The following is a 57671-nucleotide window of genomic DNA, read 5'->3' on the forward strand; positions in this document are numbered from 1 at the left end:
AATGAAAAATAATTTTGTTATTGCAACCCATAATACTTTTAAGGCGGATGAAATCCAAAATATTTTGCGGTTTTACCACCAGTGGGGCGAGATATATACGGACAAACTACCGCGTCAACATTTTCCCTCAGAATCAACGACGAGCTACCAAGCAAATGCGACTAAAAAAGCAATCTTTATCAGCCAGCAATTACCAGGAGCTAATGTTATTGCTGACGATTCTGGATTAGAACTAGCCGCGTTTCCCGCAAAGTATGGCGTTCAAACAGCACGTGAATTAGCAGTTGAAGTTCCCGACGGTCAGCTTAATCGGTATTTGATCCAATTAGTTAATGGAAAATCACGTAAATTTACGATGAAGACGACAATTGCTTTAGCAGTTAATGGCCACATCAGTAATATTGCTCGCGGTGAATTAACTGGAGTAATTGCACCTGAAGAACGCGGAACTAATTCAACTGGGTTTGACCGAATCTTAATACCAGATGGCGAAGATCAGACTCTTGCCGAAATGAGTCGTCCTAAACGTATTTCATACCTTCATCGAGCACGTGCTGTGAAAAATTTATTAGATCAGTTGGGAGAAGTAAAATGAAAATTACTGAAAAAACAATTACCAACAATACTTCTAAGTTAGAAACTGCTATTTTGGCTGATCAAATCAATCGGCATCAACAGTTATTATTAACTTGGGAATGTGAGAAAGTTGAAACTGCGGCGATGGTTGAACAGTTCGTTTGTCATTTTGACGTGCCAGTAGTCTGTATTGGTAGCCGTGTTGAATTTTTATTTCCATTGCAATCACTTAAAGCGTTGATGATTCATGTTCAAGAACGTTGGAATAATGACCGGGAGTTGCTTGCTTCTCTTGAACAAATTCAGGAACACCATCAAATCTTGTGGCGGGCTGGACGCTTTACATTTAAGCTTAACGAGCAGCCGATTATTTATGGAATCCTTAATGTGACGCCGGACTCATTTTATGATGGTGGAAAATATCAATCGATTGCTGAAATTACTCGCCAAATTGATAAAATGGTCAAGGCAGGAGCAAATGTAATCGAAGTAGGCGGACAAACTACTAAACCAGGTGGCTTTACTGAAGTTGACCCACAAGAAGAAATTCATCGGATTATGCCCGCTATTAATATCCTTAAACATGATTATCAGCAAATAGCAATCGCTGTTGATACATATAAATTGCCGGTTATGGAAGCGGCAATAAAAGCAGGCGTTGATATTATTAATGATGTTCAAGCATTTGATACAAATCAAAAACTAGCTTTAATGGCTAAAAGTGAAGTGGGGATGGTTACGATGCATAGCAGCCGGACCCACGATTACGATAATTTAACAGTCGCAATTCAAAAGTTCTTTGAACATAATTTAGGAACAATCGCTGCTGCGGGTATTAATCTTGAACGAGTGGTTCTTGATCAGGGCATCGGTTATGCCAAAATTGCGGATGGATACCAGGATTATGCGATGATGCGTAATATTGACCAGCTTAATTACCTGCATCGGCCAATTATGGTTGCAATTTCACGAAAGGGCTTTGGGCAAAAATTATTTAATTTAGCCAAAGAAGACCGCCTAGACGTAACATTAATTGCAGAAACGGCAATGTATTTACGCGGCGGTCGTGTCTTACGTGTTCATGATGTCGAAGAAACTAGTCAGCTAGTAAAAATGATTGATACAATTAATAATAGTTATTGGTTCAGATCCACCAACAACTAATTCCTAACGCTAAAACTAAGAAAATAAAGAGCAGGATTGTTAAATGCGGATTGCCAAATGTCTCACGTTTTAGGCGAAAAGCAGTTTCCATTAGCATATAGATAATAATCAAAAAAATAATCCATAATATATCGCTAAAGAATTGTGTTTTGAAATGCAAAAAGGCATGGACAATCGAAGCGGTTAATAAAAGAAAATAAAATAGGCGACTTAATTCAAGCCAATTAGTTACTTTTCGCTCAATTTTAGCGTGTAACCCGATGGTAGTGGTGATTAGTAATATCACGATCAGGATCGCCACTATTATTTTTAACATATGGGTAGGCTCCTTTCGGCTTTGATTTTAGCATTCTTGAAAGCAACTGACCACATACTTTTGGCTTGAAAATGTATAAAAAAAAGTGTAAGGTACGTATATTACTTCCATATATAATAAATAATATTTGAGGTGAAATTAAGTGGCAGATTTTGAAATTGGCGATATTGTAAAAGGTAAAAAGTTTGGTCCCCTAGAACATGATTTTTCTGGGGTTGTTGAAAAGGTTTATACCAATTCGATTATGGTATCAATCCAAGATTTTGATCCGTCTGACAAGAGCGGGGTTAATGAATTAAATAGCCGTGCTGTCATTCGCCAAAAAGATGCTAAGATGATTAAGGCAGTTCCTCGTGAAGAAAAAGCTGATGATGAAGAGGAAGCCGATGACTCTAAGGCATCTAAGAAAGCAAAAAAATCTTCAAAAAAAGATGACAAATAATTAGAAGAGGTATATACTAACTAAGTGTTGAGCTTAGTTAGCAAATGCGGGTATAGTTTAGTGGTAAAACTCAACCTTCCCAAGGTTGCGTCGCGAGTTCGATTCTCGTTACCCGCTTAGTTAAAAATAAAGGCTGAGAAAATTTTATGTTTTTCTCAGCCTTTATTTTTCTATTACCAAAATCGCGGTATTCCTAGCAACTTCTGCCTTCATTAATTGATTGTAATAATGAAAATGATGATTCAATCGCCTTATCATTGATTAGTCAAGGACCAAAAATTCTTAATTTAACTCTTTTTGTGCATCCCAGTGATTGATTGGGCCAAATTTATGACCAACTGTTAATGGATTTGCAATGGCAGCGTAGACGGCATCTTTAGCCTTTGTTACTGCTGCGCTAACATTATTTCCCTTAGCAAGTTCAGCAGCAATGATTGCCGAAAAACTATCTCCGGTTCCATTCAAACGGTCTGTCTTAACAAAGGGCTTTTTAAGCCAGAAGCTATCACCGTTTTCAAGAAGGATAAAGTCATCGACCGTTGTTTGTGTATCATCGTTATGGGCACCCTTGATTACAACATTTTTGGCCCCTAAATCTTGAAGGTAGCGGGCAGCTTTGACCCGTTCTTCATTTGTTGTCATTTCAATTCCGGTTAGTTTTTGCGCTTCATAGAAATTAGGGGTAATGACGGTTGCGAGAGGAATGATTCGTTCGCGGAATAATTCATAGGCTGATTGTTCGAGTAACATTGCCCCGTGCTTAGTAATAATTACCGGGTCAACAACTAATGGGCCAAAATGTTTGGAAGAATAATTATCGGCAACAACATTGATGACATCATCATTAGCAAGCATTCCCGTTTTAGCTGCTCTTATATCGAAGTCTTCGCTTAATACCTTAAATTGTTCGGCAATGAACTCTTTGGGCATTACTTGGGAAGCAGTAATACCATAAGAATTTCCAGAAACAGCTGCAGTTAAGATACCGTGACCATATACGCCATCCGCAAAAAAAGCATGGAGATCGGCGGGCATTCCAGCACTTCCATCTGAATCATGTCCAGCAATCGTTACGGCTTGGATAGTAGGATTTGTCATAAATAACTCATCAACCTTTCATTATTATTTAATGATTATCATTGTAACATATAATAAGTAAGAGAGAAGGGGAAACTCATATCTACAGATTGGTCCTTGTTTTTAAAGCTATATTTGTTATAATGATTGAGTATGAAAATAGGATTTGAGGAGTAGTAGCATTTTGAAATCTACAGCGACCCTTTGTTGATGAGAGTTAGGGGCTTTTTGATTTGTGAAAGCGTGCCTCAGATATTTTAATTAAATCAATAAATGAGTGGAATTCTAATTCAATTAGAGTGGTACCGCGGGTAAATCTCGTCTCTAGTAAGTTTAATACTTATTAGAGGCGTTTTTTATTAATTAAGGAGGAATATATATGAGTGATAAGAAACAAGTTGCGGCTGCATTGGCACAAGCATTACCTGAGATGGATGTTAAAGAAATTGAAGCTAAGATTGAACGTCCAAAAGATTCTAGTAATGGGGACTATGCCTTCCCAACATTCTTTTTAGCTAAGACCTTACACAAGGCTCCGCAAATGATTGCAAGTGAATTAGTTGAAAAAGTTAACCAAGATGGTTTTGAAAAGGTTGTTGTTGCTGGACCATATATCAACTTCTTCCTTGATAAGGCCCAAGTTGGTGCTAAGATTTTGCAAACAATCTTGACTGACCCTGAACATTACGGTGAACTAGACCTTGGTCACCAAGCTAATGTTACAATCGATTATTCATCTCCTAACATTGCTAAGCCAATGGGGATGGGACACCTTCGTTCAACGATGATTGGTGAGGCTGTTGCCCGGATTCTTGAAAAGGTTAACTATAACCTAATTCGGATTGACTACCTTGGTGATTGGGGTACCCAGTTTGGTAAACTGATGGCGGCTTACGAGATGTGGGGTGACGAAGCTGAAGTTAAGAAGGATCCGATTAATACACTGCTTAAATACTATGTGCGGATTAATAATGAAGCTGATGAACATCCAGAATATACAGAGGCTGGTCGTAATTGGTTTGCTAAACTTGAACATGGTGATGAAGAAGCATGGCGGTTATGGCACTGGTTCCGTGAAGTTTCCCTTGAACGGTTCCAACGTGTCTACAAGATGTTAGACGTTAATTTCGATTCATTTAATGGTGAAGCCTTCTCTGCACAAAAGATGGAAGAACCGATCCAATTGTTGCGTGATAAGAACCTCTTAAAGTCTAGCCGGGGTGCAGAAATTGTTGACCTAGACGAATACAACTTACCACCATTGTTAATTATCAAGAGTAACGGAACCACTACTTACATTACCCGTGATTTGGCAACTGCCCTTTTCCGGAAGCGGATGTATGGTCATGCTAAGTCCCTTTACGTTGTCGGTGCTGAACAAGAAACTTACTTCAAACAATTGCGGGCAGCATTAAAAGAAATGGGCTTCAACTGGTGGAACCAAATTGAACACATCTCCTTTGGCCTCATGAACTTAAACGGTAAGAAGATGTCAACACGGAAGGGAAATGTTGTTTCTCTTGAAGACGTATTGAATGATTCAATTGATTTAGCACGGAAGCAAATTGAGGAAAAGAACCCTGACCTTAAGAATGCCGATGAAGTTGCTAAAGAAGTTGGTGTTGGTGCCGTTATCTTCCATGACTTAAAGAACTACCGGCGGAATGCAGTTAACTTCAAACTTGAAGATGTCGTTAAGTTTGAAGGTGAAACTGGTCCTTACGTTCAATATGCCCGTGCTCGTGCTGAGAGTATCTTACGGAAAGGCGGTATTCGGGACTTTAGCAATGTTGATTTGACTATGGCTGGTGCTGAAGCTTGGGAATTGATTAGTTTCCTTGGTCAATACAGCGAAGCAATTAAGCGGGCTGCGGTAAATTATGACCCATCAGTAATTGCTAAATATGCTCTTGAAGTAGCTAAGAAGTTCAACCAATACTATGCTCACACGCGGATTCTTGAGGATAACGAAGCTCAACCAGCACGGTTAGCTCTTACTCAAGCAGTTAGTGATGTGCTTAAGTCTGCTCTTGATTTACTTGATATCAAGGCTCCTGATGAAATGTAGAATAGCTAAATATGTTACCAAAGAGACTTGGGAAAATTTCTTAAGCCTCTTTTTTTAACTTATGGTAAAGGTAACTGTGAAACTATCTTCTCGTTTATCAAAATGTGATAAAATAATTGTCAGCTTTTTGAAATGAAAATGGAGATTTGTTAATGAATCGTGAACCACAATCTAATCCAGATTTGAAAGAGCGAATCTTGCAGTGGTTAAAAAAGGCTTGGTCATCATTCCGAGTTTGGTTTAAACACTATTGGCAGCTCTTTATTGCGATGCTGAAAAAGTTTTGGCACCGTTATCAATTAACGCGATGGATTATTGTTATTTTCCTGGGAATCTTCTTGATTGCCAGTATCCATCTGACATTTGTTGCTAAAACAGCAGATGTTAAAAACCTTAAGAACCGGTTGCAACGGCCAACAATGATTTATGACCGTAGTAATCAATCAGCCGGGAGCCTGTATGCCCAAAAAGGAACTTACGTAGAATTAAAAAATATTTCGACAAATGTTCCTGCAGCGGTTCTTTCAACCGAAGACCGTAACTTTTATCACGAACATGGCTTTTCTGTCAAAGGCTTGGGGCGGGCTGGTTTCTTATTAGTGAAAAATAAGCTCTTACATCGTGATTATATTTCTGGTGGGGGTAGTACTTTGACCCAGCAGTTAGTTAAGAATGCCTTCCTAACCCAGCAGCAGACTTTTTCGCGAAAAGCACGGGAAATCTTTATTGCTGTTGAGGTTGAAAACCAATATAGCAAGAATGAGATCTTAACGATGTACCTCAATAATGCCTACTTCGGACACGGGGTATGGGGGGTTCAAGACGCGGCTAAACGCTACTTTAATGAAAATGCTAGTCAGTTGACAGTCCCACAAGCAGCAACGTTAGCGGGGATGCTGACCTCGCCAGGAATATATGATCCAATTGAACACCCTAGCGCAACAAAACAGCGTCGAAATATGGTTCTTCAGCTGATGGTTGAAAATCATAAAATAAGCCAAAGTGCGGCGGACCAGTATAAGCAAACACCGTTGAATGTTACTAACGGTTACGTACCAAATGATAGTTATAAATACCCGTACTTCTTTGATGCGGTAATTGCGGAAGCAGAGAGTCGGTACCATATTTCTGAAAAAGATATTATGAATAATGGTTATCGGATTTATACGACTCTTGACCAGAACCAGCAACGGTCAATGCAGCAGACTTATGATGATGATGATAACTTCCCTCAGAACTCAGCCGATGGGACAATGGTTCAATCAGCCTCAATCGCTATGAATCCGAAGAATGGCGGTGTTACCGCAGTTGTTGGTGGCCGGGGGAAACATGTTTTCTGTGGCTTTAACCGTTCTACGCAGATGAGGCGTCAACCAGGCTCAACGATAAAGCCAATCGTAGTTTACACGCCAGCCCTTGAGCATGGATATTTCTACGACTCAACCCTTCAAGATAAGAAGCAGTCTTATGGTACCAATAATTACACGCCAAAGAACTATGACGATACTTATAGCGGGACAGTGCCAATGTATAAAGCTCTTTATGAGAGTCTTAATGCTCCGGCAGTTTGGCTGTTAAATAAGATTGGTGTTAATCGGGGATACGATATGGCTGAAAAATTTGGCCTGCCCGTTGAGAAGGGTGATAAGAACTTAGCACTTGCCCTTGGTGGAATGACTAAGGGGGTATCACCGCAGCAAATGGCCCGCGCGTATGCCGTTTTTGCTAATGATGGGCTAATGCCGTCACCGCACTACATTACAAAGATTGAAGATGCATCTGGAAAAGTAATTGCTAAAAATGATGGTACAAAGAATAAGCGGATCATTTCTGGTAAAACCGCTAAAGAAATGACTAGTATGTTAATTGGCGTATTTGACCACGGAACTGGTGAGACCGCTAAGCCGAGTGGTTATACGCTGGCTGGTAAAACGGGAACAACTAATTCTGGGGTCAAGGGAGACGATTCTAATGATCGCGATAAATGGATCGTCGGTTACACACCGGATGTGGTCGTTGCCACATGGGAAGGTTACGATGATACGAACCAAAGCCACACCTTAAATGATATTTCGGAGCGGAGTATTAATTATCTCTATAAGAACGAAATGAGCGCAATTTTACCAAATACTGCCGGAACTAAATTTACCGTTGAAGACGCCCAAACACGGGCAAACGATCAGACAAAAGGTTCATCAAAGGGTTGGGGATCCTTCCTCAAAGATGGTGATAATTTTGTAAATAACTTCAACCAGTCGATTAATAACTTTGGTAATAAGGCTAGTCAGTGGTGGAGTAATGTTCGATCGCTTTTCTAGGATAATATGATACAATTAGATTTAAGAATGATATAAAGGAGACTTTCATATGGTTGTAAACATTTACGATACTGCAAACGAACTTAGTCGCCAATTGCGCGAAACCCAAGAATATCAAGGCTTAAAAACGGCTTTTGAAGCATTAAAGGCTGACAGTGAAACTTTTGATACTTTTAAGAAGTTCCAACAAGCGCAAGCGGATGCTCAACATAAGCAAATGACTGGTCAACAACCAACTGATGATGAAATTAAAAATATTCAAAACCTTGCCAAGGAAGTAAGCGGTAAAAAGGTTGTTCAAGATTTGATGAATCAAGAACGACAAGTTGACAGTATGCTTCAACAATTGAACAAGACAATCACAAGTCCAATTCAAGACCTTTATAGCGAAGTAATGCCAAAGATGCCGGGACAAGAATAATTAATCTCATTTAATGAGTAAGGGGCTGGGAGAAAACTTTCGTTTTTTCTCAGCCCCTTCAGTGTTTAAGCTATTATATCAATAACGGAGAAATAATTATGAGATTTATTCATACAGCAGATTTACACCTAGATAGTCCCTTCTTAGGGCTGACGGCGATGCCAACGTCATTGTGGGAACGGGTGCATTCATCTACTTTTATGGCTTTTCAAAAGATTGTTGACGATGCGATTAACTTGCAAGTCGACTTTGTTTTAATTAGTGGTGATATTTACGACCGTGATCAGCAGAGCGTTGCGGCTATTGATTTTTTCACCCAACAATGTGAACGGCTTAATAAGGCGCAGATTCCTGTCTATTTACTTTATGGTAATCATGATTATCATGTTGTTCACGGAACAGATAGTCTGCCAGCTAATGTCTACGTTTTTGGCAATCAGGTAACAACAACTGTCCTTACGTTAGCAAACCACGAGACTGTTGCAATATCTGGCTTTAGTTATGATCAACGCTGGATTGAAGAAGACCAGGTAAACGGCTATCCCCAAAAGGAAAACACAGTCTGGCATATTGGAATGTTACACGGGGCGGTTCAGCAAAGCACAGCTAACCACTATGCTCCGTTCACTATTTCCGAATTAGTAAGTAAAAATTATGATTATTGGGCACTGGGACACATCCATAAGCACCAGTTGCTTGCCACAAATCCGCCAATTGTGTATAGCGGTAATCCGCAGGGACGGCATAAAAATGAGCCTGGGCAGCACGGCTACTATCTTGTTGAGAGTCATGGTAAAAGACTTGTCCCGCACTTTAATGCGGTTGCCGGAATTGAATGGTCAACGGTAAATGTTACTGCAATTCCAGCGGCTAACCTTACAGAATTTGAGCGATCCTTATCTCAACAGATTGCTGCAAAAGCTAAAAAGACACCATTTCAACTTATTGCACTTACGATTGAGGGGAGTGACCACCTTCCATCAGCGGTTCGGCACTTGCTTGCTAATGGGGATATGCTTGAACACCTTCAAACTCAAAATAAGGCTAATAATAACTGGTGGATTTATGATTTACTAATTCATCAGCAGAGCTCATTGCCTTCAATGACTGATTTAGATGAGGACTACTGGCAGGAAGCTGCTAAACAAGTATTTACCCCTGTGCGGATTGCCGAACTGACAAAAAGTTTAGCGCGGGAAGCGGATTTAGCAGATAAACTAGCGGCCCTCGACCTTGAGCAGTTGAAGCAAGCAACAACCCAATTGTTACGGCGGGAGGATTAGTAAATGAAAATAAAAAAAGCTCATATTGATGGCTTTGGTAAATGGCATGATCAGGATTTCGATTTTACAGCAAACCCGCAAATAATTTATGGCCCCAATGAAGCAGGTAAAACAACTTTAATGGCTTTTTTAGTTAGTATCCTGTTTGGCTTCGCAGATGGTCGAGGCAAGAACCGTTTTGCCCAATATATTCCTAAAGATACTTCTAGCTATGGCGGTAGTCTATTAGTTGAAGTTAATGATCAGGATTATTTAATCAAACGTCAACGCGGCCGTAATGGGGGTAAAGTTACTATAACGGATTCCCAGGGTCATCAAGGTGGTGAGCAAGAATTAGAAAAATTGATTGGCACGATGAATCGGTCACTCTATCAAGCCCTGTTTAGTTTTGGTCAGCGCGATTTAGCGGCGATTGATGAAATTAATCGCGAGGACTGGCAGCAATATTTGCAACAATTGGGAGCTGTGGGAAGTGCACAATGGGACCAGTTGATTGATCAGTACCAAAAAGATGCAGACCGCCTTTATAAGCCACGTGGGCGGAAATGGCCATTAAATCAAGACCTTCACCACTATGCGGACTTAACAGATAAGATTAATCACGCCCGTGGTAAATTTCAGCGTTATCAGGATTTGCAAGCGGACTTAAAGAGCAATCAAAAAATATTGCAACAAGCCCGAACAGAATTGAAACATCAAAAACCGGTCTTACAGCAACTTGAACATTTACGTCAGCTATGGTCGGTTTACCATAAATGGCGAAATAATCAGCAAACCAGTACAACCGGCGACTATCTAACTGATCAACAAGTCATAACCGTACAAGAGTTGCAGGCTAAGGAGAAAGAAATTCAGCGTCAACAGGAAAACTACCAACAACGGCTAACCGTAATCGATGATTCTCATGCCCAACCGCCTCACCAAACCGTGCAGAGTATTCAAGCCCTGCAACGGCTCAAAGAACGAGCGGTTGAATTGCAGGCTGAACAAGCCTTGCAGCAGCGTCAGCAGACCCGTATCAATAATTGGCAGCATGAGTTAACCACGATTAAAGATCGGTACCATCATCCATTGCCAGCACCATTAGATTCACGAGCAAAGTCAGAACTTACCCAATTACTTAATACTAATTCGGTTTCACGGACTAATGATAACCAATTATCAGGTGACCTTTCACGCGCGTCTATGTTTGGTATAGTGGGGGGCTTTGTTCTCTTTATTATCGGTTTGCTGGTTAATGTCCCTTTTATTACGGCACTTGGAGCAATTATGGCCTTTGCGACAGTCATGTACCTGTATTATCAGCGACAAGGATCACATAAAAATTCAACTACGATAAAAGATAATTTACCGGCAATAAACGCATTTGGGCAAAAATATGGCTTACAGGATTTTCCTCCTACTCAGTGGTTAATGATGCAGGGTGATTTACAGCGAGCGGTTGAGTTAGTTTCCCAAATAAAGACGGCTATGCAGGACCAGCAAAGGTATAATCATCAATTAGCGGCCTTTTTCCAGCAATTGCCGTCTGCCTTGCAAAAGCTTCCCCTCAGTTCCGTTAAAGCTAAACTTGATGATTTGCTTGAACAGCGTCAGCAGGCACGACAAAATATCCAAGCGAATACGCGGGAAAAAGCAACGATTGCTAGTAATTTAGCTCGCCTCAATCAAGCATATGATAAGGTTTATCGCCAAAAGATGATTCTTTATCAGCAAGCTGGTGTTCATGATGACCAGCAGTTTACCCGATACTTAGCCCAACGAGCGGCTGCCCAATCACAGGCGCTGGCGTCTGATGCTTATGGACAACAGCTAACCGCCGCGGATCGCCAAGCATTATCGAGGTATGCGAATAAAGATGAATTGATGTCTTCCTTTGCAGATATACAAAAACAGATTGATCAGTTAAGCTTAACGATTACTAAGGCGCAAGAAAAAGTTCAGCAGGATAAGGTGGAAATTACAAGCCTGGTTGAAGATGGGACTTTAAGCAATCTTGAGCAGGAACGGGCCAACCTAGCATCAAAGATTTGGCATGAAGTTCAGGAATGGTTACACTATCAATTAGCGGTTGAGTGGATCAATAAGGCTCTTGCTGGTGCTTCAGCCGATCGGTACCCAGCAATTATCCGCCAAGCTGAGAAGTATTTTGCCCTCTTAACTAACCACCGTTACACTAAGATTAATTTAACGGTGGATGGAATCAAGGTTATCCGTGCCGACCACGAAGCATTTTTGGTTGAAGAATTATCCCAGGGCACAGCAGAGCAGCTATATATTTCATTACGTCTCGGCTTTGTAACGGTAATGAGTGATCAAGCAAACTTCCCGATAATTATCGATGACGGCTTTGTTAATTTCGATAATGTTCGTCGGCAACGGATGCTGGCCTTATTAGAAAAAATCGCTGTAAAAAATCAGGTTATATATTTTACTGCTAATGAGCGGATTAAAGAACTAGGGATAAAGATTATCGACCTCCAAGCATTAAATCATGAATAAATTATGAAGATGATCTAAACATTTTTTTACTAGACTGGCACGAAAAAATAAGTGTGGTATATTGGATGAGTGAAGTTATCGAAAAAATATTTTGTTTAAGGATGTGTTTCTTATATGAAATCCAAAAAGTTAATTGCAATTATCGCCGGGGCAGCTTTGATGATGCCCCTAGCTGCTTGTGGAAATAAGGCAGTTGCTACAACTAGCGGCGGTAAGATCACGGAAAGCGAATACTATAGCAGCATGAAACAGACTAGTGCTGGTAAGCAGGTTCTCCAACAAATGATTTTGGATAAGGTCTTAGAAAAACAATATGGCAAGGAAGTTAGCGATAAGCAGGTTAATGCCCAGTGCAATACTTACAAGAGCGAATATGGGGCTGACTTTAATTCATACTTACAAAGTCAAAACTTAACTGAAAAGTCTTTGAAACAGCAAATTCGGTCAAACTTGCTATTAACTGCTGCTGCCCGTCATTACTCGCACATTACTAATAAGCAGATTGATAAGCAATGGACTAAGTATCAACCGAAAGTTCAGACAGCAACGATCCTTGTTGGTAGTAAGAGTGATGCAGAAGACATCATTAACCAGTTAAATGACTCCAGCAACAAGTACAAGACTTTTAAGAAACTTGCTAAGTCTAAATCAACTGATAGTCAAACAAAGAATAATGGCGGTAAGATTCCTGCCTTTGATAATACTGATAACCAATTAGACTCTGCTTACAAGAAGGCAGCCTTTAAGTTGAAGACCGGTGAATACACTACCACCCCTGTTAAGACTGATGATGGTTACCAAGTTATCTACATGATTGAGCATCCGGCTAAAGGTAAGAAGAGCCAACACATTAATGATTTGAAGAACCAGATCGTTCAAGAAAATATGAATAACCAAAACTTTATGCGGAAGGTTGTTTCAAATGTCTTGAAGAAGGGAAATGTATCAATCAAGGAAAATGATGTTAAGAATATTCTTGATGATTATCTTAACTCTAATGCTACTACCAGCAGCTCCAATAACAGCAGTAGCGCTAGTTCAAATAAATAAGTACCGCAAAAAAATAAGGCTAGGGAAAATTTTTCCCGTAGCCTTATTTTTTTTGTTCATCTGAATCAATCTTTAACACATCAAGAATAATCTGGATACGATTTAGCCGTGGCTGGGTCTTAAACTGCCACTTCTTTACATCACGCTTAACTTCACTAACAAAACTGGCTACAGCGGGGAGAGCAGCTTGTAGATCGCTGATGTTTTCCTGTAGCTGCGTCACATCGTTGCTAAGCTTTCGTAAGCTAGTTTGGATTTCTTTTAGTTGTTGCATAAACTAGTCTTCTTTCATTTGATCAATGATTGCTTTTTGAATTTCCTTGTACTTTTCATCGTTATAATTACCGGAATTATCCTTAAAAATCATCTTAAAATCGTCAGCGCTAGTGTAGCGCGGAACCAAGTGGAAGTGAGAGTGGAAAACTGACTGGTAAGCAACTTCTCCGTTGTTATTAACTACATTCATTCCCTTAATAGCAGGGTTAGAAGCTTTAACAGCTCGAGCAATCTTTGGAATGCGGGCAAATACTTGTGCTGCTAAATCAGCATCGTAGGCGAACAAGTCAGGAACGTGCTTTTTTGGAATAACAAGGGTGTGACCGGGTGTTCCTTGAGAAATATCAAGGAAAGCTTTGACAACATCATCTTCATAGACAGTGTAGCTAGGAATCTCACCTTTAATGATTTTACAGAAAATACAATTATTATCCATTTTTTTCACTCCTTTTGAGGTTTAGACTTACCCTAAGTATACCGAAAAAATTGACACTATGCATGATTTAGCGGAAGAAATAACCTATGATATAATTAAAAGATATGACTAAGCAATAATAAGAAGGGATGAATAATGGCTTTAGAGATAAATAAACTTGTCGGTGGGTATTCACAGATCCCCGTCCTTAAAGATGTCAGTTTTGATGTTCAACCGGGAGAGCTTGTTGGTTTGATTGGGCTAAACGGTGCGGGAAAATCAACGACCCTTAATCATGTTATCGGTTTATTACGGCCGTTTTCTGGCTCAATAAAAATTAATGGACTCACTATCCAAGCCAATCCAGAAGAGTATAAAAAGCAGATTGCCTATGTTCCGGAAACGCCAATTCTTTATGATGAATTGACCCTTCGTGAACATATTGACCTGACCATTATGGCTTACCAGCTTGACCATGATGCAGCTTGGCAGCGGGCAACAAAGCTCCTTAAACTTTTTCGGCTTGATAATAAGTTAGACTGGTTTCCTGCTAACTTTTCTAAAGGAATGAAACAAAAGGTGATGATCTGCTGTGCCTTTATGACGAAGGCTAAGCTCCTGATCGTTGATGAACCGTTTTATGGGTTGGATCCATTGGCTGTTCATGACCTGCTTGAGCTAATTGAGCAAAAGAAAGAAGAAGGGGTAGCGGTTTTAATGTCAACCCACGTTCTTGACACGGCGCAACGGTATTGTGACCGGTTTGTCCTATTAGCTGACGGCAAGGTTCGTGCTCACGGAACGCTTGAAGAACTACGGGCAGCCGGTAATCATGCTGGTGAGTCCCTTGATGAGATCTACCTGCATCTTGCAAAGGGTGATCGTGATGAATAAGCTATTTAGTAAACGCCGTAGTCAACACTTCATGCTCTTACTACGTTACTGGCGGTTAGTGTTCAATGACCACTTTGTAATTGCACTGTTTTTCCTTTTTGGTGCCCTCGCATATGGATATTCGCAATGGCTGCCAACGCTCGGCCCTCATGAATGGTGGACGCGGTTAATCTTGATTGGTTGGTTTACAGTCATTGCCCAGATCGGTCGGTTGGCAACATTAATAAAAAAGCCTGATCCTGTTTTCCTATTGCCGCAGGTTGAAGGAATCCATCGGTACCTTAATCAGGCAACTTGGTATAGCTTGATTTTAGCTGAGATAATGACGGTGGTTGGGACCTTTATTGCCTTGCCATTTGCCTTAACGACTGAGAGGTTAACTGGTCCTGAGATTGTGGCAATCTTTTTAGTGGCGATTATTAACAAGGCGGATTGGATGCATATTGCCCGTAAGTCGCTTAGCTTACGATGGGGTAGCCAACAGTGGCGGACCCGGTTAGAATACTGGGTAAATCCCCTATTAGCTTCAACTGTGATGTGGCTGGTTAACCCTTATGTTGGTCTTGTTGTTGCCCTAATTTTGTACTTAGCAGTAATTGGCTACTATCGTGATTTAGCAGTTAATTGGCGAATCGCGGTTAAGGCGGAACAAGATCGGATGTATAGCGTCTACCGTTTCTTTAACCTCTTTACCGATGTGCCAAGTGTTCAGGGGAATACGAAGCGTCGCAAGTGGGCGGATGGTCTCGTCCAGTGGTTAAGCAAGAATGGCCAGCCATGGTCATATCTATATGCTCGTGCTTTTGTTCGTAGTACCGAGGTTAGTGGGATCGTAAGCCGCCTGACTCTGTTGGGGATGATAATTGTCTTTTTATTGCCAGCAGGATGGCTTAGTACGGTGGTTGTTGTTTTATTTATCTACCTGATTGCGACCCAGCTAATGCCCCTTTATGACCAATATGAGGCAAACGTCTTTACCCATATCTACCCAATTCCCGCTAATCAACAACAGGCCGATTTTAAGCAATTATTAGCGAAAGTGACGTCACTGGAGGCTTTACTAATTGCTCTTGCTAGTGTTGGCTGGCAGCTTAATGTCGGTCAGATGGCAGTTAACTTAATTATTGCAGCAGTTGAAGTGTTCTTATTAATTCGCTTCTACTTTAATGTCAGAGTAAAAAAATTAATGAAATGAGGATTTTAAGTTATGCGTGTTAAACATAAAAAGTGGGCTGATCCATTAATTGCTGCCCACCCGGAAATGATGGTCGACAATGCCCCTGAGTTAAAGGGTAAGTGGCAGTCACGGTTTGCCAAGAAGCAGCCCCTCCATCTTGAAGTTGGGATGGGAAAGGGTCAATTTATCATTGGCATGGCAAAAGCTCATCCAGAGATTAATTTTATCGGTTTGGAGATTCAACGGACAGTTGCGGCAATCGCCCTAAAAAAGGCGCTGGAAGAAGAACTTCCTAACTTGCAACTGATCTGCGGTGATGGTGAAGACCTGCGAGAATACTTTGAAGATGGCGAAGTTACAAAGATGTATCTAAACTTTTCTGATCCATGGCCAAAGAAACGTCATGCAAAACGACGGTTGACTTATAAGACATTCTTAGCAACTTATGAGAAGATTTTACAGGATCAGGGAGTTATTGAGTTAAAGACTGATAATATGGGATTGTTTGAATTCTCTTTGGAAAGTATGAACAATTATGGAATGATCTTTGACGGCGTATGGCTTGACCTTCATCATAGCGAAGAGAATGAGCATAATGTTGAAACGGAATATGAACAAAAATTTGCTGCCAAAGGTCAACCAATCTATAAGTTAATCGCTAATTTTAAGTAAAAGAAGGCCTCTAGAGTTCGGATTACCGAGCTTCAGAGGCTATTTGTATACCTTTTTATATCAATAAATGCGGATATTTACGATTCCTGGCGGTTAGTAATGAAGTAGCCATGGTAAAAGTCTTTTACTAGTATTTAAAAATACTGAGCTTTAATTCTTTACTGATTAATTCAAGGAGGGCTAATCCAGCAACGCTATTTCCTGCGTGATCTAAGGCCGGGCTAAAGATACCGATTCCGTAATGATTTGGTGCAGCTGCTACTAAGCCGCCGCCAACGCCGCTTTTTGTTGGCACGCCAATTTTAACTGAATATGTTCCCGATTCATTATAAAGACCAGTTGTCATCATCACTGATTTTGTGTATGTTGCGGCTGCACTAGAGATGATTCGTTCTCCATTCCACGGCGCGATTCCATCATTAGCGAGAACGGCCCCGAGGTTAGCTAAGCTCTCGCAGGTAACCATCATCGAACACTGTTTGAAGTAAGTATCGAGGCTGGTCGTAACGTCATTGTTTAAAGCCCCTTTTGCCTTGAGATAATAGGCTAAAGACCGGTTCATGTCGCCAGTGCGTAATTCTGATTGGTAGATTCCGTTCTCAAGGGTAATTTCGGGATCATTGCAAATTTCGCGGGTAAAATTAAGAATTTGTTCAAAAGGTGACTGACCGTCTTCTTCTTCAATTAAAGAGGAGATCAGAATGGCCCCGCTATTAATAAAAGCATTGAGCGGGTGGGTTTCCTTGGTGATTTCCATATTAAGGATTGTATCGAAGGGGAAGCCGGTTTGCCGTGTGCCGACTTGTGCTTCCACTGCGGTAAGTCCTAATCGTTCAATTGCGTAGAGTAAGGTAATGACCTTTGAAACACTTTCTATCGCAAAACGAACTCGTGATGCGCCAGCCTGACACCGCTTGTCATTAGCAACGTCAAATAAATAGACGCCAAGTTGGTAAGGGTCAACTTTTGCTAAGCCCGGAATATAGGTTGCAACTTGTCCTTCGTCGATTTTGTCCCAGCATTCTTGAATTGCATCATTAAGGTTCATCATAATCGTCCTCCGTCTTATAATTATTATTCCTATTATAGCCGACCTTTGTAGAAACGATTACTGATTAGGCAGGATAAATTTTAGTATTTGTCGGGTATCAGTTTAAAAAATAAGGAAGCTGAGTTAATTCCCAGCTTCCTAAAAAAATAATGCTTAATCATTTTCAATTCGTTTTAATTCTAACAAACTTCCGGTATATGCATCAGCGATAAACTCGTAGTTGACTTTCTCGCCATCTTCTAATCTGGAAATGCCCCCTTCATAGGCCTTGCTTTTAACGGCAAACCGTTGAAACGGAACTGCAGTATCGTTAATCCAACTATCGGTTACAGCGCCTTCATCGGCAAAATCGTTTTTAACGAGTTTTAAAATTCGGTCAGCGGATATCTGCCGACTACCGAAAAGTTTGCCAGCGATAAAACCAGCAATGCCTGAAGCACCGAGCGTTACGGGAATTACCCATGGATTGAGGGAGTTATTACTTGCATTCATATGATTGCTTCCTTCACTATTTAAATTTAATTCGTTCCTAACTTTCTAGCCTATTTTATCATTTTTGATTCTTAAAAGCCAAATATCTAATCTTGATAAGCAAATCACTTACAATAGATAAGTAATGTGGTATAATATTGCTAAAATGATATAGGGATGAGGATTATGGAAAGATTACCACAATTAAAAGAAGATCAATTAATTGAGACCATCGGCAATGGCAGGGTTGTCCTGTTTTTTACAGCTGGCTGGTGCCCTGATTGCCGCTTTATCAAGCCTGCAATGCCTGAGATTGAACAAGACTTCGCTGATTATACTTTCTATGAAGTTGATCGCGATGAAAATATCGATCTTGCCGCTGAATTGAATGTATTTGGCATTCCAAGTTTCATTGTATATGATAATGGTAAAGAAATTGGCCGTTTTGTCAATAAAGATCGGAAAACTAAGCAACAAGTTGAAGATTTTTTAAGAAGTTTGTAAAATAATAGGGCTGTGAAAATTTTTGATAAAGGGACTGATTTACTCAGCCTCCTTTATTAGCTTTAAATTAGATTTTCATAGCCTTCTTTTTGTGTAATAATATAAAATGGTAGATTATATTAGAGAGAGGAATATTTGATGTTAATTTCAAGTTACAATCCTAATGAATTAGGTGACATTTTAGTCGTTATCACCGCTCCTGATGCGGATAACCAAATTACTAAGATTGCTGATGATGTAGCTCAGATCACTGCTGAAAAAGATGGTGAATTACTAGGCTATAACTTTATGAACGCTAGCAAGATCTTACCAGAATTAACAAGCGAAAACGGACAGGTATTTTTAAATGCTGCCCAAGTTGAAAAATTAAACGCAAAACTTAAGGAAGCGGGGTTTGATAAGCTTTTAGCTGCCGATGAAGATCCTAAGTTTGTAGTTGGTTATGTAGAAAAGATTACTGACCATCCTAAGTCTGACCACTTAAAGGTGACCCAGACACGGATCGCTGATGATAAAACTGTTCAGATCGTGTGCGGTTCTCCTAATGTTGCGGAAGGAATTAAGGTCGTTGTTGCACGTCCAGGGGCAATGATGCCAGACGGAAAGATCATTTGGCCAGGACAATTAATGGGTGTTGATAGTGACGGAATGCTTTGTGGTTTCCGTGAACTGCGGATTAAGAATGCCCCAGATGAAAAGGGCTTGTTTATTATTCCAGATGACTGGCAAGCAGTTGGCGAACCGGTTGATTTTGCTAAGGCAGATACTTTCTTTCCAGAAAACTAATAAAAACACCTGATTACTATTGCCAAAATTTTATAATGCTTTATTATTTAGTGAGGGATGGGTCACATGATACTTAATAGTACTGACCGACCCCTCGCATTTATTTTAAATTGAATTGTTGAAAGGAATTGGATTGATGGAACAAAAGACATATTACTTTGTTGGTATTAAAGGGACCGGAATGGCCTCTTTAGCACGTATCCTTCATGATAAAGGACACCAAGTACTAGGTTCAGATATTGAAAAAGAAACATTTACACAAGCGCCATTATTAGCGGCGGGAATTAAGATTTTGCCATTTGATCCAGCCAATTTAAAACCAGGGATGATTGTGATTCAGGGGAATGCCTTTGATGATGATCACCCGGAGATTAAACGTGCACATGAATTAGGCCTTGAGATTTTAAGCTATCCTGAGGCCGTTGAAAATGAGGTAAAAAACCATACCAGTATCGGGATTGCCGGGGCTCATGGCAAAACCAGCACGACTGCATTATTGTCACATGTTTTAGCTGCGGTTGAACCAACAAGCTACTTGATCGGTGATGGTGTTGGTAAGGGAAATGCTGACGCTCGCTTCTTTGTTTTTGAAGCCGATGAATATCGCGACCACTTCCTTGCTTACCACCCAGATTATGCAATTATGACCAATGTGGACTTTGATCATCCAGATTACTTTAACGATTTGGCAGATGTCCGTGATTCATTTGAAACTTATGGTAAACAAGTTCAGCGGGCAATATTTGCTTGGGGAGACGACCCTAGTCTGCGGAACTTGAACGTTGATGTTCCAGTTTACTATTATGGAACTAATCCTGATGATGACTTCCGTGCAGAAAATATTCAGCGGACACCAGAAGGATCGACTTATGATGCTTATTTCCGCGATCAGAAACTTGGAACTTTTACCATTCATTTATACGGTGAGCATAGTGTATTAAATAGTTTGGCTGTCCTTGCTGTTGCGTACATGGAACACATGGATATGGATAAGATCCGCCAAGAATTAGGAAACTTTAGCGGGGTAAAGCGGCGTTTCAGTGAAACTGATATTGCCGATACAACAATCATTGATGATTATGCTCACCACCCAAGTGAGATTAAGGCAACGATTGATGCTGCTCGTCAAAAGTACCCTGACCGTCAAGTTATCGCTGTTTTTCAACCACATACATATTCACGGCTTGCTGCTTATATTGATGGCTTTGCTGAATCGCTTAGCAGAGCCGATAAGACGTTTGTTACCCCAATCTTTGGCTCAATTCGAGAAAATGCAGGTAACATTTCTAGTGCCGACTTAGAAAAACGGATTGATGGCAGTGAAGGTATTGATATGGATACAGTAGACAAGCTTTTGCAATACCATAACGCTGTGGTTGTCTTTATGGGTGCCGGCGACGTTGAAAAGTACGAAGAAAAGTACAAAGAATTGTTAAAATAGTAAAAGATTTGCTTGAATGAAATGGTGGCATTTGCTACCATTTTTATAATAGTCAAATAAAGTCAAATTAGACAGAAAGAGGGAGTATTGATGAACAACTTTTCTCAAGAGCCAGGACGGCGAGTTGTTACCGATTCGGCTGGCTTAAACAGCTTTTTGACCCGAATGTATGGGAACATGACTTTAGCTGTTCTTGTTTCAGCATTTAGTGCATACTTGACCATGGGAGTTTTCCGTAGTGCCGTTTTTGGCTTCTTCGGTGCTCATCCCGGAATGGTTTGGGTAATCCTATTATTACCAATTGTCCTATCGATGGGGGTAAGCTTTAGTGCAACGCGGAACCCGGTTGGTGCTTTTATCATGCTGATGCTGACAGCAGTAATCTACGGTGTTGAATTTGCGATTATTGCTGGTGTTTATTCAGGAGCAAGCATTGCATCAGCCTTTGTATCCTCCGCAGCCGTATTTGTTACGATGGCACTGTACGGTACTATTACCAAGCGTGACTTAAGTAAATTTGGTGCTCATGCAATGGCAGCATTAGTTGCTTTGATGATTGCTTACCTTATTAATATGTTCTTACAAAGTCCGGCCATTGCTTACATCTTCTCCTTCATTGCCGTTATTATCTTTACGGTTTTGACTGCATGGGATGCACAAAAGATGAAGCAGATTTACGTCAATTATGGCGGCGAGGTATCAACTACTGGTCTAGCAGTTCTTGGTGCGCTTCAATTGTACTTAGACTTTGTAAACCTCTTTATTTCACTTCTTCAAATTTTTGGAATGAGTGATCGAAATTAATAAAAAGGAAAGTTGACGATTCAGCTTTCCTTTTTTTGACGGTTATTTTTATTAGCTTTTTTCTTCTTGGTTAAATAATAAGAACTATCAGTTACGAGAATTAAGAAAGTGGCGATCCAGATGGTTTTCATCCGGAAAAAAGGAAGTAATTGTGCTGAGATAATTGCGCCAAGAGTAAAACAAATGACGATTGTTAGATAACTAAGTGCAGCCTTACGTTGGGAATAATCGTGATGAAAATAATATTCACTCCACGCCACGGCCGCCTTTTTGACACTGCCACTAGTAAAGACACTGTTGTAACCAAGCCCCTCAATTTTACTGAAAGCGGCACTTTGCATTGCTAACCCGAATGAAACAGCAGGCACCATTAGGTAATCTGGAAAAGTATCGGGAAGAAAGCCGATGACTGTACCGACTAATAGGATTGGCAATAGGCAAACTACTCGCCAATAATCGGTTCTTAAGCGGGCATGAAGAATGCTGACCATTGCTAATCCGATAATAAAGGCAATTAGTGAGCCGAGCCGGTCGACAACCCCCAGGAAGTTATGATTAGCTAGTGCAGCGCTGAGGAAAATAATGTTCCCAGTTTGTGCTGCGGCCATTGTTCGTCCGCACTTAATATATGTAAAAGCATCGATAAAACCGCCGCTGAAGGTAAGGAGGAGGGCAAAAAGGCGTGCTTCTGCCGGTTTATGATAATTTATAAGTTTATCCATGAAGTTCATCTCACATGTAATGGTTTTCAGCATAATTATAGCTTAAATCTTTAGTCAAGAAACTAAACCATTGCTATATTCTTTGGTACAATTATTACTAGCGATAGAAGGGCGGGAATTAAATGACAAAACAGTTATTGTTAATTGACGGAAATAGCATTGTTTTCCGGGCATTTTTTGCCATGCATAATCAAATGGATAAGTTCACCAATAAGGATGGATTACATACAGCGGCTATCTATGGTTTTAAGCTAATGCTTGACCATGTATTGCAAAATTTCAAGCCGGATGCTGCCTTAGTAGCCTTTGATGCTGGCAAGGTAACATTTCGAACAAAAATGTATGATGATTATAAGGGCGGACGCAACAAAACACCTAATGAATTAACAGAACAAATTCCTTATGTTCGGGAACTAATAAAAGATTCTGGATTACATAGTTACGATTTGGCTAATTACGAAGCTGATGATATTATTGGAACCTTGGCTAAGCAGGCTGATGATGCTGGCTACAAGACATTGATTGTAACCGGTGATCGTGACCTGACCCAATTGGCAAGTGAGAATACAACTGTTGCGGTTACGCATAAAGGTGTCACTGACACTGAACACTACACTCCAGCACACGTTGAAGAAAAACTGGGGATTACCCCTCGCCAGATTATTGACATGAAAGCGTTGATGGGCGATTCATCAGATAATTATCCTGGAGTAACTAAAATTGGTGAAAAGACAGCAATCAAGCTGGTAAAACAATTTGGTTCAGTAGAAGAGCTTTATGAGCATATTGATGAACTAAAAAAGAGCAAAATGAAGGAGCACTTGATTGAGGACGAAGAGATTGCGCGTCAATGTAAGACGTTAGCAACAATTCTTCGTGATGCGCCGATTAAGATTAGTTTAGCTGACTTAAAGTACGAAGGTCCGCAGAATGATGAATTAGTTAAGTTCTATAAGGAAATGGGCTTTAAATCATTCCTAAAAAAGATGGACCCAGACCACGTAGGAGATGAAGATGAAGCTACGATTGCACCAATTAGCTACACGGTTTTAACTAAGGATAATTTAACTAAGTTGGCACAATTAAAGGGCGAAGTGAGCTTTTATCTTGAAATGCCGGAAGCAAACTACCACACTTCACCATTTGCTGGTTTCGTAATTGGTAATGACGAATGCTGGTTTACTAGTCGCGATGTGGAATTACTTAAAGAAGCGCCCCTTAAAGACCTGTTAGAGAATACCGGTATTAAGAAAAACGTCTTTAATGCTAAAGCGCAAATCGTTGGACTTCATCGCCTTGGAATTTCGTTAGAGGATATTAATTTTGATTTGCTTTTAGCTTCTTACTTATTAAATACGAATGATAATAGCAACGACCTTGGACAGGTTGCTCAAGAACATGATTATGATGATGTTCGAACTGATGAGGAAGTTTATGGTAAGGGAGCAAAGCGAGCGGTTCCCGATGATGATGAGGTCTTCTTTAGTCATCTTGCTACCAAGGCACGCGCAATCGCTCATTTACGAAAAGATCTGTTTGCCAAATTAGATGAAAATAAACAAACACCTTTATACACCGATATTGAATTGCCGTTAGCTCGGGTTCTTGCGAAAATGGAGATTACCGGTGTCCATGTCGATGCGCAGACCCTAAAGAACATGGGAAGCAAATTGACGGAACGGCTTGCTGAAATTGAAAGCCAAATCTACCAAGAAGCAGGCGAAGAGTTTAATATTAACTCGACTAAGCAGTTAGGGCATATTCTTTTTGAAAAACTAAAACTACCGGTAATCAAAAAGACTAAAACCGGATACTCAACTGCAGTGGACGCACTAGAAAAGTTAGCAGACAAGTCACCAATCGTTGAACAAATCTTAGAGTACCGGCAAATCGCTAAACTTCAATCGACGTATATTACTGGTTTGTTAAAGGTTATCCATTCAAATGATCAAAAGATTCACACACGTTACCTGCAGACACTAACACAAACGGGGAGGCTGTCTTCTGTTGATCCAAACTTACAGAATATTCCTGTTCGTTTGCCTGAAGGACGGTTAATTAGAAAAGCCTTTGTCCCTAGTCATGAAGGATGGCAGATTTTCTCCTCAGATTATTCCCAAGTTGAATTGCGGGTTCTTGCTCACATTACCGGAGATAAGAACCTTCAAGATGATTTTAAAAATGGAGAGGATATTCACGCAAGTACGGCACGGCGAATCTTTCATTTAGCCCCTGATGCAGAAATTGACCGTAATATGCGACGGCGGGCTAAAGCAGTTAACTTTGGAATTGTTTATGGGATTAGCGATTATGGGCTGGCTCAGCGAATACACGTCAGTCGTGCGGAAGCTCATGAATTTATCCAAAATTACTTCCATGAGTTCCCGGGAGTAAAGAAATATATCAATGATACGATTGCGTTTGCTAAGGAAAATGGTTATGTTGAGACAATTACTCATCGTCGCCGCTACTTACCTGATATCCATGCTAAAAGTTTTAGCAAACGGTCATTTGCAGAGCGGACAGCAATGAATACGCCGATTCAAGGAAGTGCTGCCGACATTATTAAAATTGCGATGATTCGGATGCAAGATGAACTTGAAAAACGGCATTTGCAGGCTAAAATGCTTTTACAAATCCACGATGAATTAGTATTTGAAGCTCCGAAAGAAGAAATACCGGTATTATCAGAATTAGTGCCGAAAGTAATGGATTCCGCAGTTAAATTGGATGTCCCGCTTAAAGTCGATAGTAAATATGGTGATACCTGGTATGACCTTAAAAAATAGTTGGGAGGGATTAGATGCCTGAATTACCAGAAGTTGAAACAGTTCGTCGCGGACTAATGAAGATTGCTGCTGGACGAAAAATTAATGCAATTGACATTTATTATGGCAAAACAATTACTAATGACGTTGAAACATTCCGTCAAGCCTTAATCGGTCAAACAATTAAACGGGTCGATCGTCGCGGTAAGTACCTCCTTTTCCGTTTTACTAATGATCTGACAATGGTTTCCCACTTGCGAATGGAAGGGAAGTACTATAATCAACCAATTGGCGGGCCTATTGATAAGCATACTCATGTTGTCTTTCAATTCACGGACGGGACAGAATTATGTTATCAGGATACCCGTAAATTTGGTCGAATGACCCTCGTTAAAACCGGCGATGAAATGAATGTCGGCGGCTTAAAAACAATTGGCCCTGAACCAACTGATGATAGTTTTACTCTGCCGTTCTTTACTGCGGAGTTAAGAAAAAGCCACGGTAAAATAAAACCTTTTTTGCTAAATCAGCGACATGTTGCCGGCTTGGGTAATATCTACGTTGATGAGGTTTTATGGATGTCAAAAATAAATCCTGAACAGCCTGCTAACACGCTCACCGACCAGCAAATAGCTGAACTTCGCAAGAGTATTATTAAGGAACTGGCAACGGCAATTAAGTTTAAAGGAACCACGGTTCATAGTTTTACAAATGCGTTTGGTGACGCTGGTGCTTTTCAGGAACGGTTAAATGCATATGGTCATGCAGGAGATAAGTGTCCGCGCTGTGGAACTAAAATGGTTAAGATTAAAGTTGCGGAACGGGGCACGACATTTTGTCCGCATTGTCAAGCTTTAAAGGAATAGGAACATGACAAAAATAATAGGCTTAACTGGTGGAATTGCGACGGGAAAGACAACAGTAAGCAATATTTTACGGCAGGCCGGAATCCCGGTGATTGATGCCGATGAAGTAGCCCGCCAAGTGCAAACGCCTGATTCGGTTGGATTAACGAGGATTGTAAAAGTATTTGGTCCCAAAGTATTATTGCCGACGGGTGAATTAAATCGTCCCGCTCTTGCAAAAATTGTTTTTAATAATAAAGAGGCATTAAAAAGATTAGATGACTTATTACAGCCGTTGATTCATGATAAAATTTTTGCCCGTGCGACTGCTCTTAAGAAGCAAGGATTACCATTGGTTGTTTTGGATGTCCCATTACTATTTGAGCAGCACTATGATGAAGATTGTGATTATGTAGTGGTTGTTTATACTGATCAGCAGACACAGTTAAAACGCTTGATGACTCGTGACCACTGTTCTGAACAGGCTGCTCGTGCCCGCATTGCCGCTCAGTTTCCATTAGCGGATAAAATAGAACAAGCTGATTTTAAGATAAATAATAATGGTGACCAGGTTGAACTGCAAAAACAGATCGCATCCCTAATAAAACAGCTTAAAGCAGAGTAATATGATAAAATAAAGTACTTATACTAAAAAGGAGGGGGACGCATTGCGCTGTCCACATTGTCACAAAAATGGATCACGGGTAGTTGACAGTCGGCCAAGTGAAGACGGGAGCTTTATTCGCCGCCGTCGTGAGTGTGTTCATTGTGGCTTTCGTTTTACAACCTTTGAACGGTACGAGGAAACGCCGCTGCTAGTAATTAAAAAGGATGGGACACGGCAAGAATTTAGTCGGCAAAAGATTCTTAATGGGATTGTCCGATCGGCAGAAAAGAGACCCGTTAGTATGGAACGCTTGACCAAGATTACTGATAAAGTTGAAAAACAAGTTCGGAGTATTGGCGAAAGTGAAGTCTCAAGTCAAATTATTGGTAAATTTGTAATGAATGAGTTAAAAAACGTTGATGAGATTGCGTACATTCGTTTTGCTAGTGTTTACCGGCAGTTTAAGGATGTAGATGCCTTCATGAACGAACTTGAAACAATGGTAAAGTCTGAGCATAAAAACGATTAAGGGGGCTGTAAGATGACTGCAACGACTTTTGACCCACAGGCAGGTTATATAGTTACTGCAAGTACGGCATTCGTTAATTTTAACGATCAGACATTTGCAACGTTTTACCAGCCAATTCTCGGGCCGTTCGCTTTTAGCCTTTTTTATACGTTTAGGGCACGATTAATCCCTAAGCCGACAATTTCTAACCGCACAATGCAAAGTGAGTTATTAGCCCATATTAATGCCGGCGGACAACAGGTGCTAGAGGCCCTTCATCGTTTAGAGGCGGCTGGCTTAGTCCAAACTTATTTTCAAAGCGATGAGGTCGGGGATGTCTACGTTTATGAACTGCAGCCTACGCTAACCCCAGAAAAGTTTCTTACTGATAATTTGTTAAGTATTCTATTGTTAGAAGAGATCGGTGAGACGGCATTTAACCACTTGATTGAGCAAAGTCGTCAGTATAAGCTTGCTTCTCCAAATGTAAATTTGACAAATATTAGTCACCGCTTTTTTGAGGAATTTCATATTAATTCGCAGTCGATTACAGCCACCCCGAAAACAATTACTGATGCGCGAAAGCAGTCCCCAATCGAAAAGCGGCCATCACTAACAGCGGGAATGAAAACTGACTTTAATTGGAGTACGCTACTGCATTTACTAGCTAACCAGCCGATTGTAAGTAGTGACTTGGAAAATAATCATGAACTGATTTTATTAGAACACCAGCTTTACGGTATTGATGAACCAACAATGAAAAAACTGGTGTTGCGGTCAATCGATTTGCAGACTAATCATTTTAATCCCCAAAAATTCAAGCAAATTGTCGCTTCAACGTATAATGTAATATATACCCAGCCAAGCAAGGTAGCTGAAGAGAAATCACCTGTTTCCAACAAAGGGTTAACAAGTAAGGACCAGCAGTTATTAAAGACCGCTGCTGATTATTCCCCAGTTGAATTCTTACAGGATTTAAAAGCGCAAACTGGTGGCTATGTAACATCTGGGGAGCGGCATATTCTAACAGGATTAGTGGAGCAGGAAAAATTGACAAAAGAAGCAATTAATATTTTGACCTGGTACGTTATTGGTGATCGGGGTCATTCGACATTAACTGCTAACTTTGTCGATACGATTGCAAATAATTGGCTGCAAAACGGGGTATCGACTGGGCAGCAAGCATTGCTTCAGTTAAAAAACTTTAACAAGCAGTCACAAGAGAAGAAAAAGGAAGCTAAAAAGCCCCAAAGAAATAATTGGCGGAAAACAATCAAAGAACCAATGCCAGAGTGGAGTAAAAAAGATAAAAGCGAGTTAATGAAAAAAGCTTCATCACAAGAAGTTGCTAAGCTCCGTGAGCGGATTGCCAATCGAAAAAAGAAATAATTAAAGGAGGTGGCAGCAATGCAATCACTAAATAAAACGCTTCAAGGGTTGATGCGGGGACAAAATATTACAAATAATATTCAGCAAACAATGAAACAAGTTTATTCTGATAAAGATGTGCACGCGTTTTTAAATGAAAATCGTGACCGTCTCAGTAAAGAAGCGATTAAGCGAGGACAATCAAAGCTTTATGAATATTTCCACGAAAAACAATTAATTGAAAAGGGCGTGCCAACTGTTGCCCCCGGTTATTCGCCCCAATTGATAATTAGCGCTGGGCAAATTGATGTAACTTATGTTCCGACAAAACAACTGATAGAACGACAACGGCAACAGCATATTCAGCGATTAGTTAATTCAATCAATATGCCGAAGTTCATCAAAAATGCTTCATATGATGATTACTATTTAAATGATGATATGCAAACTGATACACGGACAAAGGCAATTCAGGCTGCAATGGACTTTACAGATAATTATGAAAAGGATCAATTTCAGCCGGGCCTCTACCTTTATGGTCAGTTTGGCGTTGGGAAGACCTACCTATTAGGCGCAATTGCAAATGAATTGGCAAAGAATAAGGAAGTTGCTACTACAATGGTTCATTTTCCAAGTTTTGCAGTTGAAATGCGCAATTCAATTAAACAAAATAGTACGGGTCAGAAACTTGATGCAATTAAACGTGCCCCGATTCTAATGCTGGATGATATCGGAGCCGGTGCAATGTCGACTTGGATTAGAGATGATGTTTTAGGAGTTATCTTAGAATATCGAATGCAAGAGGAGCTGCCGACCTTCTTTAGTTCTAATTTTTCCATGGAAGAACTGCAAAATAATCACCTTGCTGTAAATGCACAGGGAGATAATGAACCCTTAAAGGCTGCACGAATAATGGAGCGGGTTAAATTCTTATCACGGGAAATCGAGATGGAAGGCAAAAATTTGCGTGATAAGGGATAAACTTCTTGACATTAAAGTACTAATTTAGTAAGCTAGTAAACGTTGAAAGAAAAAGCAGAAGCACCCGCTTCTCGCCTAGGTGGTAATGATCGCCGGGCTGACGAGATGAATGATGATCGACCAAAATGGTTGTTATTATGAAGCGGGGCACTCTTGTGTCTCGCTTTTTTGCTTGATCTTTCGCTAAAAAAATTGGAGGTGCGTTGCCATAGCACAAGATATGATTGTCAATAACGGTATTCGTGCACGTGAAGTGCGGTTAATCGGTCAAAACGGTGAGCAATTAGGCATTAAGTCTAAGCGTGAAGCACTACAATTAGCTGAAGAGGCTAATCTAGACCTAGTATTAGTTGCACCTAAGGCACGCCCAGCTGTTGCCCGCATTATGGATTACGGGAAGTACCGTTTCGAGATGCAAAAGAAAGAGCGTGAAGCTCGTAAGAAGCAAAAGACGATAACGGTTAAGGAAATTCGCCTTAGTCCATCAATTGATACGAATGACTTTAATGTAAAATTAAAGCGTGTTCGTAAGTTCATTGAAAAGGGTGACAAGGTACGGATTTCATTACGTTTCCGTGGTCGTGCTATCACTCATAAGGATATCGGTCGTGACATGATTGAACGAATGGCTGAAGAAACATCAGACATTGCCACTGTTGTCCAACGTCCGAAGATGGAAGGGCGGAGTATTTTCTTAACTCTTGCCCCAGCTGCTGATAAAGCAAAAAATTAATTTAAGAAGGTAGGAATTAGTTATGCCAAAGATGAAGAGTAACCGCGCTGCTGCAAAGCGTTTTAAGCGTACAGCTAATGGTGGATTCAAGAGTGGTAACTCATTTACCAGTCACCGTTTCCACGGTAAGACTAAGAAGCAACGTCGTCAATTACGTGGTTTGAGCATGATGGACAAGACCAACGTAAAGCGTTACAAGAAGTTATTACCATTTAAGTAAACTTCACAAAAATAACTATTTAAAATACGTAGGAGGATTTCAACATGCGAGTTAAAGGTGGAACTGTTACGCGTGCACGTCGCAAGCGCATTATGAAGTTAGCAAAGGGTTACCGTGGTTCAAAGCACCGTCTTTTCAAGACTGCTAAGGACCAAGTAATGAAGAGTTACACTTACGCTTTCCGTGATCGTAAGGTCAACAAGCGTAAGTTCCGTGAACTTTGGATTGCACGGATTAACGCTGCTGCACGTATGAACGACATTAGTTACAGCAAGTTAATGCACGGTTTAAAGCTTGCTAACATCGACATTAACCGTAAGATGTTAGCTGATTTAGCTGTTAACGATGCAGATGCATTTAAGGCACTCGTTGACGAAGCTAAAAAAGCTCTTAACTAAGCCTAAATAATCTTCGACCACTTATGATGTGTATGCATGATGAGTGGTTTTTTTATTGGTTGCTTTCCTACTAATGCACAGGATATAATTAAATACTAGAACATTAAATCGGACTTGCCGATTGGAATAATAATTTTGACGAGGTGCAACATTGTTAGAGATATTTAAACCGACATGGATGGTAAATTCAATATATTCTGTTTCTCCTGCACAATTAAAAGAGCAGGGTATTCGGGCTGTTTTTAGCGATCTTGATAATACCTTGATTGCTTGGAATAATCCTGATGGAACGCCAGAATTAAAGGAATGGATGAATGCTTTACATGAAGCCAACATTCCATTGATTGTTATTTCTAATAATAGTAAAGAGCGGGTCGCTAAGGCGGTTAATAATCTTGACCTTCCTTTTGTTTCTCGCTCCTTGAAACCACTAAGCTTTGGGATCGAACGGGCACGAAAAAAACTTGGTTTAGAGAAAAAAGAAGTAGTGATGGTTGGTGACCAACTACTAACGGATGTCGCAGCAGCTAATCAAGCGGGTATTCGTAGCATTTTGGTGCAACCATTACTAAATACGGATAAATGGGATACCCGAATCAACCGGTTCTTTGAACGGCGTGTTTGGAAGAAATTGATGAAAAAGTATCCAGATTTGAAATGGCAGGAGGATTTGAATGACTGAGCAAGAACAACAAACTGAAGAATTGCGTTGTATTGGTTGTGGAAGTGTAATCCAAACTGATGATCCAGCAGGTTTAGGCTATACACCTAAATCAGCGCTTGAAAAAGGAAAGGAAACCGGCGAACTTTATTGTCAGCGTTGTTTCCGTCTTCGGCATTACAACGAGATTGCCCCTGTATCATTGACTGATGATGACTTTTTGCGGTTGCTAAATCAAATTCGTGATGCTAATGCTTTAATTGTATATGTTGTTGATGTCTTTGACTTTAATGGGAGTCTAATTCCGGGATTACACCGTTTTGTGGGCGATAACCCTGTCCTATTAGTGGGTAATAAAGAAGACCTGTTACCACGTTCTCTTCGTCGTCCCAAACTTCAAGATTGGATTCGTCAACAGGCGAACATGGCCGGATTACGTCCAATTAATACAGTCCTTGTATCTGCTAAAAAGAATCATCAGATTGATCATTTGCTTGATGTGATTGAGAAGTACCGCCAGAATCGCGACGTATATGTTGTTGGGGTGACAAATGTTGGTAAATCAACCTTAATCAATCAAATTATTAAGCAACGAACAGGAGTTAAGGAATTAATAACTACCTCACGCTTCCCAGGAACGACTCTTGATAAAATTGAGATTCCATTAGATGATGGGCATGTGTTAGTTGACACCCCTGGAATTATCCACCAAGAACAAATGGCTCATGTACTATCGCCAAAAGATCTCAAGATTGTTGCACCGCAAAAAGAAATCAAACCTAAGACTTACCAGTTAAATGATGAACAGACTTTGTTCTTAGGCGGAGTAGCAAGGTTTGATTATCTTCGTGGTGAAAGAGTAGGAATGGTCGCTTATTTTGATAATAATTTACCGATCCATCGGACAAAATTAAGTAATGCGGATAATTTCTATTCTAAGCACTTAGGCGATCTATTAACGCCGCCAACAAGTGATGAAAAGGATACATTCCCGCCATTAGAACGCTATGAATTTCATATTACAGAAAAAAGCGATGTTGTATTTGAAGGTTTGGGATGGATTACGGTTCCAGCAAATACAACAGTTGCAGCATGGGTACCAAAGGGTGTCGGAGCATTAGTTCGCCGTGCGATGGTTTAACGTTGATATTGGAAAGGAAAGAGTTATGCAATTAAGAGGAAAACAAAAACGATTTTTACGCGCTCAAGCTAACCACCTCCAACCGCTATTTTCAGTTGGTAAAGATGGCTTAACTGATAATTGGCTTGCACAATTAGATGGCGCACTTGATCGTCGAGAATTAATTAAAGTTAGTATTTTACAAAATTCTGACGTAACAACTGATGAGGTACGGCAGATGATTGAAGAAAAGACTGATATTCAAGTTGTTCAAGTTATTGGTCGGGTTTTAGTCTTATTTAAGGTTTCAGCAAATAAGGATGCTCGCGGATTATCTTCACGGGTTGCTGAAATTTAAGTAAAGCGGGAGTGACTTTTTGTGCAAAGCTGTAGTGTAATAGATAAAGTTCAAACGCAGGCTCAACCACAAACTAAAAAGATAAATCATCGTAAACGGATCGGTCTTTATGGCGGGACGTTCAATCCTATTCATAATGCCCACCTATTCTTTGCTGATCAGGTCGGTCATGCCCTATGTTTGGATCGGGTTGATTTCCTGCCTGATGCTAAGCCACCGCATGTTGATCATAAAGATTCAATTAATCCTAAACTACGGTTGCAAATGCTTGAGCTAGCAATTGCTGATAACCCCTTCTTAGGGATTGAAGATGCAGAATTAGAGCGTGGTGGGATCAGTTATACTTATGACACCATCAAATACTTATTGGATAAACACCCTGATGTGGACTATTACTTTATCATTGGCGGTGATATGGTTGATTACCTTGATAAGTGGTATCGAATCAATGATTTAATTCGTTTGCCGCATTTCCACTTTGTTGGTGTCCATCGGCAAGGAGCAAAAAATGAGACAAAATATCCAGTAATTTGGGTTGATGTACCAACTGTTGATTTTAGCTCAACTGATATTCGTAAACGAATTCAATCAGGACAATCAATCAAATACATGGTGCCGGATGCAGTTAGCAAATTTATTGAGGAGCATGGGTTATATCGTGAGTAAAGAATTAGTTTACCAGCAAAATTATATTCCGATGACGCGGGATGAGCTTGTCGGACGGTTGAAAAAAGCGTTAAAAGATAAGCGTTTCCGTCATGTCTTAAGGGTTGAACAAACAGCAATTGATCTTGCACGTAAAAATAACGTTGATATTGAAAAGGCAAGTATTGCGGGGTTATGTCATGACTATGCTAAGCAGCGACCTGATAGTGACTTCATTGCTGAAATCAAGAAAAAAGGCCTGGACCCGCTTTTATTAGATTACGGCAATGCAATTTGGCACGGGGTCGTTGGTGCGGAGCTGATTAAAGATGAATTGGGTATTTGGGATGAAGATATCCTAAATGCTGTTCGCCACCACACTACTGGTGCACCGGTAATGACAAAACTGGAACAGGTTATTTATATGGCTGATTATATTGAGCCAGGACGTGATTTTGCGGGTGTAAATAAGGCTCGAATAATCACTGCTGCAAATCTACAAGCAGGTGTTGCTTACCAAACCAAGCATACTTTAGCCTATCTTATTGCAAATGATAAACCTGTTTATCCCAAGACAATTGATACGTATAATGCATGGGTCCCACAATATGAAGGAGAAATCGATTAATGGATAGTAAACAATTATTAGAAATGGTAGTAAAAGCGGCAGATGGTCGTCGTGCTGAAGATATCGTTGCACTTAAAGTAGATGAGATTAGTCCAATGGCAGACTATTTTGTTATTATGACTGGTGGTTCTGACCGTCAAGTACAAGCGATTACAAATGCAATTATCGAAAAAGCACACCAAGAAAATGTGAAGATTGGTAGCGTCGAAGGTAAGAATCACGCCCAATGGGTTCTAGTTGATCTCGGCGATGTTGTGGTTCATGTTTTCCGTGAAGAAACGCGCCAATTTTATAATCTTGAAAAGCTATGGGCAGATGCACCGTTAGTTAATATTGACGAATGGGTTAACGATTAATGATTTATCAGAGTTTTGCCCAGTTATATGACCAGCTTTTTGATCCAGAGATGTACCATAATTGGGAAAAATTTACCCTTGATAACTTGCGCCCACAAACTACTAGTATATTGGATTTAGCCGGAGGTAGCGGCCGGTTAGGAGTAATGCTTGCCGCACGTGGGTTTGATATTACTGTTGCAGACTTTTCAGCAGAAATGCTTAGTTTAGCCGACCAACATGCAGCTGAAGCGGGAGTAGATTTACATTTAGTTCAGGCAGATATGCGTAATTTGGAATCATTCCCTAAATACGATGCGATAACCTGTTATGCAGATTCATTTTGTTACTTGGACGATGCCTCAGCAGTTCAACAGACATTTGGTGAAATTGCTAAACACTTAAAAAATGATGGGGTATTTTTGTTTGATGTAATCACTCCTCACCAGACTGATGATATTTATCCCGGTTATATGTATAACTATGAAGATGATAATCATCAGCGGGCTTTTTTGTGGCAGAGTTTTAAAAATGATGATATCAGCCATGGGGCAATTCATGAATTAACTTTCTTCACAAGGGGTGATGATGGCCGCTATGATCGAGTAAGTGAGACTCATTATGAGCAGGCCTATGAGTTACCACTGTTAAAGCAAATGCTGACACAGGCCGGCTTTAGGTCGATTGAGGTTGGTACTAACTTTTCAACTGTGATGAATGAAAATAATCCGACGCGCTGGTTCTTTAAGTGTCAAAAATAAGGAGAAATTTCAATGAATGCAGTAGGCCTTGTTGTTGAATATAATCCATTTCATAATGGTCACCGCTACCATCTCCGCCAGGCAAAAAAAGTATCAGGAGCTGAAGTAACAGTTGCGGTGATGAGTGGGAACTTTACGCAACGCGGGGAACCAACAATTGTTGATAAATGGGCACGAGCTAAGGCAGCTGTAATGAGTGGTGTAGATCTGGTTATCGAATTACCGATATTTTATGCTGTCCAACCTGCTCATCGATTTGCAGCAGGGGCACTTCGCCTTTTAGCCGCTCTTAATGTTAATTCGGTTGTTTTTGGTGCTGAACACCCCCAGTGGGATTTTGAGCATTTGGTTAAAGCAGAAAAGCAGTTTAACCAAGAAGACTTCAATCAATACAATGCAACCTATGCTACGCAGTTTAATCAGCAGTTAAAAGCACAAACAGGGGTTACGCTTGTTGACCCCAATGATATTTTGGCCTTTGCTTATACCAAGGCTAAAGTTCAGCATAACTATCAGTTTGACCTACTCCCAATCCAGCGACAGGGAAGTAATTACCATGACAAAGATATTAATGGTGAGATTGCTAGTGCGAGTGCCATTCGACAAGCCCTATTAGGGGGTAATTCGTATCGCCGGGCGGTTCCATCAGTAATGGCTGATTACCTTGCGCAAATTAAGAGTATTCCATCATGGGAACAGCTTTATCCTTTATTACGTAACCAGCTGATTCAAGCGCCGATTTCAACCTTACAGGCAACCTATTTAATGGCTGAAGGTTTAGAATACCGGATGAAAGATGCTGCCCAGCGGAGTCTAGATTTTGATTCTTTTATGAAATATACCAAGACAAAGCGTTATACGTATGCACATTTATTACGCGTATGCTTGTATACGTTATTGCAGATTACTCAAGCGGAAGTTGATCAACATTATAAAGATCCATATTTACATGTATTAGCTTTTAATCAGCTTGGCCGTCAATATCTTCATGAAGTCAAAAAACAGGTAGGGACGCCATTAATCACTAAGGTTGACCAAGATTTACGCGACGGATTACTCAACCTTGATTATCGGGCTGGTAAATTGTATCAATTATTTACACCTGTTGAGCAAGATTTAAAGCATCCGCCAGTGATTATTGATTAACGTCTTTTGCAAAGTTTGGTAAAATTATTTAAATAGATTGCGGTTCCTAAAGGTTGTCAAGGAAAAAACATTGACAACCTATAAGGGGACTAGTATAATTGCACATGTTGCATTAGGAGGTTAGTACGGTGAAATGGTCGTTAGCTGAATTACATCGTTATCAAGATGAACCACTTCATATTCAAAGTACTTTTGATCTGAACGCATCATTAACGAAGCTATTTCCAGATATTATTTTAGCTGTTCAACCAGTTAAAGTTGATGGATACGTTACTTATGACGATGGTGATGCAACGATTAGCGCGCATGTTATGACTACGCTGACCGTTCCATCTAGTCGCTCGTTAACACCCGTTCAATTGCCACTCGATTTTACGTTCTCTGAGACGTATATCGATGATCGCTCACACTTTTCACGCTATGAGGATGAAGATGATGTAATTTTCCTTATAAAAAAAGGAGAGCCGATTGACTTTGATACTGCATTAGCGGAAAATATTGTCGAGCAGGTACCATTGCGGGTCCTTTCTGCCGAAGAAAAATCTGGTAAACCAATGCCAAATGGTAAAGGCTGGAGTGTTATCTCTGAAGATGACTATAAAGCCCAAAAGCAGGAAGATGAAAAAGTTGATCCACGTCTCGCTAAGTTGAAAAACCTTTTTCCTGATCAGGATAATAAAAAATAGCGGACGGTTAAAAACCATTTGTGGATGATTATATTTCCTAGGAGGTGTCAAACATGGCTGTTCCAGCACGGAAGACTTCAAAGACTAAGAAGCGTATGCGTCGGGGTCACATTAAGTTAAATGTACCTGGCCTTACTCCTTGCCCAAACTGTGGTGAACTTCGTAAGTCACACATGGTATGCCCAAGTTGTGGTTACTACGACGGCAAGCAAGTTGTTAACACTAACAACTAATTAACATTAAAAACTATCCTTTAGGCGCCGGACCTAGGGTAGTTTTTTTATTTTAAAGTTTTCTAAGAATCGATGAATGAAAAATGATATAATCTAATTCCTTGTTAAATCTATATTTTTCGTATCAAGAATACTAGGGTTTATTAAAAAATTGTGATAAAATTATTGTGTTTTATTAATACGTATAACAAGTAAAAAAGATTATTATAGTAGGTGAATTATTAATGAGTCGAATTTTAATTATTGAGGACGAGGAAAACTTAGCAAACTTTGTTGAACTTGAACTAAAGCACGAAGGGTACGACACCGATGTTGAACTTGACGGTCGGGCTGGTCTTGATGCTGCTTTGAGTCAAGATTTTGATGTGATTTTGCTCGATCTGATGTTGCCTGAATTAAACGGGATTGAAGTTGCTCGGCGGGTACGTGAATTAAAAGATACGCCGATTATTATCATGACTGCTCGGGATTCTGTTATTGACCGTGTCTCTGGGTTAGACCACGGGGCAGATGATTATATTGTTAAACCATTCGCAATTGAAGAACTGCTTGCACGGGTGCGGGCGTTACTACGGCGGATCAGTATTGAAGATGGTAATAATAAAGAACACCAAACAACTGTTAACTACAAGGATTTAACAATTGAAAAAGAAAACCGGGTTGTTCGTCGAGGTGATGAAGTGATTAACTTGACGAAACGGGAATACGAACTATTATTGATCTTGATGGAAAATATCAACGTGGTCATGTCGCGGAAAGACTTATTAAGCAAGGTCTGGGGATATGATTCTAAGGTTGAAACGAATGTTGTCGATGTTTATATTCGGTACTTGCGAAACAAGATTGATCGTCCTGGTGAAAAGAGCTACATCCAGACGGTTCGTGGTACTGGATATGTAATTCGTTCATAGGAATGATTTATCATGGAGCAAAAAGATGAAAGACGGTTTATTTCACTAAAGATCAAATGGGCAGTTGGCACGGCATTAGGGTCATTAATCATCTTTTTTGTTGTCGTGATGGCATTATTTAGCGCATTTACACAAAATTTGTTTCATCAGGAGCGGCAGTTATTGAATCAAGGGATGACGAATATTAGCCGTCAGTTAGGAACCTTGAATAAACCGTTAACTAAGAAAAATGTTAGTCGTTTGATTGATCCCGACGCCGACCGATCCAATATTATAACAGGACAGGAATATCGACGGCCAGTGGTTAAAGAATTAAGCGATGGTCATTTAATTATTAATATCTATAATCCTGATGGTAAAAATATTTTGAGTACAGGTCGCTACATTAAGAAGCCATCTTTTACGACTAATCGGAATATTCATATTGCTGCTGGGCCGGCTCATGATGTACTGGTAGGGCAAATGCCAATCTATGGTCAGAGAAGCCGCCAGCTAATCGGCTATCTGCAGGTTGAAAATAATCTTGATGCTTATACGCAGAGCTATCATCGGTTAGCGTTAGTGTGTGCCTTAGCTTTGTGTTTAGTTGTTATTGCTAGTGGCCTTCTCGGATATTTCCTCTCGCTGTTTCTTTTACGGCCATTAGATGGGATTCACGATACTGTCAAAGAGATTAGTGCAGATCCTACAAAGGATGTCCGTGTACCAACTACTAACCGTAATGATGAACTAGCAGAGCTGACAACGATGTTTAATGAGATGCTTGACCGGATGCAGCGATATATTGATCAACAGTCTCAATTTGTTAGTGATGTCAGTCATGAATTACGGACACCGGTTGCCATTATTCAAGGTCATTTAGAGATGTTACAGCGGTGGGGAAAGGATGATCCTAAAGTCCTCGATGATTCAATTAAAGCAACGTTAATTGAAACGCGACGGATGAAAAATCTTGTTCAGGAAATGCTTGATTTAAGCCGGGCTGAACAAGTTGAGATTAATTTCCGCAACCAGCACACGATTGTTAATGATGTGGTTCATCAAGTCTTTAATAACTTTAAGATGCTATATCCTGACTTTACTTTCCGTCTTGATGATGACCTTAAAGAACCAATTACGGTTAATATTTATCGGGATCATCTTGAACAAGTACTTGTGATTCTATGTGATAATGCTGTTAAATATTCAACGGATGATCATAAGGAGATTCATATGATTCTATCACGGGGAATGAATACTGTTGAGATCGGGATTCAAGACTTTGGTGAAGGTATCTCACCTGAAAATGTAAAACGGGTTTTTGACCGGTTCTATCGGGTAGATAAGGCTCGTAGCCGTAAAAAAGGTGGTAATGGACTGGGACTGTCAATCGCTAAACGCCTGATTGAAGGGTATCACGGTTCTATTACGTTAGAGAGTTCAGTTGGTGCCGGTTCGCTGTTCCGAATCGTTTTACCAATTATTGAAGATCCGGAGACAAAAAAATAAAAAGACCATGTTTCTTATTAATACGTAAAAAGGGATTTCAGAGTTCGGTTTTACCGCGCTGGAGTCCTTTTTGTGTTACAAAACACTTTTATTCAATTGTCCTATAAAATAAGCGATGTTTTTTTAAGAAGGCGGTATAATGAAAGCGGATACTAAAAATATGGTGGAGATTTATTGAGGAGTTGAATTGGAGTGGCTGCTAAGGAGCAGAAAAAATTAATTACAACACCGACACTGGTGCTGATGATTATTTCAACGATATACGGTTTTGGTAATGTTTCTATTGCTTATGATCAGATGGCATATGCGGGAATGTTTTGGTACATCTTGGCAGGAGTTTGTTTCTTCTTTCCTTGCTGTTTGATGATGGCTGAATATGGTTCTGCATTTAAGGACGCTAAGGGGGGAATTTACTCTTGGTTAGCAGGATCGATTGGTGAACGGCTTGCCTTCATTGGGACATTTATTTGGCTAGCAAGCTGGGTGCTATGGCTAGTATCAAGTGCCTCTCGCCTTTGGATAACATTATCCGCACTTTTATTTGGTCATGATACTACCCAGCAATGGCATTTTTGGATTTTTAATTCAAACCAGTTAATTGGTATTTTAGCGATTCTTTTCGTTTTAGTAGTAACCCTGTTAAGTTCACAGGGAATTAATGGTATTACGAAAATTAGTTCGTTTGGCGGAGCATTTATGATTGGCATGAATGTTATTTTTATCGTCGCAAGTTTAGTTACGATTATTGCCAATAAAGGGGTAACCGCTCAGCCAATTCATGGTATTAGCAGTTTCATTGAATCGCCTAACCCAGCTTTTAAGACACCGATTGCAATTATTTCATTTGTTATTTACGCAATTTTTGCATATGGCGGAATGGAAAACCTTGGTGGGGTTACTGATAGTATGAAGGATCCAGCAAAGACATTTCCGCGTGGCTTAGTGATCGGTTCCCTATTAACAATCGGTAGTTATGTGTTGATGATCTTAATGACCGGTTTTAGCGTTAATTATGATCATGTTATTGCAAAGTCAAACGTTAATCTGGGGAACGTTACTTATGTTGTTTTTAATGAATTGGGCTATCAATTAGGTGCTTCATTAGGGTTAAGTCATGCAACCAATGTCTTTTTGGGTGTTCTGTTTACCCGGATGATTGCATTAGCAGGTTTGATGGGAATGTTAGGTGCAATGTTCCTGCTGGTCTATTCTCCTATTAAGTCCTTTATCATGGGGGCCAACCCTGAACTCTGGCCGAAAAAGATAGTAACCTTAAATAAGCACGGAATGCCGGCATATGCTATGTGGATTCAAGCTATCTTTGTATCATGCATTATTTTCTTAATAGCATTCGGGGGTTCCGCAGCTGCTAGTTTCTATCAAATTTTGACGGATATGGTTAATGTTTCGACTTGTGCACCATATATCTTCTTGGTTGGGGCATTCCCAGTCTTTCAGAAGAAAAATATCCCTCATGATTTCGTGGTATTTAAGAATCGGTTTTGGACAAATGTATTAGTTGTCTTTGTTGAAATAATCGTGTGTTTAGGGATTATCTTTACTTGTATCCAACCAATCCTAGACCATGATTTTCAAACTGCTTTCTGGACAGCATTTGGTCCGGTCTTCTTTGGTATCGTTGCTTGGGTATTTTACAATCACGCAGTTAAAAGAATTAAAGACTAAGAGGGAACGCAGCAAAAATCGATGCAGAACTAGTCTTTAGAAAGTACAAAAAAGCCTCTAGAGTTCGGTTTTACCGTGCTTTAGAGGCTTTGTTACATCCTTTTTACTCACTATGACTTATTTAATTTTTTAAGCCGTTGATAGATTATGATTCCGCCAATGCATGTGATTATTAATTCAGTAAAGGGAACGGCTGCCCATACTCCGTTAATACCTGCAATTTTAGCCAGAATAAGAATAGCTGGTAACAGGATGATATATCCGCGGAGAATGGATAAAGTAAATGATGCGCGAGCTGAACCAATCGCTGTCAAGAAGAGAATAAATAATAAATTCAATGCACTGAAGAAGACGCTTGTAAAGTAAATTGGTAGGCCAATGCTGGCATATGCAACTAGTTGATTAGAATGAGCGGTGTTAAAAATCTCAATAATCGGTAGCTTAAAAGTAATTAGGATTATAAAACTGATAGTTGCCAAAAGCAGGGTGATTACAATCCCGTTTTTTAAGGTAGTAGTGACATTCTTATACTCATGTTTGCCGAATTCTCGACTAGCAAGCGGCTGAACGCCGAGCGCTACCCCGTTAGCAATCGCTAAGACGACAATTGCAATGTTAGAGATAACGCCATAAGCAGCAACGGCATAGTTATTAGCCAGCTGTAATAAAACGTGGTTAAAGAAATAAATGCTGACACCGGTACTTAATTCATTTAATGCGGAGGCGGTTCCTAGACGGGCTGACCGGACAAGATTTTTAAGCTGGGGAATTACCCAGTGCCATTCTAGTTGTCGTCCTGCAAACTTACGGTGGAAACTTAAAACGAACAGGCTGATTGCTGGTGAAAACAATACTGCCAGTGCGGCTCCCTCTAATTTGAGACCGAGTCCAAAGATAAAGAACCAGTCGATAAGAATAACAGATAAAGTTTCTGTTAAGGTTGCCTTCATTGTTAGAGTAGGGTTCCCATCATTACGGATAAAATTAATCGCAATGTAGTTCACCATATAAAGGGGTCCGCTCCATGAAACAATCCGTAAATAAACAATTGCCATTTGACGAGTTGCATCGTCTGCACCCAGGAAATTAACTACGGGTGTCGCAAAAACGTTTAATAGGATTGCGAGAATGATTCCTAAAGTAAAGGCAAAGATAATGAGTTGACTAAATAGTGAATTTATTTTTTCAGGATGCATGACCTTATTCAATGAAAAAATTGTGGCTCCTCCAACACCGAGCAATAGACCAGTTCCGTTGAAAACATTAAATAAGGGAAGAACAAGGTTAAGGGTGGTTAGCCCTAAAGCTCCTGCAGCAATTGAAATAAATAGGGTATCAATAATAACGTACATTGACATCCCCAAGGTTGCTACTACATTTCGAATAACGTAATGCCGCACTTCCTTGGTAATTGACATTGGTGAATTCATCCTAAAACCTCCACAAAACTTGCTCCCATCCTCCCTATTGGACGCCTGTTTGAGAAGCATAGATTAAATTGTTGTAAAACCCGGCGATTTTACTATCCTTATTTCATTTATTGCTATTTTAACAAATATTCTTATTGCCGTTATATTATAATTCCATTACAATGATCAATTTCATGCTGGACAATTTCAGCAGCAAAGTCAGTTAACTTTAAGGTTTGTTCTTCCCAGTTGCGATTTTTAAATTGAACGGTGATCTGCTTATAACGCTTTGTCGGCCGGGTACCGCTTAGTGAGAGACAGCCTTCTGTAGTTTGGTAGGGCTGACTTTTAGCAGTAATCTGCGGGTTGAACATTACGATATTAAAAGGGCCGATTCGGGCGATAATCGCATTCTTATTAACTCCAATCATGTTAGCAGCCATGCCTACACATTCAGCTTGGTGGGCATTAAGCGTATCGGTAAGGTCATTTGCAAGTGAGAGGTCAGCTTTGGTTGTCGGTAGTGACTTTTTAGCAAGCAATTGTTGGTCTTTAATAATTGGTTTAATCATTTATTTCTCCTTTGAATTAAGAAAAGAGTGGGAAACAACCTTCTCGGCAAGATGGTTGCTGCCACTCCTTTCAGCTAGTTACTTATTTTTTGTGATGTTGTTGCTTTCCGGCATTACGTTGGCGATTTTGATTTGCTGGCTTTGTATCACCCTTGCGTAATTGATCGATTGCGTCCGTTGGCTTGGTTGACGCAGTTGGAGTATTAATTACTGGTGCTTTTGGCATCTTGATTGGGTTATTTTTACTTTCTTCCTCAATTTGACGTCGGATTCGTGGGCGGTAAGCATTGACCATTAAAGTTTGTAAGATGGCAAACAGTCCCCCGATAAAGAAGTAAAGACCTAATCCAGCAGAAGAGGTAATCGAAATAAAGAATGTCATAAAAGGACTCATCCAAATAGCAGCCTTCATTTGTTTTTTCTGGGCTTCTGGAACACCGACAAGACCAAGATAGCTCTGTGCCGCATATGCGATAAACGATAAAACAGCTAAAATAATACTAGGCTTACCAAGCGGAATTCCTAAGAATGTAGCATGGTATAAGTCTGGGGAATACCGGATAGCCGCATACAACGCAGCAAAAATTGGTAATTGAATCAGCAATGGGAGGCAACCGATTCCACCGGTTAAACTGATATTGTTGTCCCGATAAAGGGCCATCATTTGTTGGCTAACAGCTGCTTGCTCTTCAGGCGTTTTAGCTGCTTTTTGCTTTTCAGTTAGTTCTTTGATTAGTGGTTGAACCTTGGACATCTTTTCCTGCATAATGGTCGACTTTTTCATTTGTGAGAACATTACCGGTAAAAGAACCGTCCGTACAACTACCACAATTACAATAATCGCCCAGCCGTAGTTATTACCCATGTGACTTGCCAGCCATTCCATCAAGTGCTGCATTGGTTTAGCCATGTAGTCATAAACAAAGCCGTATGGGCGACCGCTTTTAGTAGTCCGCACACATCCGCTAAGAAGGAGAAGGATGGTAAACAGCCCACCAGCGATCGTTATTCGTTTTCGTTTCATATTAATGAATCAAACTCCCTTATGTTCTTTAAATATTATTTACGTTAATAGTACGTATTTTACTCTATTCGGGAATTGAATTCTACCGCTAATCGTGAACTAATGAGTGATTTGAAATGAGTGATGGTAGTTTTTGATGCCCCCTTGTTTGATTTTAACTTCATTAATTTTAGCGTAGGGGGTGGGACCGGCCTTAACTTTTGCGATTAGCTCATTAACGATGGCGGTAGGACCCTGGAATTCACAGTAAACGCTGCCATCATTCTTATTCATAACTATCCCTTCAACTCCGGCTTGGCGTGCCAATTGATATACACTCCAGCGAAAACCGACTCCTTGGACGCGTCCGCTGATTTTAAGATGATAATTAACCATGATTATGCTCCTTAATAAAAACTTATTATTAGTTACTAACAATTGTACATCAGGAACATGGTATAATTTAATTAACAAGAAGGAGCATGCAATTTACTATGGAACAATTAACATCGATTCACAATCAGCACGTTAAAGATTGGAAGAAACTGCAAACAAAAAAGGCGCGGCGGCAGACCGGTACATATCTATTAGATGGCTGGCATCTTGTTCAAGAAGCTTATAAAGCAGGAATAGACCTCCTTGAAGTAATTGGGACGGCTGAACAGCTAAGCGCCCATCCTGAGCTTGAGGGAATGGCTAACGCAACCTATGAAGTTACCGAAGAGATTATGAAACATATTACTGATACGGTAACGCCTCAAGGAATTGCGGCGGTTGTAGCCTTACCTGATTCACATCGTTTGCCAGCAGAGCCCCTGCATGGCGCATGGCTTTTCCTTGACCGGGTTCAAGATCCAGGAAATGTTGGGACAATGGTTCGGACAGCAGATGCCGCTGGATTTACCGGGGTAGTGGTTGGACAGCGCTCCGCTGACTTATTTGGTCCTAAGGTTGTTCGTTCGATGCAGGGGAGTCAGTTCCACTTGCAAATGTTTGAAGGCGACTTGCAAAAGTGGGTTGCTGATTTTAAGGCGGTCAATGCTCCAGTATATGGTACCCAGCTTAATCCACAAGCTAAGAACTTTCGAACGGTTGAACCAACAGAAACTTTCGCATTAATAATGGGAAATGAGGGTCAGGGGATGAGTAATGACCTTCTTAACCAGACAAGTGATAACTTGTATATTCCAATGCGCGGCGAGGCTGAGTCGCTTAATGTTGCTATCTCTGCAGGAATTCTAATGTTTCAGCTTAATCAAAATCTAGACTAAATTAATTTATTTTCTCGTCAAAATCGTGTATGATAATTGCAACAAATAGAAAAGGGGTATTACATGAAATCAAAAAATGAATGGCGCACCGATAAGGAGTATGTTTCAATTGTTGCCGACCTTTTAGAGCAGCCAGCCGTTCAAAAGCTAGCGAACTATACTCAGCATCATCACTCTACCCGCCTGCAACATTCTATTGCGGTTTCGTATGATAGCTACAAAATTGCTAAGAAAATGCATCTTGATTATCGCAGTACTGCTCGTGCGGGGCTGTTGCATGATCTCTTTTATTATGATTGGCGTACGACTAAGTTCAATCTAGGAACACATGCTTTTATTCATCCACGAGTAGCGTTGCGGAATGCGGAAAAGCTAACCCCCTTAAACAAAAAAGAAAAGGATATTATCCTTAAGCACATGTTTGGCGCAACATTGGCAGTGCCGCGTTATCCAGAGAGCTTAATTGTTTCACTTGTTGACGACTTTGAAGCGGAGCATGAGTTCTTTGGTCCATTGCGGGCAAAAATGCGCCGAAAGATTAAGAAACGTCGGATGCGAACGACTTGGTAGAGGAGAGGGAGAACTAAATTATGGAACAATTAGCAGTAGAAAAGGAACTTGATGAAGACTGTAAGCTTTGTCCAAAATTTACACGTACGTTCATGATCTTGGGGAAAAAATGGAACGGGTTAATTATTGAAGTTTTGCTTAAAAACGGCAACATGCGTTTTAAAGATATTGCCAGTAGTATCGCAAAATGCAGCGACCGGGTATTGTGTGAGCGGCTGAAGGAACTAGAGGATGAACAAATTGTTGTCCGTAATACATATGAAGGATCTAGTCGGGTAGATTATTCGTTGACTGAACGTGGTCAAGAATTACGGCCAGTTATGGAAGCAGTTCACGCATGGAGTGACAAGTGGATTTAAGTTGTTTATCTAAAATAACGCTTGACGCCCTGTAGATGATTGTCTAGAATATGTAATTGAATTAAAGGCTTTGATGAGAGCTAGTAGCTAGATGATCCTGTCAGAGAGTTGTAATTATAAGCTGAAAATTACAACCAGTGATCTAAGGTGAATTTCACTTTCGGAGCTGATACGTAATGGTATTCCGGCTAATCACCGTTATTGATTATTTGAGTGTGTAGGTTGTTACCTACAAACTAGGGTGGTACCGCGAAGCCTCGTCCCTATTTGGGATGAGGCTTTTTTAATTTAAGGAGTGAAAATATGGGACTAAGAGAGAAATTAGCCGAACTTCGTGAAGAAGGATTGCAGGATATTAAACAATCGAAGGATTTAAAACGAGTTAACGAAATTCGCGTAAAAATGCTGGGAAAGAAGGGACCTATTACTTCTGTTCTTCGCGGAATGCGTGACCTTAGTGCTGAAGAGCGTCCAAAAGTAGGACAGTTCGCTAACAAGGTTCGGGATGAGTTATCAGCAGCAATTGAAAATAAACGTGCTGAATTAGAACAAGCAGCAATGAATGCTAAGCTAGCTGCGCAAACAATTGATGTCACCCTTCCTGGAACACCAGTAGCTCAAGGGCAGCCGCATGTTATTCAACAAATCATTGACCAAGTAGTTGACCTCTTTGTATCGATGGGATATGAGGTGGCCGTTGGTGATGAAGTTGAACAAGAAGTTTACAACTTTGAAAAGCTTAATTTGCCAAAAGATCACCCAGCCCGTGATATGCAAGACACATTTTATGTTACCCCATCCGTTTTGATGCGGACCCAGACATCACCAATGCAAGCCCGAATGCTTGAAAAACATGATTTTAGCCAAGGCCCGTTAAAGATGATTTCACCAGGTAAGGTTTATCGGCGTGATACTGATGACGCAACTCATAGTCACCAGTTCCACCAAATTGAAGGGATGGTTGTTGGTAAAAATATTACAATGGCTGACCTTAAAGGAACACTTGAAGCCGTTGCCCAAAACCTTTTTGGCGACAAGCTTAAGGTCCGCTTACGTCCAAGCTACTTCCCGTTTACTGAACCATCAGTTGAAGCCGACATTACCTGCTTTAATTGTCTCGGTAAGGGGTGTGCAATTTGTAAACAAACTGGTTGGATTGAAGTCCTTGGTGCCGGTATGGTTCATCCCAACGTGCTTAAGATGTCTGGCGTTGATCCAGAAGAATATGGCGGTTTTGCCTTTGGACTCGGACCGGATCGTTTTGCAATGCTGAAATACGGTGTTGATGATATTCGTAATTTCTACCAAAATGATGTCCGCTTCCTTAACCAATTTGACCAGAAAGGATAATGTGAAATGAAAGTATCATACCAATGGCTTCAAGAATACCTTGACTTAGATATTGCCCCTCAAGATTTAGCCGAAAAAATTGCTCGTACCTCTGTTGACATTAATGATGTTTACTCATTGAGCGAAGGACTAAAAAAGATCGTTGTTGGGCAAATAGTAAAATGTGAAAACCATCCTGACTCAGACCACCTTCATGTTTGTCAGGTTGATGTTGGTGAAGAAGCACCACTTCAGATTGTATGTGGTGCCCCTAATGTTCAAGAAGGCAAAAAGGTGATTGTGGCTCTTAACGGTGCTCGAATCGCTGATAATCAAAAAATAAAGCGTGGCAAAATCCGGGGCGTGGAGTCAAACGGAATGCTATGTGCTCTTCAGGAAATCGGATTTAGCGATAAGATTGCGCCAAAAGATTATGAAGAAGGCATTTACTTCTTACCAGATGATGCTCAAAACGGTGATTCAGTAATTAAGTACTTAGGAATGGACGATACGATTATCGATACAGATGTCACGCCTAACCGTGGTGACATGCTTAGCATTTACGGAAATGTTAACGATATTGCTGCTTTTTATGGCTTAAAGCCACACTTTAAGGAAATTGCAATTAAAGAAGAAAGTGATGAAAAGACAGCCGACCTTCTTCAGTCTGAGATTACCGATACTAAGATTGCGCCAACTTATAAGCTGCGAGTAATTAAAAATGTTAAAATCGCGGAAAGTCCTCTCTGGCTTCAAATTCGCTTATGGAATAGTGGTATTCGGCCAGTAAATAATGTGGTTGATGTAACAAATTATATTCTTCTCAAATATGGTCAACCACTTCACAGCTATGACTATGATCAATTACCAGGCAAAAAATTTGATGTTCGTCATGCTAGTGAAGGTGAAAAGTTCGTAACATTAGACGGTGATGAACAGACCTTAAAGGCAAATGATATTGTTGTAACTGTTAATGACCAACCAGTTGCGCTTGCAGGAACAATGGGCGGAGAAGGGACAGCGGTGAGTGACGATACGACAACCGTTGCGCTTGAAGCTGCTGTTTTTGATCCGGTAATGGTTCGTAAACAAGCACGGCGACTAGACCTTCATAGCGAATCATCAATGCGGTTTGAACGGGGAATTAATCCGTCAACTGTTGAGACGGCATTGAATGAAGCTGCCGAGTTGATTGAGGAACTTGCTGGCGGTACGGTTACTGCAGGAATTGTTACTGGTAGTAAAGCGCCAGCGGTTGATACCCCAATTAAACTATCACTTGCCAAGATTAACCACGTTCTTGGAACCGCACTAACAATGGAGCAGGTTACTGATATCTTTGATCGTTTAGCATTTGCTTATACCGTTGATGATGACGATCAATTGACGGTAATTGCACCAGCCCGGCGTTGGGACATTAGTCTTGCTGCTGATCTTTACGAAGAAATTGCCCGGATTTACGGTTATGATAATTTACCATCTACACTGCCGACAATGACTCGTAATCGTGGAGGACTAACTCCGCGGCAACGCTTTATTCGTGCAAGTCGGCATGATCTTGAGGGGATGGGCTTAACACAAGCAATCAGTTATTCACTAACAACCGTTGAAAAAGCAAAGCAATTCCAGATCAAGCCGCTTGATGAACCAATGAAGTTAGATTTCCCAATGAGTTCTGACCATGTGGCAACCCGGATGAATATCGTCAGTGGCTTACTTAATGATATCGCCTATAACGTAGCCCGAAATGTTGATGATGTTGCCCTCTACGAAGAAGGTCGTGTCTTCTTACCGATGGGGGATGAGCGTCCAGTAGAACAAGAACACCTTGCAGCTGCTGTTACCGGTCAGATGGTAGCTAATAGTTGGAATAAGAAAGATCAACCAGTTGATTTCTTCCAATTAAAAGGGATCGTTGAACGCTACCTTAAGAACATGGGGATTGCAGGTAAAATTTCTTATGTTCCAACTAGTGACCGTCCGGAAATGCACCCTGGACGGACAGCAGACATTAAGGTAGATGATCAATTAGTTGGGTTTATTGGTCAGGTTCACCCATTAACGGCTAAAGAATACAAGATTCCTGAAACGTACGTATTCGAATTAAATCTTGAGGCGCTGCTTACGGCACCAAAAATTGAAAATGAATACACGCCTATTAGCAAGTATCCTTCAATTACCCGCGACATTGCCCTTTTAGTTGATGATAATGTAGAAAATGCAACGATTGTCGATGCAATTAAACAAAAAGGCGGTGCTTATCTTAAGGAAGTTCGCCTGTTTGACGTTTATGCCGGATCCCATCTTCCTGCAGGCAAGAAGTCACTTGCTTATACATTAACTTATCAGGATGACAATGGAACATTAACGGAAGATCAAGTAAATGCCGCCTTTGAAAAGGTTACAGCTTACTTACAAAATCAAGTCAGTGCAGAGATTCGGTAAAGAAAATATATAGAGAGTTTAGGAAAATTATTTCCTAGACTTTTTTAATTTAAAAGTGTAAATAACATCTTTTTACGTATATATAATATTAGGATCAACTATTAAGAAAGTAGATTAGTGGTTGAAGATCTTAAATTTTTCTGTTATTTTATTAATAGTTTGATAAAATTTTAAGAATATTTAATATAAAGAGGGATAAACGAAATAATGAAATCAACAACTAAAAAAATTCTCGCATCGTCGTTAGGAGTAGCTGGTGCAATGGCAATGGGAACAGTAACTGCTAAGGCTGATACGACTGTTACAGTCAGTGCTGGCGATAATTTGAATGGGATTGCGCAAAAGTATAATGTTAGTGCAGACGATATTGCAACCGCTAATCACCTGCAAAATAAAGAACTGATTTTTGCGGGTCAAAAATTAACAATCCCCACTAAAGACAAAAATGATGCATCTGCTAATAATGAGGTCAAAAAAGATCAAACCAATAAGAGTAGTCAAAGTTTGCAGGATTCTGTTAATAAGGCAATGTCTTATTTAGGAACTCCTTATGTTTGGGGCGGTAATAAGCCAGGTGGTTTTGATTGTTCCGGTTTAGTTCAGTATTGCTACGGTATTCCTCAACGGACAACATATGAACAACAAGCATTGGGACCGCATATTCACGATAACGTCTTAAATGCCCCATATGGCGCGCTTGTTTTTTACGGTTCTGATGATGCTCCATATCACGTAGCCATTTCTCTTGGCGACGGCCGAATCATCCAGGCACCGAATGAAAATGAAACGGTTAAAATTACCGATCAGCAATACTTCCCTGGCAATTACTATGTCGTTATGCACTAATTTTTCTTTTCATCCAGCTTTTTAATAATTTAAATCAGTAATTATCTTGCGCATCGTAAAGGAGTGCTATATACTATTTCAGATTAGAAAGTTTAATGAGGGAGACGGATTGATGAGTATTCAACAGAAGAAGCGACCAGTAGTCATTGGTGTTACGGGTGGTTCCGGTAGCGGAAAGACAACAGTAAGTAATAAGATTTACGATCAATTGCATGGGCAGGCAATTCAGATTATTAATCAGGATACTTACTATAACGATCAGGCGGATATGACAATGGATGAGCGTAAGGCGGTAAACTATGATCATCCTCTTTCGTTTGATACTGATCTTTTAATCAAACAGCTTACGGATTTGCGGAGTAACAAGGCTATTGAGATGCCGGTGTATGACTATACGCAATACACACGTTCAGATAAGACCGTCCATGTAGAACCGACCGATGTAATTATTTTAGAAGGAATTTTGATTCTTGACGATGAACGGTTGCGGGATTTAATGGATATTAAGGTTTACGTTGATACGGATGATGATATTCGGATTATTCGCCGGATTCAGCGTGATATGGTAGAACGTGGCCGGTCGCTTGATTCAATTATTACTCAGTACTTGGCTACGGTTAAGCCGATGTACCATCAGTTTGTCGAACCAACTAAGCGCTATGCTGACATTATTGTGCCAGAGGGTGGCGAAAACCAGGTTGCAATTGACTTACTATCTACAAAGATTCGCGATATTTTAGTAAAACGTGGACACACGGAATTGCGATAGGTATTTACAAGCTAAAGCAGAAATGGTAATGTTGCACTGGATAAATTATGAGGAGTGTTTATAATGGCTGAAGAAAAAACTTTTCCAATGACCCTTGAAGGGAAGAAAAAGCTTGAGGATGAACTTGAAGAATATCGCTTGAAGCGTCGACCTGAAGTTATCAAGCGAATAAAGATTGCTCGTAGTTATGGTGATTTGTCTGAAAATTCCGAATACGAGTCAGCGAAGGATGAGCAGGCAATGGTTGAAAGCCGGATTGCTCAGATTGAAAACATGCTTCAATACGCTGAAATTATTGACAACGAGGATGTCGATAAGGATGAAGTATCCATGGGACGGACAATTACTATTCAAGAATTACCAGACGAAGAACCAGAAGAATACCAAATCGTTGGTGAATCTGAATCTGATCCATTCAATGGTAAAATTTCTAACGAATCGCCAATGGCAAAGGGACTATTGGGTCACAAGGTCGGCGAAGTAGTCGAAGTTGAAGTTCCTAATGGTACACTCAAATTAAAGATTATTAAGGTTGACTAAAGGTTAATAATGAGGGGTTAGATAACATATCTAGCTCCTTTTTATTGTGGTCGTTGGTATTGCTTATTTACTATGTTATAGTAAATAAGCAATACCAATAGACAAAAAGGATGAATTGAATATGAAATTAATTATTACAGACAGTGCAAGCCAATGGTTTCGTAATGAAATGGGACTACAGCCGGGCAACGGTATTAAATTTTATGGTAAAACATATGGTCAAACAGAGGTTCATCATGGCTTTTCACAAGGCTTTACCCGTGAAGATCGGCCGGTTGACCCAATTTTGGAAGTAGAGAAGGATGGTATTAATTATCATATTAATTCGCTAGATGATTGGTTCTTCAAGGATCTTGTAACTACTGTTGACTATGATGAAAAGGAAGATGGACCGGTATTTCATTTCAAACACGAAAATGATGATACCCCAGATGTAGCCGGGATTATTCATGATGAAGATGACCACCCTGATAATAAGGCAGATGCTTCTACTGGAGCTTCTCAACACTAATAATAAATAAAACAAAGATCTTTAGCATTATTGCCAAACTGGCTAAATACTAAAGATCTTTATTTTTAATCAAATAGTGACTTTTGCTGATGCTGTTTTTTTACCCACCAACCAGTTGTTCCTAAGCTTATTACTGTAATTATTAAGCCAAGAATAAGAAGTGGCGGTCGATAGTAAAACTCAACGTGATGTCTTCCGGGTGTCATCGGAACAGCCATGAAAGTATTAAGGACCGTTCGGGTAGTAGCAGTTTTGCCGTCGACCTTAACATGCCACCCTTTTGATGCTGGGATTGTCGTCATCAATACACGCTGTTTCTGGTGAAGAGTTACAGTTCCGGATATTCGATTACTGCTATATGATGTAATTTTAAGTGGTGACTTTTGGAGTGTCCTTAGACTAGCAATAAATGGTCGTTGTTTTAACTGATAAATACTTACATTTTGCATCCATAAAGTAGCCTTTTTTAGCTGGAGATTAATAACAACTTTTTTCCCTTTTTGATCATGAGCCGCGTTAATAACGACTGTATTACGAAAAGTATCGTATTGGGTGAAATGTTTATTATTCATCGTAATTGTTGCGTCTTCTTCTACATTTGGACCTAAAGTTAAATAGTAGGAGTCATTAGTTGGCGGTATAAATTCAAGCTGAACAGAGGCTGGTTTTAGCAGGTTCTGTTTTCGGAAAATGGTTCCAGTAATCTGTTTGGCGGTCTGAACATTATTAAATTTAACTGAGCTAAAATTTTGGACTGCAAACAATGAATGAAAAGTTGGTCGCCCTGCTAATGTTTGAAAGATTTGCGACTGATAATTAAGCGGGTCCATTGTGGAGCGTTGAAGGTTAAGAATCGCTGCGTTAGCGCCAAAAGCAATTGGCAGTGCATGTGAATTTTCACGAAGGTTAACGGCAGGAGTGGTATTAACAAGGGGATAGCTATACCAATCAGGACGGTATCCTGATAGTGGTAAATTTTTGCCAGCAGAAGTGTTGCGGGCGCTCATGGTGTATTTATAGCCAAGAAGCGCATCACTTACTGGGGTCCCGTTGCTGTAAGTGATAAAGCCATCGCCATCCGGTTGACCGATTGCACCCATGAAAGCAGGAATAGGCGGCTCCAAAGTTGAACCAAAGTGATCGCCGGAATTGAAGTCTGCTTGAAAAGGATCATCTTTAGTCCGCATGAATGTTTTTGCTACCCGATAGAAGCCATCATCATTCTTTTTAAGCTTATTAACTGCCTTATCAAGGGCAACCGTATAGTTACCAAATTCGGATTGAGAAACATATGAAATTTTATTCAAGGCGGTATAACCGCTCATCGCAATATCGCAAACTGCAAGGAGAACTAATAGTGCGTCATATAATCGTGGTGAATTAGTGCGGGGGATGCAGAGACAGCACACAGCAATCAATGCAAAACATAAACCAATATTTCGCTGATTGCTATTGATGTAGGAAAGATTGAGCGTTCCGACATACCAGTAAATTGCAATAATTAGGATCGTCAAAATGACAGCACTGCGCCTTTTTATCTTAAAGTCAGGTTGAATTACCTTGGCAGCAAGATAGATACACCAGAAAGAAAAGAGATAGGAAAAACGGTAAGGGTACCAGACAGGAAATTGTCCTGCATGCCATAAAAGATCAAGTGGTTCGTAGCAGAATGAGAGAATAAAGAAAATTGAAATTCCAGCCCCGATAAGCCGCCGCCGAAGGTCAAAACGCGTATCGAAGAAGTACAGACATGCACCCAGCATCAGCAGCATTCCGATATAAATATTAGGCTGACCACTAGGCATTTGATTGAAATTAAAGGATCCGGGAACAAGCTTACCAAGCATCTTAGGCACAAAGTACTCAAAACGGCTATGAATTTTGGCTTCAGTGTAGGTACCCTTGCTTTGCATTAACGCATAGAATGTTGGCAATAAAATAACTGCTGAAATACCGGCGGCGAGAAGAGAACCGCCCAAGTAGCGGAGAAAAGTAACTCCCCGATGCCGCCAGTTTGCTAGTGCTGGTGTTTGCCATAAGAAGAATAGCAAGGTAAAGATTGCAATCATCCACCCCATATAGTAATTATCAATCAGCATTACAGCCAACCAGCTAATATATGTTCCGACTTTGTGCTGATAAATTAGTTTAAGTAATCCCCATATAATTAATGGCAAAATGATCAAAGCATCTTGCCAGATCATATTCAACTGGTTGGCAATCATCCAGCCGTTCATTGAATAAACAGTACTAAATGCTAAGATCCGCCATCCCTGTTGCAGCTTTGTCTTTTGTAATAACCAGGCAAAGCTTAAGCCCGCAAGACCATAGCGGACAAGGGTGACAATTGTGATCCCGGTTGCAAGATGTTGACCAGGGAAAAATAATAAAATTAGATTTAGCGGACTCAATAAGTAATATGCATTGGTACCAAACATCTCACCACCCAATCCTTTGCTAAATGAATAAAAGAAACTGCTTGGATGATGGAGCAGGGTATTTCTGAGATAGCTAAAAAAATCGACATATTGCTGACCAAGGTCAACAGTTAGCAAGCTGCTTTTGCCAAAAGGAGTCATTTGACGGTATGCAAAATAGCAGGCCATCAAAATAACAGGCAATAAGAAACTTGTAATTAAAATTTTGTGTCGATATAAGCGATGATGTTGATATAAAAACACAGCAAATTTCTCCTTCTTCTCAATTAAATAAACACATCCACACTATCATATCCTGTTTCAAAATGATATTCATTACTATTGTTCATTAAATTTCATTAAATCATTGGAATAAATTCTTCATTTCTTATAAAATAAAGAGTATTATTTTCACGTTAGTAGTGGTAATTATCTGTTAAGGCAGGTAATTTTTGTTAAAATAGATTCACTACGATGAAGGAGAATTATAAAACTGTGAAATTTTTTGATCGAATAATGAACTTATTTGGTTCACGCACCAAAAAGCGTCAAAATGCGCAGTCAATTATTCCATTTCGGCTAAATATGCTGCTATGGATTGTTGGTATCTTACTGTTAGCGTTAACTATTCGACTGTTTTACCTTCAAGTTCTGCAGGGAACATCATTCAAAGCGGAGGTCAAGCGATCAGATACAACAACGCAGACTAATAATGTGCAGCGAGGGATGATTTATGATTCGCAAGGGAATGTCCTTGTTGGTAACCAAACTCATCAGGCTATTACATATACTAAAGGAGCAAATGTGACTAGTGATGAGCTTTATCGAATCGCTAATCTTTTAGGAAGGTATGTTTCTGTTTCTAACAAAAATTCACGCTTAACTGATCGAAATGAGGAGGATTACTACCTCGCTGATAAGGGACGGCTTAAGAGTGTTTTAAAACATGTAAAGACATCATCTGATGATTCAGAAGATACCAAGTACAATAAAGCTCTTAAATATTTGAGCGATCATCCTGATTCATGGGAGCTTACAGACCAGCAAAAGAATAACGCACGGATTTACGCTGCAATGAGCGGTGCCTACTCGCTTTCGACTACTTATATTAAGGAGACTGGGGTGAGTGCTAAGGAGCTGGCCGCTGTCGGTGAACACTTAAATGAGATGCCGGGGGTAAAGATCGGGACATCCTGGACACGGAACTATCCACAGGGGACGGATATCCAGTCATTAACAGGTACCGTATCAACTACTGGTTTGCCGAGTGATGAAGTTAATTCATTACTTGCTCAGGGTTATTCACGAAATGATAGTGTCGGACAAAGCTACCTTGAAAAGCAGTTCCAATCAACACTGGCTGGCTCAAAGTCACAGACCGAAGTTACTACTAATGGAAATGACGTAACGAAGGAAAAGACTAAGTATCCTGGTAAAAAGGGTGATAACCTTGTATTAACGATTAATTCCAAGTTCCAAAAAAAGGTTCAATCAATTCTGAAAAATAATTACGCAGCCGCTGGAAATCAGTATTCAACTGGGGTCTATGCAGTAGTAATGAATCCTAACACAGGTGCTATCTACGCGATGGCCGGAATTGATCGTGATCCGGAAACCGGTAAAGAGACTCCTGACGAGATCGGTGCTATTAACCACCCAATTACCATGGGATCGGTTGTAAAGCCGGCGATGGTGATGGGGGCCTTGATGGACGGTGTTATAACACCAACAAATAATACTTTAACGGATATGCCGATTAAGCTTGCTGGTACTTCATCAAAGGGATCATGGTTTAACCATGGCGGCTCAGCTAATATGGCAGTCAATGCGGCGACTGCCCTAGAGGTTTCCTCTAACTCTTACATGATGCAACTCTTAATGAAAGAGGGAGGAATGAAGTATTCGCCAAATGCGCAAATCACAATGAAGCCAAGTATTTTTGCTAAAGCACGAGGATACTTCAACATGTTTGGTCTCGGTGTAAAAACTGGAATTGATTTACCGGGTGAGACAAGCGGATATACAGGACCCGCTGACCAAAAGCACATCGGTTCAGCATTGGACCTGTCGTATGGTAACTATGATGGGTATACTTTAATTCAGCTTGCTCAGTA

At 40.2% G+C, this 57671-nt stretch carries 61 protein-coding genes, 1 tRNA gene and 2 other annotated features (2 of these 64 only partly in view); of the genes, 50 read left to right on the top strand and 12 right to left on the bottom strand.

From position 1 onward, the window contains the following. The 3 genes in view from IEU90_RS07600 to folP are tightly spaced (each overlapping or abutting the next) and all read left to right on the top strand, a layout consistent with a single transcriptional unit that may run on beyond the window. Positions 1-12 carry the 3' portion of a bifunctional folylpolyglutamate synthase/dihydrofolate synthase gene (locus IEU90_RS07600; protein ID WP_188357946.1) on the top strand. The gene continues 1248 nt to the left of window position 1, outside the view, so only the last 12 of its 1260 coding nucleotides appear in the window; its start codon lies off the left edge, out of view; it ends in the stop codon at positions 10-12. After that, positions 2-595, top strand: a complete 594-nt coding sequence (gene folQ3 / locus IEU90_RS07605) for a dihydroneopterin triphosphate diphosphatase FolQ3 (RefSeq protein WP_153710370.1) — start codon at positions 2-4, stop codon at positions 593-595. Before IEU90_RS07600 ends, folQ3 begins: the two co-directional genes overlap by 11 nt. Next, a complete protein-coding gene (gene folP / locus IEU90_RS07610) occupies positions 592-1740 on the top strand; it encodes a dihydropteroate synthase (RefSeq protein WP_153710369.1) in 1149 nt (382 codons plus the stop codon). The genes folQ3 and folP overlap by 4 nt, the downstream gene beginning before the upstream one ends. Here folP and IEU90_RS07615 read toward each other — a convergent pair. Next, positions 1721-2056 carry a hypothetical protein gene (locus IEU90_RS07615; protein ID WP_006917118.1) on the bottom strand — a complete coding sequence of 112 codons (336 nt, stop codon included), beginning with the start codon at positions 2054-2056 and terminating at the stop codon, positions 1721-1723. The two genes, folP and IEU90_RS07615, sit on opposite strands and share 20 nt — an antisense overlap. Positions 2057-2198: 142 nt before the next feature. Here IEU90_RS07615 and IEU90_RS07620 point away from each other — a divergent pair, with 142 nt between their 5' ends. After that, on the top strand, positions 2199-2498 hold the full coding sequence (locus tag IEU90_RS07620; RefSeq protein ID WP_182597500.1) for a hypothetical protein: 300 nt from the start codon (positions 2199-2201) through the stop codon (positions 2496-2498). 46 nt (positions 2499-2544) lie between these two features. Beyond that, positions 2545-2615: transfer RNA gene (locus IEU90_RS07625), tRNA-Gly, on the top strand. A gap of 165 nt (positions 2616-2780) precedes the next feature. On the opposite strand, the gene thiD is transcribed toward IEU90_RS07625, so the two are convergent. Then, the gene (thiD, locus tag IEU90_RS07630; RefSeq protein ID WP_153710368.1) at positions 2781-3596 is read right to left on the bottom strand and encodes a bifunctional hydroxymethylpyrimidine kinase/phosphomethylpyrimidine kinase; all 816 of its coding nucleotides are present in this window, start codon (positions 3594-3596) and stop codon (positions 2781-2783) included. A gap of 358 nt (positions 3597-3954) precedes the next feature. On the opposite strand from thiD, the gene argS reads away from it, so the two are divergent. The 6 genes from argS (at position 3955) to IEU90_RS07660 (ending at position 13217) form a co-directional block, all read left to right on the top strand. Next, positions 3955-5643 carry an arginine--tRNA ligase gene (gene argS, locus IEU90_RS07635; RefSeq protein ID WP_188357947.1) on the top strand — a complete coding sequence of 563 codons (1689 nt, stop codon included), beginning with the start codon at positions 3955-3957 and terminating at the stop codon, positions 5641-5643. A 152-nt stretch (positions 5644-5795) separates the two neighbouring features. Beyond that, on the top strand, positions 5796-7961 hold the full coding sequence (locus tag IEU90_RS07640) for a PBP1A family penicillin-binding protein (protein ID WP_153710366.1): 2166 nt from the start codon (positions 5796-5798) through the stop codon (positions 7959-7961). A gap of 49 nt (positions 7962-8010) precedes the next feature. Next, positions 8011-8382, top strand: coding sequence for a YlbF family regulator (locus tag IEU90_RS07645; RefSeq protein WP_153710365.1), 372 nt, complete (start codon positions 8011-8013; stop codon positions 8380-8382). Positions 8383-8480: 98 nt separating this feature from the next. Next, positions 8481-9665 carry a metallophosphoesterase family protein gene (locus IEU90_RS07650; protein ID WP_188357948.1) on the top strand — a complete coding sequence of 395 codons (1185 nt, stop codon included), beginning with the start codon at positions 8481-8483 and terminating at the stop codon, positions 9663-9665. A gap of 3 nt (positions 9666-9668) precedes the next feature. Then, positions 9669-12167 (top strand): ATP-binding protein, encoded by a 2499-nt coding sequence (locus IEU90_RS07655; RefSeq protein ID WP_153710363.1) that lies wholly within the window; start codon positions 9669-9671, stop codon positions 12165-12167. A 114-nt stretch (positions 12168-12281) separates the two neighbouring features. Then, positions 12282-13217, top strand: coding sequence for a peptidylprolyl isomerase (locus IEU90_RS07660; RefSeq protein ID WP_188357949.1), 936 nt, complete (start codon positions 12282-12284; stop codon positions 13215-13217). A 43-nt stretch (positions 13218-13260) separates the two neighbouring features. Here the strand turns inward: IEU90_RS07660 and IEU90_RS07665 are convergent, their stop codons facing one another. Together IEU90_RS07665 and IEU90_RS07670 are read right to left on the bottom strand one after the other, a co-directional pair. Beyond that, a complete protein-coding gene (locus IEU90_RS07665; RefSeq protein WP_153710361.1) occupies positions 13261-13491 on the bottom strand; it encodes a hypothetical protein in 231 nt (76 codons plus the stop codon). Between the two features lie 3 nt (positions 13492-13494). Next, on the bottom strand, positions 13495-13929 hold the full coding sequence (locus IEU90_RS07670) for an HIT family protein (protein WP_153710360.1): 435 nt from the start codon (positions 13927-13929) through the stop codon (positions 13495-13497). A gap of 135 nt (positions 13930-14064) precedes the next feature. On the opposite strand from IEU90_RS07670, the gene IEU90_RS07675 reads away from it, so the two are divergent. From IEU90_RS07675 to trmB, 3 genes are read left to right on the top strand one after another with little or no spacing between them, the layout of a single operon-like run. Further along, positions 14065-14802, top strand: coding sequence for an ABC transporter ATP-binding protein (locus IEU90_RS07675; protein ID WP_153710359.1), 738 nt, complete (start codon positions 14065-14067; stop codon positions 14800-14802). Continuing rightward, complete coding sequence (locus IEU90_RS07680; protein WP_153710358.1) at positions 14795-15997, top strand: ABC transporter permease; 1203 nt, start codon at positions 14795-14797, stop codon at positions 15995-15997. Before IEU90_RS07675 ends, IEU90_RS07680 begins: the two co-directional genes overlap by 8 nt. Positions 15998-16009: 12 nt before the next feature. Further along, complete coding sequence (gene trmB, locus IEU90_RS07685) at positions 16010-16651, top strand: tRNA (guanosine(46)-N7)-methyltransferase TrmB (protein WP_153710357.1); 642 nt, start codon at positions 16010-16012, stop codon at positions 16649-16651. Between the two features lie 127 nt (positions 16652-16778). On the opposite strand, the gene glsA is transcribed toward trmB, so the two are convergent. Both glsA and IEU90_RS07695 read right to left on the bottom strand, forming a co-directional pair. Further along, positions 16779-17699 carry a glutaminase A gene (glsA, locus tag IEU90_RS07690; RefSeq protein WP_153710426.1) on the bottom strand — a complete coding sequence of 307 codons (921 nt, stop codon included), beginning with the start codon at positions 17697-17699 and terminating at the stop codon, positions 16779-16781. Between the two features lie 156 nt (positions 17700-17855). Next, the gene (locus tag IEU90_RS07695; protein WP_153710356.1) at positions 17856-18194 is read right to left on the bottom strand and encodes a PepSY domain-containing protein; all 339 of its coding nucleotides are present in this window, start codon (positions 18192-18194) and stop codon (positions 17856-17858) included. 165 nt (positions 18195-18359) lie between these two features. On the opposite strand from IEU90_RS07695, the gene IEU90_RS07700 reads away from it, so the two are divergent. The 4 genes from IEU90_RS07700 to IEU90_RS07715 all read left to right on the top strand — a co-directional run bounded on the left by IEU90_RS07700 (position 18360) and on the right by IEU90_RS07715 (position 21708). Then, positions 18360-18677 carry a thioredoxin family protein gene (locus IEU90_RS07700; protein ID WP_153710355.1) on the top strand — a complete coding sequence of 106 codons (318 nt, stop codon included), beginning with the start codon at positions 18360-18362 and terminating at the stop codon, positions 18675-18677. 138 nt (positions 18678-18815) lie between these two features. Continuing rightward, the gene (gene ytpR, locus IEU90_RS07705) at positions 18816-19463 is read left to right on the top strand and encodes a YtpR family tRNA-binding protein (RefSeq protein ID WP_153710354.1); all 648 of its coding nucleotides are present in this window, start codon (positions 18816-18818) and stop codon (positions 19461-19463) included. Between the two features lie 136 nt (positions 19464-19599). Then, positions 19600-20904 (top strand): UDP-N-acetylmuramate--L-alanine ligase, encoded by a 1305-nt coding sequence (murC, locus tag IEU90_RS07710; RefSeq protein ID WP_153710353.1) that lies wholly within the window; start codon positions 19600-19602, stop codon positions 20902-20904. 90 nt (positions 20905-20994) lie between these two features. After that, positions 20995-21708 carry a Bax inhibitor-1/YccA family protein gene (locus IEU90_RS07715; RefSeq protein WP_153710352.1) on the top strand — a complete coding sequence of 238 codons (714 nt, stop codon included), beginning with the start codon at positions 20995-20997 and terminating at the stop codon, positions 21706-21708. Positions 21709-21728: 20 nt separating this feature from the next. Here IEU90_RS07715 and IEU90_RS07720 read toward each other — a convergent pair whose 3' ends face one another. After that, the gene (locus IEU90_RS07720; RefSeq protein WP_153710351.1) at positions 21729-22430 is read right to left on the bottom strand and encodes a YoaK family protein; all 702 of its coding nucleotides are present in this window, start codon (positions 22428-22430) and stop codon (positions 21729-21731) included. 122 nt (positions 22431-22552) lie between these two features. Here IEU90_RS07720 and polA point away from each other — a divergent pair, with 122 nt between their 5' ends. The 22 genes from polA (at position 22553) to yjeM (ending at position 41516) form a co-directional block, all read left to right on the top strand. After that, positions 22553-25219, top strand: coding sequence for a DNA polymerase I (polA, locus tag IEU90_RS07725; protein WP_153710350.1), 2667 nt, complete (start codon positions 22553-22555; stop codon positions 25217-25219). 14 nt (positions 25220-25233) lie between these two features. Next, a complete protein-coding gene (gene mutM / locus IEU90_RS07730) occupies positions 25234-26064 on the top strand; it encodes a bifunctional DNA-formamidopyrimidine glycosylase/DNA-(apurinic or apyrimidinic site) lyase (RefSeq protein ID WP_153710349.1) in 831 nt (276 codons plus the stop codon). Positions 26065-26068: 4 nt separating this feature from the next. Next, entirely contained in the window at positions 26069-26668 is a 600-nt protein-coding gene (coaE, locus tag IEU90_RS07735; RefSeq protein ID WP_188357950.1) for a dephospho-CoA kinase, read from the top strand. A 43-nt stretch (positions 26669-26711) separates the two neighbouring features. Next, the gene (gene nrdR / locus IEU90_RS07740) at positions 26712-27179 is read left to right on the top strand and encodes a transcriptional regulator NrdR (RefSeq protein WP_153710347.1); all 468 of its coding nucleotides are present in this window, start codon (positions 26712-26714) and stop codon (positions 27177-27179) included. A 12-nt stretch (positions 27180-27191) separates the two neighbouring features. Beyond that, positions 27192-28547, top strand: coding sequence for a replication initiation and membrane attachment family protein (locus tag IEU90_RS07745; protein ID WP_188357951.1), 1356 nt, complete (start codon positions 27192-27194; stop codon positions 28545-28547). Positions 28548-28565: 18 nt separating this feature from the next. Continuing rightward, on the top strand, positions 28566-29507 hold the full coding sequence (gene dnaI, locus IEU90_RS07750; protein WP_153710345.1) for a primosomal protein DnaI: 942 nt from the start codon (positions 28566-28568) through the stop codon (positions 29505-29507). Between the two features lie 46 nt (positions 29508-29553). After that, positions 29554-29685: a sequence feature (ribosomal protein L20 leader region), on the top strand. Positions 29686-29727: 42 nt separating this feature from the next. Next, positions 29728-30240 carry a translation initiation factor IF-3 gene (gene infC / locus IEU90_RS07755; RefSeq protein ID WP_003668486.1) on the top strand — a complete coding sequence of 171 codons (513 nt, stop codon included), beginning with the start codon at positions 29728-29730 and terminating at the stop codon, positions 30238-30240. A gap of 22 nt (positions 30241-30262) precedes the next feature. Further along, on the top strand, positions 30263-30460 hold the full coding sequence (rpmI, locus tag IEU90_RS07760) for a 50S ribosomal protein L35 (protein ID WP_003664106.1): 198 nt from the start codon (positions 30263-30265) through the stop codon (positions 30458-30460). Positions 30461-30504: 44 nt separating this feature from the next. Further along, a complete protein-coding gene (gene rplT, locus IEU90_RS07765) occupies positions 30505-30858 on the top strand; it encodes a 50S ribosomal protein L20 (protein WP_076459319.1) in 354 nt (117 codons plus the stop codon). A 151-nt stretch (positions 30859-31009) separates the two neighbouring features. Continuing rightward, positions 31010-31540: a YqeG family HAD IIIA-type phosphatase gene (locus IEU90_RS07770; protein ID WP_153710344.1), complete on the top strand. Its 531-nt coding sequence runs from the start codon at positions 31010-31012 to the stop codon at positions 31538-31540. Then, positions 31533-32660 (top strand): ribosome biogenesis GTPase YqeH, encoded by a 1128-nt coding sequence (gene yqeH, locus IEU90_RS07775; protein WP_153710343.1) that lies wholly within the window; start codon positions 31533-31535, stop codon positions 32658-32660. The genes IEU90_RS07770 and yqeH overlap by 8 nt, the downstream gene beginning before the upstream one ends. A gap of 25 nt (positions 32661-32685) precedes the next feature. Then, positions 32686-32997 (top strand): ribosome assembly RNA-binding protein YhbY, encoded by a 312-nt coding sequence (yhbY, locus tag IEU90_RS07780; protein WP_153710342.1) that lies wholly within the window; start codon positions 32686-32688, stop codon positions 32995-32997. Positions 32998-33018: 21 nt separating this feature from the next. Continuing rightward, positions 33019-33663, top strand: coding sequence for a nicotinate-nucleotide adenylyltransferase (locus IEU90_RS07785; protein WP_188357952.1), 645 nt, complete (start codon positions 33019-33021; stop codon positions 33661-33663). Then, positions 33656-34270 carry a bis(5'-nucleosyl)-tetraphosphatase (symmetrical) YqeK gene (yqeK, locus tag IEU90_RS07790; protein WP_182598763.1) on the top strand — a complete coding sequence of 205 codons (615 nt, stop codon included), beginning with the start codon at positions 33656-33658 and terminating at the stop codon, positions 34268-34270. The genes IEU90_RS07785 and yqeK overlap by 8 nt, the downstream gene beginning before the upstream one ends. Then, positions 34270-34626 carry a ribosome silencing factor gene (gene rsfS, locus IEU90_RS07795; RefSeq protein WP_153710340.1) on the top strand — a complete coding sequence of 119 codons (357 nt, stop codon included), beginning with the start codon at positions 34270-34272 and terminating at the stop codon, positions 34624-34626. The genes yqeK and rsfS overlap by 1 nt, the downstream gene beginning before the upstream one ends. Further along, entirely contained in the window at positions 34626-35366 is a 741-nt protein-coding gene (locus IEU90_RS07800; protein WP_188357953.1) for a class I SAM-dependent DNA methyltransferase, read from the top strand. The genes rsfS and IEU90_RS07800 overlap by 1 nt, the downstream gene beginning before the upstream one ends. Before the next feature lie 12 nt (positions 35367-35378). Continuing rightward, positions 35379-36512: a nucleotidyltransferase gene (locus IEU90_RS07805; RefSeq protein ID WP_153710338.1), complete on the top strand. Its 1134-nt coding sequence runs from the start codon at positions 35379-35381 to the stop codon at positions 36510-36512. Between the two features lie 128 nt (positions 36513-36640). Further along, positions 36641-37198, top strand: a complete 558-nt coding sequence (locus IEU90_RS07810; RefSeq protein ID WP_188357954.1) for a DUF177 domain-containing protein — start codon at positions 36641-36643, stop codon at positions 37196-37198. Between the two features lie 53 nt (positions 37199-37251). Then, positions 37252-37431 (top strand): 50S ribosomal protein L32, encoded by a 180-nt coding sequence (gene rpmF / locus IEU90_RS07815; protein WP_003664092.1) that lies wholly within the window; start codon positions 37252-37254, stop codon positions 37429-37431. Between the two features lie 224 nt (positions 37432-37655). Then, positions 37656-38342, top strand: coding sequence for a response regulator transcription factor (locus tag IEU90_RS07820; RefSeq protein ID WP_076459329.1), 687 nt, complete (start codon positions 37656-37658; stop codon positions 38340-38342). Positions 38343-38354: 12 nt separating this feature from the next. Continuing rightward, positions 38355-39830 (top strand): HAMP domain-containing sensor histidine kinase, encoded by a 1476-nt coding sequence (locus tag IEU90_RS07825; protein ID WP_153710337.1) that lies wholly within the window; start codon positions 38355-38357, stop codon positions 39828-39830. A 192-nt stretch (positions 39831-40022) separates the two neighbouring features. Beyond that, a complete protein-coding gene (gene yjeM, locus IEU90_RS07830; RefSeq protein ID WP_188357955.1) occupies positions 40023-41516 on the top strand; it encodes a glutamate/gamma-aminobutyrate family transporter YjeM in 1494 nt (497 codons plus the stop codon). A 110-nt stretch (positions 41517-41626) separates the two neighbouring features. On the opposite strand, the gene IEU90_RS07835 is transcribed toward yjeM, so the two are convergent. The 4 genes from IEU90_RS07835 to IEU90_RS07850 all read right to left on the bottom strand — a co-directional run bounded on the left by IEU90_RS07835 (position 41627) and on the right by IEU90_RS07850 (position 44896). Beyond that, positions 41627-42946 carry an MATE family efflux transporter gene (locus IEU90_RS07835; protein WP_488168359.1) on the bottom strand — a complete coding sequence of 440 codons (1320 nt, stop codon included), beginning with the start codon at positions 42944-42946 and terminating at the stop codon, positions 41627-41629. A gap of 140 nt (positions 42947-43086) precedes the next feature. Beyond that, a complete protein-coding gene (locus tag IEU90_RS07840) occupies positions 43087-43497 on the bottom strand; it encodes a peptide deformylase (protein ID WP_153710335.1) in 411 nt (136 codons plus the stop codon). Between the two features lie 82 nt (positions 43498-43579). Further along, a complete protein-coding gene (gene yidC, locus IEU90_RS07845; RefSeq protein WP_153710334.1) occupies positions 43580-44521 on the bottom strand; it encodes a membrane protein insertase YidC in 942 nt (313 codons plus the stop codon). 99 nt (positions 44522-44620) lie between these two features. Next, positions 44621-44896: an acylphosphatase gene (locus IEU90_RS07850; RefSeq protein WP_153710333.1), complete on the bottom strand. Its 276-nt coding sequence runs from the start codon at positions 44894-44896 to the stop codon at positions 44621-44623. Positions 44897-44994: 98 nt separating this feature from the next. Between IEU90_RS07850 and IEU90_RS07855 the strand changes: the two genes are divergently transcribed. The 9 genes from IEU90_RS07855 (at position 44995) to IEU90_RS07895 (ending at position 53140) form a co-directional block, all read left to right on the top strand. After that, positions 44995-45771, top strand: coding sequence for a TrmH family RNA methyltransferase (locus IEU90_RS07855; RefSeq protein WP_153710332.1), 777 nt, complete (start codon positions 44995-44997; stop codon positions 45769-45771). A 63-nt stretch (positions 45772-45834) separates the two neighbouring features. After that, on the top strand, positions 45835-46341 hold the full coding sequence (locus IEU90_RS07860; protein WP_153710331.1) for an HD domain-containing protein: 507 nt from the start codon (positions 45835-45837) through the stop codon (positions 46339-46341). Between the two features lie 20 nt (positions 46342-46361). Further along, positions 46362-46700 (top strand): winged helix-turn-helix transcriptional regulator, encoded by a 339-nt coding sequence (locus IEU90_RS07865; RefSeq protein ID WP_153710330.1) that lies wholly within the window; start codon positions 46362-46364, stop codon positions 46698-46700. A 61-nt stretch (positions 46701-46761) separates the two neighbouring features. Next, positions 46762-46968 (top strand) — a binding site (T-box leader). Positions 46969-47003: 35 nt separating this feature from the next. Beyond that, positions 47004-48050 carry a phenylalanine--tRNA ligase subunit alpha gene (pheS, locus tag IEU90_RS07870; RefSeq protein ID WP_153710329.1) on the top strand — a complete coding sequence of 349 codons (1047 nt, stop codon included), beginning with the start codon at positions 47004-47006 and terminating at the stop codon, positions 48048-48050. A 6-nt stretch (positions 48051-48056) separates the two neighbouring features. After that, positions 48057-50474: a phenylalanine--tRNA ligase subunit beta gene (pheT, locus tag IEU90_RS07875; RefSeq protein WP_188357956.1), complete on the top strand. Its 2418-nt coding sequence runs from the start codon at positions 48057-48059 to the stop codon at positions 50472-50474. A gap of 207 nt (positions 50475-50681) precedes the next feature. Continuing rightward, positions 50682-51320, top strand: coding sequence for a C40 family peptidase (locus tag IEU90_RS07880; protein WP_153710327.1), 639 nt, complete (start codon positions 50682-50684; stop codon positions 51318-51320). Between the two features lie 112 nt (positions 51321-51432). Beyond that, complete coding sequence (gene udk, locus IEU90_RS07885; protein WP_153710326.1) at positions 51433-52089, top strand: uridine kinase; 657 nt, start codon at positions 51433-51435, stop codon at positions 52087-52089. A 63-nt stretch (positions 52090-52152) separates the two neighbouring features. Further along, on the top strand, positions 52153-52629 hold the full coding sequence (gene greA, locus IEU90_RS07890; protein WP_153710325.1) for a transcription elongation factor GreA: 477 nt from the start codon (positions 52153-52155) through the stop codon (positions 52627-52629). Between the two features lie 121 nt (positions 52630-52750). Further along, entirely contained in the window at positions 52751-53140 is a 390-nt protein-coding gene (locus IEU90_RS07895; RefSeq protein ID WP_153710324.1) for a HesB/YadR/YfhF family protein, read from the top strand. Between the two features lie 65 nt (positions 53141-53205). On the opposite strand, the gene IEU90_RS07900 is transcribed toward IEU90_RS07895, so the two are convergent. Continuing rightward, a complete protein-coding gene (locus tag IEU90_RS07900) occupies positions 53206-55821 on the bottom strand; it encodes a YfhO family protein (protein WP_188357957.1) in 2616 nt (871 codons plus the stop codon). 210 nt (positions 55822-56031) lie between these two features. On the opposite strand from IEU90_RS07900, the gene IEU90_RS07905 reads away from it, so the two are divergent. Continuing rightward, positions 56032-57671: the 5' portion of a peptidoglycan D,D-transpeptidase FtsI family protein gene (locus IEU90_RS07905; RefSeq protein ID WP_188357958.1), read on the top strand. 460 nt of this gene lie beyond the right edge of the window; 1640 of the gene's 2100 nt are visible here — the first part of the coding sequence; the start codon lies at positions 56032-56034; its stop codon lies beyond the right edge, outside the window.

The sequence above is a fragment of the Limosilactobacillus caviae genome, from assembly GCF_014635905.1.
In the GTDB taxonomy this organism is placed as follows: Bacteria; Bacillota; Bacilli; order Lactobacillales; family Lactobacillaceae; genus Limosilactobacillus; species Limosilactobacillus caviae.

Excerpts from the sequence above, each read along its gene's own strand:
- folQ3 (WP_153710370.1), top strand. The coding sequence starts at position 2 with ATGAAAAATAATTTTGTTATTGCAACCCATAATACTTTTAAGGCGGAT.
- folP (WP_153710369.1), top strand. The coding sequence starts at position 592 with ATGAAAATTACTGAAAAAACAATTACCAACAATACTTCTAAGTTAGAA.
- IEU90_RS07615 (WP_006917118.1), bottom strand. The coding sequence starts at position 2,056 with ATGTTAAAAATAATAGTGGCGATCCTGATCGTGATATTACTAATCACC.
- thiD (WP_153710368.1), bottom strand. The coding sequence starts at position 3,596 with ATGACAAATCCTACTATCCAAGCCGTAACGATTGCTGGACATGATTCA.
- argS (WP_188357947.1), top strand. The coding sequence starts at position 3,955 with ATGAGTGATAAGAAACAAGTTGCGGCTGCATTGGCACAAGCATTACCT.
- IEU90_RS07640 (WP_153710366.1), top strand. The coding sequence starts at position 5,796 with ATGAATCGTGAACCACAATCTAATCCAGATTTGAAAGAGCGAATCTTG.
- IEU90_RS07645 (WP_153710365.1), top strand. The coding sequence starts at position 8,011 with ATGGTTGTAAACATTTACGATACTGCAAACGAACTTAGTCGCCAATTG.
- IEU90_RS07650 (WP_188357948.1), top strand. The coding sequence starts at position 8,481 with ATGAGATTTATTCATACAGCAGATTTACACCTAGATAGTCCCTTCTTA.
- IEU90_RS07655 (WP_153710363.1), top strand. The coding sequence starts at position 9,669 with ATGAAAATAAAAAAAGCTCATATTGATGGCTTTGGTAAATGGCATGAT.
- IEU90_RS07660 (WP_188357949.1), top strand. The coding sequence starts at position 12,282 with ATGAAATCCAAAAAGTTAATTGCAATTATCGCCGGGGCAGCTTTGATG.
- IEU90_RS07665 (WP_153710361.1), bottom strand. The coding sequence starts at position 13,491 with ATGCAACAACTAAAAGAAATCCAAACTAGCTTACGAAAGCTTAGCAAC.
- IEU90_RS07670 (WP_153710360.1), bottom strand. The coding sequence starts at position 13,929 with ATGGATAATAATTGTATTTTCTGTAAAATCATTAAAGGTGAGATTCCT.
- IEU90_RS07675 (WP_153710359.1), top strand. The coding sequence starts at position 14,065 with ATGGCTTTAGAGATAAATAAACTTGTCGGTGGGTATTCACAGATCCCC.
- IEU90_RS07680 (WP_153710358.1), top strand. The coding sequence starts at position 14,795 with ATGAATAAGCTATTTAGTAAACGCCGTAGTCAACACTTCATGCTCTTA.
- trmB (WP_153710357.1), top strand. The coding sequence starts at position 16,010 with ATGCGTGTTAAACATAAAAAGTGGGCTGATCCATTAATTGCTGCCCAC.
- glsA (WP_153710426.1), bottom strand. The coding sequence starts at position 17,699 with ATGAACCTTAATGATGCAATTCAAGAATGCTGGGACAAAATCGACGAA.
- IEU90_RS07695 (WP_153710356.1), bottom strand. The coding sequence starts at position 18,194 with ATGAATGCAAGTAATAACTCCCTCAATCCATGGGTAATTCCCGTAACG.
- IEU90_RS07700 (WP_153710355.1), top strand. The coding sequence starts at position 18,360 with ATGGAAAGATTACCACAATTAAAAGAAGATCAATTAATTGAGACCATC.
- ytpR (WP_153710354.1), top strand. The coding sequence starts at position 18,816 with ATGTTAATTTCAAGTTACAATCCTAATGAATTAGGTGACATTTTAGTC.
- murC (WP_153710353.1), top strand. The coding sequence starts at position 19,600 with ATGGAACAAAAGACATATTACTTTGTTGGTATTAAAGGGACCGGAATG.
- IEU90_RS07715 (WP_153710352.1), top strand. The coding sequence starts at position 20,995 with ATGAACAACTTTTCTCAAGAGCCAGGACGGCGAGTTGTTACCGATTCG.
- IEU90_RS07720 (WP_153710351.1), bottom strand. The coding sequence starts at position 22,430 with ATGGATAAACTTATAAATTATCATAAACCGGCAGAAGCACGCCTTTTT.
- polA (WP_153710350.1), top strand. The coding sequence starts at position 22,553 with ATGACAAAACAGTTATTGTTAATTGACGGAAATAGCATTGTTTTCCGG.
- mutM (WP_153710349.1), top strand. The coding sequence starts at position 25,234 with ATGCCTGAATTACCAGAAGTTGAAACAGTTCGTCGCGGACTAATGAAG.
- coaE (WP_188357950.1), top strand. The coding sequence starts at position 26,069 with ATGACAAAAATAATAGGCTTAACTGGTGGAATTGCGACGGGAAAGACA.
- IEU90_RS07745 (WP_188357951.1), top strand. The coding sequence starts at position 27,192 with ATGACTGCAACGACTTTTGACCCACAGGCAGGTTATATAGTTACTGCA.
- dnaI (WP_153710345.1), top strand. The coding sequence starts at position 28,566 with ATGCAATCACTAAATAAAACGCTTCAAGGGTTGATGCGGGGACAAAAT.
- infC (WP_003668486.1), top strand. The coding sequence starts at position 29,728 with ATGATTGTCAATAACGGTATTCGTGCACGTGAAGTGCGGTTAATCGGT.
- rpmI (WP_003664106.1), top strand. The coding sequence starts at position 30,263 with ATGCCAAAGATGAAGAGTAACCGCGCTGCTGCAAAGCGTTTTAAGCGT.
- rplT (WP_076459319.1), top strand. The coding sequence starts at position 30,505 with ATGCGAGTTAAAGGTGGAACTGTTACGCGTGCACGTCGCAAGCGCATT.
- yqeH (WP_153710343.1), top strand. The coding sequence starts at position 31,533 with ATGACTGAGCAAGAACAACAAACTGAAGAATTGCGTTGTATTGGTTGT.
- yhbY (WP_153710342.1), top strand. The coding sequence starts at position 32,686 with ATGCAATTAAGAGGAAAACAAAAACGATTTTTACGCGCTCAAGCTAAC.
- rsfS (WP_153710340.1), top strand. The coding sequence starts at position 34,270 with ATGGATAGTAAACAATTATTAGAAATGGTAGTAAAAGCGGCAGATGGT.
- IEU90_RS07800 (WP_188357953.1), top strand. The coding sequence starts at position 34,626 with ATGATTTATCAGAGTTTTGCCCAGTTATATGACCAGCTTTTTGATCCA.
- IEU90_RS07805 (WP_153710338.1), top strand. The coding sequence starts at position 35,379 with ATGAATGCAGTAGGCCTTGTTGTTGAATATAATCCATTTCATAATGGT.
- rpmF (WP_003664092.1), top strand. The coding sequence starts at position 37,252 with ATGGCTGTTCCAGCACGGAAGACTTCAAAGACTAAGAAGCGTATGCGT.
- IEU90_RS07820 (WP_076459329.1), top strand. The coding sequence starts at position 37,656 with ATGAGTCGAATTTTAATTATTGAGGACGAGGAAAACTTAGCAAACTTT.
- IEU90_RS07825 (WP_153710337.1), top strand. The coding sequence starts at position 38,355 with ATGGAGCAAAAAGATGAAAGACGGTTTATTTCACTAAAGATCAAATGG.
- IEU90_RS07835 (WP_488168359.1), bottom strand. The coding sequence starts at position 42,946 with ATGAATTCACCAATGTCAATTACCAAGGAAGTGCGGCATTACGTTATT.
- IEU90_RS07840 (WP_153710335.1), bottom strand. The coding sequence starts at position 43,497 with ATGATTAAACCAATTATTAAAGACCAACAATTGCTTGCTAAAAAGTCA.
- yidC (WP_153710334.1), bottom strand. The coding sequence starts at position 44,521 with ATGAAACGAAAACGAATAACGATCGCTGGTGGGCTGTTTACCATCCTT.
- IEU90_RS07850 (WP_153710333.1), bottom strand. The coding sequence starts at position 44,896 with ATGGTTAATTATCATCTTAAAATCAGCGGACGCGTCCAAGGAGTCGGT.
- IEU90_RS07855 (WP_153710332.1), top strand. The coding sequence starts at position 44,995 with ATGGAACAATTAACATCGATTCACAATCAGCACGTTAAAGATTGGAAG.
- IEU90_RS07860 (WP_153710331.1), top strand. The coding sequence starts at position 45,835 with ATGAAATCAAAAAATGAATGGCGCACCGATAAGGAGTATGTTTCAATT.
- IEU90_RS07865 (WP_153710330.1), top strand. The coding sequence starts at position 46,362 with ATGGAACAATTAGCAGTAGAAAAGGAACTTGATGAAGACTGTAAGCTT.
- pheS (WP_153710329.1), top strand. The coding sequence starts at position 47,004 with ATGGGACTAAGAGAGAAATTAGCCGAACTTCGTGAAGAAGGATTGCAG.
- pheT (WP_188357956.1), top strand. The coding sequence starts at position 48,057 with ATGAAAGTATCATACCAATGGCTTCAAGAATACCTTGACTTAGATATT.
- IEU90_RS07880 (WP_153710327.1), top strand. The coding sequence starts at position 50,682 with ATGAAATCAACAACTAAAAAAATTCTCGCATCGTCGTTAGGAGTAGCT.
- udk (WP_153710326.1), top strand. The coding sequence starts at position 51,433 with ATGAGTATTCAACAGAAGAAGCGACCAGTAGTCATTGGTGTTACGGGT.
- greA (WP_153710325.1), top strand. The coding sequence starts at position 52,153 with ATGGCTGAAGAAAAAACTTTTCCAATGACCCTTGAAGGGAAGAAAAAG.
- IEU90_RS07895 (WP_153710324.1), top strand. The coding sequence starts at position 52,751 with ATGAAATTAATTATTACAGACAGTGCAAGCCAATGGTTTCGTAATGAA.